Origin of the sequence: Pseudomonas viridiflava (assembly GCF_001642795.1) — a bacterium.
GTDB classification, from domain to species: domain Bacteria; phylum Pseudomonadota; class Gammaproteobacteria; order Pseudomonadales; family Pseudomonadaceae; genus Aquipseudomonas; species Aquipseudomonas viridiflava.
Genome location: NZ_LKEH01000020.1, coordinates 1 through 57,536, shown reverse-complemented (window position 1 = coordinate 57,536; position 57,536 = coordinate 1). Strand labels below are relative to the sequence as shown.

Sequence of the window (57,536 nt, the reverse complement as noted above, 5' to 3'; positions counted from 1 at the left end):
TGGCTGGCGGCGCTGATCGGCATCGACTGCTGGCCCCATTCCGTCAGGCTCATCAGCGCGCGGGCACTGTCCATTTCCAGCGCAATACTGCTGCACAGGCGCGGCCTTGGCAGCACCTTGAGCGACACCTCGGTCAGTACGCCCAGACAACCCATGCTGCCTGCCATCAGACGCGAGACGTCGTAGCCCGCCACGTTCTTCATCACTTCGCCGCCGAAGCGCAGGTGCTTGCCATGGCCGGTGATCACACGGGTGCCCAGTACGAAATCGCGTACCGAGCCGCTCCACGGCCGACGCGGGCCGGACAGCCCGGCCGCGACCATGCCGCCCAGCGTGGCATTGCCGAAGGTCGGTGGTTCGCAGGGCAGCATCTGACCGGCATCTTCAAGCGTCTGCATCAGTTCGCTCAACGGCGTACCGGCACGCGCGGTGATAACCAGTTCGGTCGGGTCATAACTGACGATGCCGCAGTGAGCGCGAGTGTCCAGCACTTCGCCTGACACTTCACGGCCGAGAAATGCCTTGCTGTTACCGCCCTGAATGCGCAGTGGTGTGGTGTCTTGCAGGGCCTGATTGACCTGGTCGAGCAGGGTGGCGCTGGCGTCTCTTTCCTGTGCAATCATCAGAAGCGCTCCAGATCAGGGAAAGGCAGTTGTCCGGCATGCACATGCATGGCGCCGAACTCTGCACAGCGATGCAACGTCGGGATGTTCTTGCCGGGGTTGAGCAGGCCGCTGGCGTCGAAGGCGGCCTTGATCGCATGAAACAGGGTCAGCTCATCGCTGTTGAACTGCGCGCACATCTGATTGATTTTTTCCCTCCCGACGCCATGCTCGCCGGTGATGCTGCCGCCGACCTTGACGCACAGTTCAAGGATTTTTCCGCCCAGTTCCTCTGCGCGTGCAAGCTCGCCGGGCTGATTGGCATCGAACAGAATCAGCGGGTGCATGTTGCCGTCTCCGGCATGAAACACGTTGGCCACGCGCAGGCCGTGGTGTTCGGACAGTTCGCTGATACCGCGCAGCACGCCGGGCAATTCACGACGCGGGATGGTGCCGTCCATGCAGTAATAGTCCGGTGACAGGCGGCCGACCGCCGGGAACGCATTCTTGCGGCCGGCCCAGAAACGCACACGCTCGGCTTCGTCCCTTGCCTGACGCACTTCTGTGGCGCCAGCCAGCGTCAGCACCTCGCGTACCCGTGCGCAGTCATCGTGGACATCGGCTTCGACACCGTCCAGTTCGCACAACAGAATGGCTTCGGCGTCGACCGGATAGCCTGCGTGAATGAAATCTTCAGCGGCGCGGATTGCCAGGTTGTCCATCATCTCCAGCCCACCGGGGATGATGCCCGCCCCGATGATGTCACCCACCGCGCGCCCGGCTTTCTCCACCGAATCGAACGCTGCCAGCAGCACCTTGGCGACCTGTGGCCTGGGCAGCAGTTTGACGGTCACTTCGGTGATAACGCCGAGCATGCCTTCCGAGCCTGTAAACAGTGCAAGCAGGTCGAAGCCGGGAGAATCCAGCGCGTCGCTGCCCAGCGTCATGTATTCGCCTTCGACGGTGAGAATCTCGACCTTGAGCAGGTTGTGCACGGTCAGCCCGTATTTGAGGCAATGAACGCCGCCTGCGTTTTCAGCCACGTTGCCGCCGATGGAGCAGGCAATTTGCGAAGAGGGGTCTGGCGCGTAGTACAGGCCATGCGGCGCTGCGGCCTGGGAAATGGCCAGATTGCGCACGCCAGGCTGGACGCGGGCCAGACGGGCGGCGGGATTGATCTCCAAAATCCGGTTGAAACGGGCCATTACCAGCAGCACGCCTTGCTCCAGCGGCAATGCACCGCCTGAAAGCCCGGTGCCAGCTCCGCGGGCGACCACCGGCACGCGTCGTTCGTGGCACATTCTGAGCAGCGTCTGCACCTCTTCGATATGGCGCGGCAGTACCACCAGTAACGGCGTGGTGCGGTAGGCGGACAGCCCGTCGCACTCGTAGGGCCGCAGCTCTTCGGCACGGTGCAGAATGTCCAGATCGGGTAACTGTTGTTGAAGGTCGTGAAGCAACTGTTGCTTGTCCACAACAGGCAGCACACCGTCGAGGCGTTCGTCGTAAAGAATGTTCATCAGGCAACCCAGGATTGTTTTTATCGGGCTATCGGTTGGCTTGCATCATTGAGGGTATGGGACGTAGTGTCTATGGCGCAAAGCGCTGGTCGAACCAGTTTTTAAGTATCTGATTTCCGATATTGTTTTTTTAGTCTCTATAAATCAAATGCTTGCCTTGTATTTGAACTGATCGGCGCTCGATCGGCTTTACTGGTCATACCAGTAGCTTGTACACGCTCCATTGGGCCGCACGTAACGTACTGACTGAACGCGCCTCTTGTGAAACACACNAATCTGCTGGATGAACACGTTTTTGTGGGAGGCGGCTTGCCGGCGATGAACGATGACGCGATTTTCCTGACGTACCGCGTCGACTGCATCGCCGGCAAGCCGCCTCCCACGGTCCGGTGTTTGCTGCGCGACAGCGCTATGTCGAAGACGTGGTGGCGCCTCCTAAAGAATAGATAGCGTTTCTTCAGCGGAGACCTTATGAACAACGAACCCACCCCAAGGCCTCCCCAGGTCGCAGACGTGGTCTGCGAGCGGATCGAGCGGCTGATTGTCGATGGCGTGCTGAAGGTCGGGCAGTTGCTGCCTTCCGAACGACGCCTCACCGAAAAGCTCGGTGTGTCGCGAACCGCTCTGCGCGAAGGTCTGAAGCTGTTGCGGGCGCGTGGCATCATTGAAACGAGGCAGGGCAAGGGGTCATTCGTCGCGCGGATGAATGCCGATCAGCACACCTCGCCGCTCATGCACCTGTTCGGCTCGCAGCCGCGCACGCTTTATGACCTGTTCGAAGTACGCAGCCTGCTGGAAGGCGAGTCGGCGCGGTTGGCGGCGTTGCGTGGCACCGATGCGGACTTCGTGCTGATAACCCGCAGCTACGACGCACTGGTTGCCGCGCAAGGTAACGAGCTACCGGCCAGCGAGCATGCGCGCCTCGACCACGCCTTTCATCTGGCCATCTGCGAAGCCTCGCACAACCCGGTGCTGGTGCAGACCCTGCGTTCGCTGACCGATCTTCTGTTGAACACGGTATTCGCCTCGGTCAACAACTTGTATCACCGTGAGCCACAGAAGCGCCAGATTGATCGCCAGCATGCCCGTCTGTACAACGCCGTCACCGGCCGTCTACCGGAACAGGCGCGCAAGGCCGCACTGGCGCACATTCAAAGCGTCAGTGACAACCTGCGCGAGATTGAAAATGAAGAGCAAAGGCTGGTCCGCGCGACGCTGCGGCTGGAGGGCTGGACCTGAGCTAACACAGACGTGTGTTGACATGTGTTCAGTGATCACGCAGCTTACGCATTACGTAAGTTGATTACGAAAAATGACGCTTAAAATAACAACAGGCAACGCCAGGTGCGTTCCAGCAGGTGGCTTCGGTGGATCTGTTCACTTATTACCGTTCGACGTCCAGCTACCGGGTGCGTATTGCGCTGGCCCTCAAGGGGCTTGAGCCTGCGGCGATTCCGGTCAACCTGATTCGCGACGGCGGCGAGCAGCACACCCTTGAATACCGCACGATCAATCCGCAGGGCAGGGTGCCTGCGCTGCGCATGGACGGTGGTGAAGTGATCACACAGTCGCCTGCCATTATCGAATACCTTGAAGAACGCTATCCGACACCTTCCCTGCTGGCCGGCGACCTGACCCTGCGTGCCCGTCAGCGTGCGGTCGCCGCGATCATCGCGTGCGACATCCACCCGTTGCATAACGTGTCGGTGCTCAACCGGTTGCGCAGTCTTGGCCAGGACGAACAGGTCGTTTCAGACTGGATAGGCCACTGGATCAGCGAAGGCCTTAATGCGGTAGAACAGCTGATCGACGGCGACGTTTTCTGTTTTGGCGACACGCCCGGTATCGCCGATGTGTACCTGCTGCCCCAGTTGTATGCGGCGCATCGCTTCAATGTCGACCTCGACGCCTTTCCCAGGATTCGTCAGGTGGAGCAGCGAGCGTTGCAGCACCCGGCCTTTTCACAGGCGCACCCTGATGCACAATCGGACAAGCCGGAGTAGGCTGGCCTCATGAAGATTCTTGGACTGCAACTGATTTTCGGTGACTTCCTCGCCCGCAGCGTGCGAGGCATTTCGTGTGCGCCACCCGCAGGACCGTGACGGCAATCATTTTTCCGCTTACCACTTCCTGCAAGGAGCCAGACATGGCTGATCTCTACGAAAACCCGATGGGCCTGATGGGTTTTGAATTCATCGAATTTGCCTCGCCGACCCGCAATACCCTCGAACCTGTGTTCGAGATCATGGGCTTCACCAAGGTGGCGACCCACCGTTCCAAGGACGTGACCCTGTATCGTCAGGGAGCGATTAACATCATCCTCAACAACGAGCCGCACAGCCTCGCGTCGTACTTCGCCGCCGAGCACGGTCCTTCGGTGTGCGGCATGGCGTTCCGGGTCAAGGACGCACAGAAGGCCTACAACCGCGCGCTGGAACTCGGCGCACAGCCACTGGAAATCGCCACCGGGCCGATGGAACTGCGTTTGCCGGCGATCAAGGGCATCGGCGGTGCGCCGCTCTACCTGATCGACCGGTTTGGTGAAGGCACCTCGATCTACGACATCGACTTCAATTTCATCGAAGGCGTGGACCGCCATCCGGTCGGCGCGGGGCTGAAGTTCATCGACCATCTGACGCACAACGTCTATCGCGGGCGCATGGCGTACTGGGCGAATTTCTACGAGAAGCTGTTCAACTTCCGCGAAATTCGCTACTTCGACATCAAGGGCGAATACACCGGGCTGACCTCCAAGGCCATGACCGCGCCCGATGGCATGATCCGCATCCCGCTGAACGAGGAATCGTCCAAGGGCGCAGGGCAGATCGAAGAGTTTCTGATGCAGTTCAACGGCGAAGGCATCCAGCACGTCGCCTTCTTCACTGACGACCTGATCAAGACCTGGGACGCCCTCAAGTCCATCGGCATGCGCTTCATGACGGCGCCGCCGGATACCTACTACGAGATGCTCCAGGGACGTCTGCCGAACCATGGCGAACCCGAGGATGAGTTGAAAGCCCGAGGCATTCTGCTCGACGGTTCTTCCGACAGTGGCGAGCGTCGTCTGCTGCTGCAGATATTCTCCGAAACCCTGATGGGGCCGGTGTTCTTCGAGTTCATCCAGCGCAAGGGTGACGACGGGTTCGGTGAAGGCAACTTCAAGGCCCTGTTCGAATCCATCGAGCGGGACCAGATCAAGCGTGGCGTACTGACCGCCGATTGATGAGATTGATGCCCGGTGCGTTCAGCGCCGGGCACTGACTTCACACGGGCATCGAGCCGCCCATGCGTTCGCTGATGGCGGTTGCCGTTTCCAGCAGGCGAGTGGCCGCGATGCTCTGCGCCTGATCAGTCAGTATCGAGCCTGGCCCGACGACTGTGATCACGCCCGCCAGCTTGTTGCCCATTGTGAACAGCGGGCAGGATGCGGCGTTGATGCCTGGCATCAGCAAACCCTGAATCTGATGCACGCCTGTTGTGCGGATCTGCTGCAGGTGCCGATCGACTTCCTTCAATTGAGCAGTCGTCAGCTGTGGCGTTTCCTGTTTGCGCAGGGGCGCGGTTTCGGCGGCTGCCAGAAAGCTTTCGAACACCATGCCGGTGGAAGAGCTGAGCAACGGCAGTACCGATCCGATCTGCGTAACCAGCGTCACCGCACCCAGCGACGGCTCTACGTACACCACGGTAGGCCCCTTGTTGCCCCACACTGCCAGAAAGCAGGTCTGATTCAACTCGTCGCGCAGGTTCGCCAGCCAGGGCGCGGCGATTTTCAGCACGTCCAGTTTGCCCAGCGATGCCAGACCGACCTGCAACGCTTCGCGGCCCAGGCCGTAATGGCTGGTGACGGCATCCTGTTCAGCGAAGCCGCTGGCGACCAGCGCCTGCAGATAGCGATGAACCTTGGCGGCAGGCATGCCCAGGTGTTCGGCCAGCTTCGACAGCGGCGTGGAAGGTGACAGCTCTGCGAGAGCCTTGAGCACGCCAAGGCCCACTTCAGCAGCCTGGACCTTCTGTTGGCGTCCGTTGGCCGGACTTTCGGTCTCTTGAGTCATTGGGGAGTGCGCCGGTCAGGGAAGGCAGCTTTATAGCTTGACCGGCCTGCAAACTCAAATTACGTTATGCGTAATGGCCTTACGCTTTCTGTTACACTTTTTCAGTCGCTCGACCCATAACAACAAGAGGTCCAGATGCCTGCACACTTCCCGCAACAGCCGCTGACCTATCAGACCGGCTTCGGCAATCAGTTCAGCAGCGAAGCGCTGCCCGACGCGTTGCCCCTCGGCCAGAACTCGCCGCAGAAGCACCCGTTGGGCCTTTACGCCGAGCAGTTGTCTGGCACCGCGTTCACGGTATCGCGTGACGAAGCGCGACGCAGCTGGCTCTATCGCATCAAGCCGTCTGCCGCGCATCCTGCCTATCAGCGCATGACACGACAGATCACCGGAGCCGGGCAGGGGCCGATCACGCCCAACCGCTTGCGCTGGAATGCCTTCGATATTCCCGATGACCCCACCGACTTTCTCGACGGCCTGATCACCCTGGCCAGCACCTCGGCAGCGGATCAGGCCGAGGGCGTCAGTGTGTATGTGTATGCGGCCAATGCCTCGATGCAGCGGGCGTTCTTCAACGCTGACGGGGAATGGCTGATCGTGCCGCAACAGGGGCGCCTGCGACTGGTCACCGAGCTGGGCCTGCTGGACATCGAGCCGCAGGAAATTGCCGTAGTGCCGCGCGGCATGAAGTTCAGCGTACACCTGCTCGACGGCGATGCACGTGGCTATGTGTGCGAGAACCACGGCTGTGCGTTACGCCTGCCCGATCTGGGGCCGATCGGCAGCAATGGGCTGGCCAATCCGCGGGACTTCATGGCGCCGGTTGCGTGGTTTGAGGAACGTGACGAGCCGATGGAGCTGGTGCAGAAATTCCTCGGAGAACTGTGGTCCACGCAACTGGATCACTCGCCGTTCGACGTGGTCGGCTGGCACGGCAACAACGTGCCCTACAAGTATGATCTGCGCCGCTTCAATACCCTCGGCACCGTCAGCTTCGACCATCCCGACCCGTCGATTTTCACCGTACTGACCTCGCCAAGTGCCATCCATGGACAGGCCAACGTTGACTTCGTGATCTTTCCGCCACGCTGGATGGTGGCGGAAAACACCTTCCGGCCGCCCTGGTTTCATCGCAACCTGATGAACGAATTCATGGGCCTGATCGAAGGTGCCTACGACGCCAAGGCCGAAGGCTTCATGCCCGGTGGCGTTTCGCTGCATAACTGCATGAGCGCGCACGGGCCCGACAACGTCACGGCAGAAAAAGCCATGGCCGCCGAGCTCAAACCGCACAAGATCGAGAACACCATGGCGTTCATGTTCGAGACCGGCAAGGTCTTGCGCCCCAGTCGTCATGCGCTGGACTGCCCGCAACGACAGACCGATTACGACGCCTGCTGGAACGGCATGGCCAAGACCTTTCACAAGGAACTGCCCTGATGACTACCGCTTCGAACCGCCGCAGCTGGGTGGCGTCCGCCAACGGCCACGCTGATTTCCCTTTGCAGAACCTGCCACTGGGCGTGTTCAGCCACGGCGACTCCGGGCCGCGTGGCGGCGTTGCCATCGGCGACAGCATTCTTGATCTAAAGGCTGCCGTGCAGGCCGGTGTGTTCGACGGCCCTGCAAGCGAGGTCGCCGGGATCGCCAGCCGCGATCAACTCAACGATTTCTTTGCCCTTGGCGCCAATGCGCGCAAAACCTTGCGCTCGGCGCTGCTGCACTGGCTGGATGAAGCCAATTCACCTCAAGCCAACGCCGAGCAGTTACTGCTGCCCATGAGCGACTGCAAGATGCATCTGCCAGCCAGGGTGGGTGATTACACCGATTTCTACGTTGGAATTCATCATGCACTGAACGTCGGCAAGCTGTTCCGGCCCGATAATCCATTGCTGCCCAATTACAAATATGTGCCCATCGGCTATCACGGTCGGGCCTCGACTCTCTGCACATCGGGCACCTCGATCAAACGCCCGAATGGCCAGACCCTTGCGGCGGGCCAGGACGTACCAACCTTCGGGCCATGCAAGCGTCTGGACTACGAGCTGGAACTGGGTGTCTGGATCGGCCCGGGCAACGAGCAGGGCGAGGCCATCGATATCGGACAGGCGAGCGAACATATCGCCGGTTTCTGTCTGCTCAACGACTGGTCGGCACGCGACATTCAGGCCTGGGAATACCAGCCGCTGGGGCCTTTCCTGTCCAAGAGTTTTGCGACCACAATTTCGCCCTGGGTGGTGACAGCGGAAGCGCTGGAACCTTTCCGCAGCGCTCAGCCGGCGCGTCCCGAAGGCGATCCTCAGCCGTTGCCGTATCTGCTCGATCAGACGGATCAACAGGGCGGCGCACTGGACATCGAACTGGAAGTCCTGCTGCTGACGGAGAAAATGAAAGCCGCTGGCGCGCAGCCCCATCGTCTGGCCGTGAGCAATTCGCTGAACATGTACTGGACCGTGGCGCAGATGGTGGCGCATCACAGTGTCAACGGGTGCAGGTTGCAGCCGGGTGACCTGTTAGGCACCGGCACCTTGTCCGGCCCGCAGCCGGGGCAGTTCGGCAGTCTGTTGGAAATGACCGAAGGCGGCAAACAGGTGGTAGCCCTGCCCAATGGCGAGGAACGACGCTTTCTGGAGCGCGGCGACGAAGTGATTCTGCGGGCGCGTTGCCATCGTGACGGGCAGGTGTCGATTGGCTTCGGTGAGTGCCGAGGCATCATCGTCGGTTGATCAGTGCGCGAGTGGTCAACCCGCCTTGAAGCCATCCATCAGCGAATCGGTACGGGGCAGAAACTGCCCCCATCGTTCGGTCTGCCCGACACCGTCGGCGTAGCTCAATCGGCCGTTGACCCAGACGCGCTCAATGCCCTCGGCGGCGCGCTGCGGGTCCTTGAAGTCGGCAACGTCCCTGATGCGCTGCGGGTCGAACAACACCAGATCCGCCCAATAACCTTCACGTATCAAACCGCGCTGATGCAGCCCGAAGCGCGCAGCGCAAAGCCCCGTCATCTTGTGCACGGCGGTGTGCAGCTCGAACAGTTTGCGGTCGCGACTGAAATGCCCGAGCACCCTGGGGAACGCGCCCCATAGGCGCGGATGCGGAAAAGGATCTTCCGGCAGGCCGTCAGAGCCGATCATGGTCAGCGGATGACTGAGGATGCGTTCCACATCAGCCTCGTCCATCCCGTAATACACCGCGCCCGCGGGCTGCAACCGGCGTGCGGTTTCTTCCAGAGAGAGATTCCAGTCGGCGGCGATGTCCGCCAGGTCACGTCCGCCCTGATCGGGGTGCGGTGTGGACCAGGTGATCGTGATTCTGAATGCATCGGTCACCTGCTTGAGGTCCAGTGTCGAGGAACTGGCCGCGTAGGGATAACAGTCGCAGCCCACCGGATGACTGGCGGCAGCGTTTTCCAGGGCTGATAACAGCTGTGGACTGCGCCCCCAGTTGCCCGCGCCTGCGCATTTGAGGTGTGAGATAACCACCGGCACCTGTGCATGACGTCCAATGCGAAACGCTTCGTCCATGGCCTCCAGCACTGGCTCGAACTCACTGCGCAGATGCGTGGTGTACACAGCGCCGACCGCCGTCAGTTCTTCGGCAAGCTGCATGACTTCGTCGGTCTCGGCGTTGAAGGCCGATGCGTAGGCCAGTCCTGTGGACAGCCCCAGCGCGCCATTTGCCAGGCTGTCACGCAGTTGCTCGCGCATGGCGCTGATCTCGCTCGCGCTGGCGGTGCGCAGCAGGTCCTTCATGTGATTGCAGCGCAGGGCGGTGTGACCGATCAGGGCCGCGACATTGACGGCTGGCCGGGCGGCCTGCACGGCGGCACGGTAATCGGCAAAGCGTGGGTAGACGAACTCGCGGGCTGACCCGAGCAGGTTCATCGGGTCAGGTGGGTCACCGGCCAGGCTGACCGGCGAAGCGCTGATGCCACAATTGCCGACAATGACGGTGGTCACGCCCTGGCTGATCTTGGGCAGCATCTGGGGCTTGCGAATCACCACGGTGTCGTCGTGGGTGTGCACGTCGATGAATCCGGGTGCCAGCACCAGGCCGTGGGCATCGATTTCTTCAATTGCAGAGGCGTCAGACAGTGCGCCAATGCGCAGGATGCGTCCGTCATGGATGGCCACATCGGCGCGGTAACCGGTCGCGCCGCTACCGTCGATCACAAATGCATCACGGATCAGCAGGTCGTACAGCATGTCAGTCTCCGGGGTGCTTTTCGCTGCACTTCAGGACGCGGTTGGCTTTTCGTACCAGCCAAGAAACAGATTCAAGGTCGACTCGACGATTTCGTCCTGCTTTTCCGGGCTGAGCAGGGCGGCGCCAAAGGTCACCTGCGGCCAGAACGCAAACGACTTGAGCAGTGCGTGCACCTGCGTGGCGGCAAAGCCCGGATCGACCGGCTTCAGTCGTCCGTCTTTCTGCGCGGCGCGAATCCAGGCGCTGAAGGTTTCCTCGCGCTCGTTGATGCGTGCCAGCCAGACCTGGGCGCGCTCGGGCGAATGGATGGTTGCTCCGACCACGACCCGTGCGAGGTCCAGAAAACTGCTGTCGTTGAGGGTGCGCATCTTGCCCGTCAACAGATCCCTCAACTGTTCGCGCAGACCGACGTCGGCGTGATACACCACGTCTGATTGCGGAGGAGAGCAGTTCCAGAGACGCTGGAGGATCTCGGCAAAAAGCTCTTCCTTGCTGGGAAAGTGGTTGTAGACCGTGCGCTTGGAAACCTCGGCCCGCGCGGCGATGCGGTCCATGCTGGTGACCTCGAAACCACGGTCACCGAACTCGGCAATGGCTGCCAGGACGATGGCTTCGCGTTTCTGATCGGTGAGGCGCATGGGAGCTGTCATAGGTTCGCTTCAAACGTGCGTTTAGAGAAAATTTACACTCGGCAGTTTACTTGTCGCGGTGGATCATGCAAGCTTAAAACTACACCGTGTAGTGTAATGCACTGTTACACATTTGAAGCGATGTTGTCGATGCCACATGCTTGACATCAGACTCCTGCAACGTAATAGCAGACACTTTTGCACGGCTGAGCCTCAACCTGTCCCAGGGAGTCAGCAAACCATGGCCACGACCCACCAGAAAACGGATGTCTCTTCACTGCCCGTCCTGTCTCGTCACGAGGGGCGTTATCGTAATCATGCGCCGATGAAACCGTTCAGCCTCGTTCGAACGCTGGGCATTTTCTGGGATCAGGCGTTCAACAAACCCAAGGACACACGTCCGGCGGGCAAGGTGCCGGTGCAGCCACTGTCACGACAGCAACTGCTGGCCGCGCCTGACAACACGGTGTACCGGCTCGGGCATTCCACCGTTCTGTTGAAACTGCGTAACCGCTTCTTTCTGACCGATCCGGTGTTTGCCGAGCGGGCGTCGCCGGTGCAATGGGCCGGGCCGCAGCGCTTTCACCAGCCGCCGATCAGTCTGGAAGATTTGCCGCCGATCACTGCCGTCATCCTCTCGCACAACCATTACGACCACCTGGATCGTATGGCGATCAAGGCGCTGATGGCAAAGACCGAGCATTTCATCGCGCCGCTGGGCGTGGGCGATACGCTGATCGAATGGGGTGTGCCCGCGCACAAGGTGCGGCAACTGGACTGGTGGCAGTCCACGGAAGTGGAGGGCATCGAGTTCGTCGCCACTCCGTCCCAGCATTTCTCGGGGCGTACCTTGCGCGACAGCAATCAGACGTTGTGGGCGTCCTGGGTGATGATCAACGATCAGCAACGGATTTTCTTCAGCGGCGACAGCGGTTACTTCGATGGTTTCAAGACCATTGGCGAGCACTACGGCCCGTTCGACCTGACCCTGATGGAAACCGGCGCCTATAACGTGGAATGGCCTCAGGTGCACATGCAGCCCGAAGAGACGTTACAGGCGCACCTCGACCTGCGCGGTCGCTGGCTGCTGCCGATCCATAACGGCACCTTCGACCTGTCGATGCACGCCTGGCACGAGCCGTTCGACCGGATTCTGGCCCTGGCCTGGGAGCAAAACGTGACCATCACCACACCCATGATGGGCCAGCCGTTCTACCTGGATTATCCCTGCCGCGGGATGACCTGGTGGATGGCTGTCGATGAGGTCGCCACGTCTGAAACTGCGCCGCAAACCGAGTCTGAAGCCGCGCATGAAGGCCATGTCGCAGCCTGCAGTCGCCGTCGCCAGAGCGCTTGATTACCAAAGGTTCGAACTGATTTATCGATAGCGCTGCCTGTTTTTTGATTTGCCCCGTGTCACTCGCCCCGGCCTAATCATCACTTCTTTAAAAGGAAGATAATGATATGCAAGGTGCTCGCGGGTCAGCTTCTCAAGGTGTCTGGTTGATGGTCGCCATCGTGTTGGTGGCGTTGAACCTGCGCCCCTCGATGGCAGCGGTCGGCCCATTGTTGTCGGCGATCAGGGTGGACATTTCGCTGGGGTTCGGCATGGCATCACTGCTGACCATGCTGCCGGTCATGGCCATGGGACTGGCGATGTTCGTCGGCATGGGCATTGCCGCTCGTGTCGGCTCCTACCTGACCATCACTATCTCGCTGGCGCTGATCGGTGTGGCGACGCTGGCGCGGCTGTTTCTCGACTCTGCGGTTGAACTGATCTTCAGCGCCGTGCTGGCGGGGCTGGGCATCGCGATGATTCAGGCGCTGATGCCTGCACTCATCAAGTCACGCTTCAAGGACAATGTCTCGTTGTGCATGGGCCTTTACGTCACGGCGATCATGGGTGGCGCGGCGATTGCCGCATCCTTCAGCCCGCTGATGCTGAGTCACAGCGGCAACTGGCGGTTCGGCCTGGCGATCTGGGCTGCGCTGGCGCTGCTGGCGTTGTGTTTCTGGGTGGTTCAACGCCACGCGTTCCAGAGCTGCGGATCGTCCGCAGCTCCCCGCAAACAGGCGTTTTCGCGGATGCCAAGGGCCTGGATGTTGGGCGTCTTTTTTGGTCTGGGTACTGCGTCCTACACCTGTGCCCTGGCCTGGCTGGCACCGTATTACCTTGAAAATGGCTGGAGCGAGCAGGACGCCGGACTGTTGTTGGGCTTCATGACCCTGATGGAAGTGGTGTCGGGTCTGGTGACGCCAGCGCTGGCCAATCGCAGTCGCGACAAGCGTCTGGTGCTGGCAGTTCTGCTAGGGCTGATCATGGCGGGCTTCGTCGGTCTTATCCTGATGCCGCAGCAACTGAGCCTGCTATGGACCGGCCTGCTGGGTCTGGGCATCGGCGGCCTGTTCCCCATGAGCCTGATCGTCTCCATGGATCACTACGATGACCCGCAGCAGGCAGGCAGTCTGACCGCGTTCGTCCAGGGTGTGGGGTATCTGATCGCCGGCCTGTCACCCTTGCTGGCTGGCGTGATCCGTGACGTGACCGGCAGTTTCTCAGGCGCGTGGTGGTCGTTGATCGGGCTGGTCGCCGTGATGCTGCTGATGGTCGTGCGTCTTGATCCGCGACACTACGCCCGACACCTGCACGAATCGTCAGCACATGCCGGTGTTGCTGAAGGGAAGACGGCCTGATTGCGTTTTGATGTTATCTTGCTGGTGCTGATCCGGTCCTTGATCGCAGTGCCAACGAGATGACTCGATGCTCAACAGTAATGCCCTCAGAAAGCTGGACATGCAGGACCTGATGATCTTCGTCTCGGTCTTCGAGCAGCGCAACCTGACGCTGGTCTCGGAGACGCTGAACGTCAGCCAGTCCACAGTCAGTTACTGCCTCAAGAAGCTGCGGGCCAACTTCGAGGATGACCTGTTCATCAGCACCCGCAACGGTATGCGTCCTACCCGCAAGGCCATGGCCATGCACGACCATGTGCAGCAGATACTGCACAAGGTCAACCTCTGTCATGACGGGTTGAACCTGTTCGACCCGAGCAGCGGGCAAACCACCTTCACGGTCTGCGCTCCTGAATACTTTGAACTGCTGGTGCTGCCGCACCTGCTGCGCGGCTTCGTCGCTGCGGGTTTCTCGGTTGCGGTCAATGTCCAGAAACTGGACAAACACTTACCGGTCGAGCGACTTGCAGACGGCCGTTTCGATCTGGCTTTGTGTTTCGGGCCTCGCTTTCACAAGGTCCCTGACAGCCTGATTGCCCAGGTGCTGCTGGAAGACGATCTGGTCTGCGTGATGGATAGCCAGTCTGCACCAGTGAGCGCGCTGATCGACCTTGAGACGTTCACCTCAAGGCATCACGTCTATCCGACGCCGTGGACCTCGGACACCAACATGGTTGACGGCTGGCTTCAGACGAAGGGCGTCGAGCGTCATATCGTGGCCAAGGCCAACAGTTACCGGGCAGCCTTGCAACTGCTGGAAGGTACACATTTCATACTGGTATTGCCACGGCGCATCCAGACGCTCTTGTGCAACGAGCCCTGGATAGCTGTTTACGAGTTGCCGCCTGACCTGCCGGGCTTCAGCCTGGACATGGTATGGAGCGCCCACGCCGATCAGGACGAAGCCAACGGCTGGTTCCGTGAACAAGTGGTCAAGGTGTGTGCCGAGCAGGGATTACTTTGATCAGCGGTCTTTCTGCGGATCAGGTTCTGTCGCCGGCCGTGGCTGCTCGCCCTTTTCGTTGAGCTGCTTGTTCTTCTCGCCCACTTTGCCCGCGTTTTCCGGCTTGTGATCGAGGTCTTCGCGTTCTGATTCCTGAGTCATGACCTGCCTCCGAATGAATGGACTCTCTCGGTATTGGTCAACGTGGCGCGCCCAAGATTCGATTTATCGTGATGACGACCCGGCAACCGCCTGCGCAGTGGAGGACCGGGTCGGCGTGATCAGCTCAAGAGGGTAATCAGATCCTTGGCCGTCTGAGCCGAGCTGGCCGGGTTCTGACCAGTCACCAGCTTGCCGTCGGTGATGACATGGACGCCCCAGTCATCGGTCTTCGAATAGTCGCCGCCCAGTTCCTTGAGCATGTCCTCGACCAGAAACGGCACGACATTGGTCAGGCCGACGCCTTCTTCTTCGCTGTTGGTAAAGCCGGTGACGCGACGGCCCTTGACCAGCGGCTCGCCATTTTCTGCACGGACCTTGCGCAGCACGCCGGGCGCATGGCACACCAGCGCATGGGGTTTGTCGGCCTTGGCGAACGCTTCGATCAGAGCGATGGATTTCGGATCTTCGGCCAGATCCCACAGCGGACCATGGCCGCCGGGGTAGAACACCGCGTCGAATTCGTCGGCCTTCACGTCAGCCAGGCGGCCCGTGTTGGCGAGCGCCTGCTGGGCAGCAGAGTCTTCACGGAAACGCTGGGTTTCGGCGGTCTGTGCGTCTTGCTCATCACTCTTGGGGTCCAGCGGCGGTTGTCCACCTGCAGGCGACACCAGGGTGACTTCGGCCCCTGCGTCCTTGAAGATGTAGTAGGGCGCTGCAAATTCCTCGAGCCAGAAACCGGTTTTCTTGCCGGTATCGCCCAGTTGGTCGTGTGAAGTCAGAACCATCAGGATTTTCATGAGTGTGCTCGTCATTGAGGGAGTGAGAGGGTGTAGACAGACGAAAGCGCCAAGTGTTGTGCGCAATGCTGAACGTGAATGAAACAAGGCCGGATTCGACAGTAACGCGTCGAGATCCGGCCTTGTCATGCAGCAGCGATGATTGCCTGTGTCAGGCGCGAGCGATCACTCCTTGGTCAGGTCCACCAGCGGCTCCTGACGCACTTCGGTGTCGCGGCCTGCCTGAATGGTCTTGATCTGGCCCAGTGCCTTGTCGACGGCGCCCTTGTCCGCCAGCAGGCTGTAGCTGATCTGGAACTGACGCTGCGCTTTCGGCTCGATGGTCGGCACCAGATTCAGTGGGCGCTGGAAACGGCGGTTATAGGAAAAGCTGGTGCCAGGCTCAAGACCGGTCACATAGCCCTGGCCTTTGGTGTCAGTGTTTTTCCACAGCGAGAACACTGGCAACTGCTGGGTATTGAAACCTACCGCTACGCCCAGGCTGCCTGCCTTGTTGTGCAACACAGTGACAGTGTCGCCCTTGTCATCGCCGTACGGCACGATGTTGTAGACGGTTTCGTCGTAATCCGGGGTCGGTCCGCGATAGGTCTGCCAGTCGCCCAGATCACCCTTGGCCTTTTCGTTGAACGGCGATACCTGCTTGACCGGCGCTTCGAAACGCGCGCCCTGTTCCAGGAACGGCGTGCTGAAGTTGCTGTGGTACAGCGCCTGATATTCCTTCGGATAGTCGCCGTTGTTGGTCAGCGTGTCGTTCAGCGAGAAACGTGTGCTGCCCGGCTCGGTGACCAGTTCGGTCTGCACCGAGAAATCGACCTTCTTGAACGCCTGTTCCTTGAGCTCGCCCTTGAGGCTGATCGCGTAAGGCGGCTTTTCGTCGATGTGCAGCGTCACCTTGCTGGCCGGGATATTGGCTGCGCGACCGTGCAGGGTCAGCAACTCGCCGTTGTCCATGCCCGGATGGCCGACCCATTCGTAGCCGCAACGGGCAACCAGTTCGTTGAACCCTTCCAGCCAGCCCAGCCCGCCGCGACCATTGAGTTCGATGAACGCCGGGTTGACCACATCCTTGACCGGCGAATCCCAGCCCATGCGCACATCACCGACCGAGGCCTGCAGCACGTTCATGCCGCGCGTCGGCACCACAGAGAGCTTCATGGTGCCGTTGTCGATATCAATGATGCTCACGCCTTCCTGGCGACCGCCATGCAGGGTTCGCAGGGTAATAGTGAACGGCTTGTCGGTCTTGACGCCCAGTTGCTTGCTGGTGATCTGCTGGTTCTGCGCAGGCTTGTCGGTGTCGAGCAGAACGTAGTCCCAGGCAAAGGCGCTGGATGCGAGGGAAAGGGCGCTGAGGCCCACCAGCAGGGGAAGGGTTTTCATGAGGGTGTGTCCTTCTGACTTATTGGAATTATGGGTGTGCTGGACTGGATTAAACGTTTCAGCAGTCAGCGGAGTCTAGCCAAAGTCGTGGGCGCTGTGGAGTAGAATTTATATCGGCATCTTCGGACGGCCCGGGTTTCATAAACATGTGCTGTTTTGCCGGGGCTGGGGTTTGAAGACAGCGCCTGCTGTCCACCATCCTGCGATTCATCTGCTGGTGCCCGCCAACGTTGCTGTCAGCCGGAACGCGCGGCTTCCCGGATCTGCTTCCACTCTATCCCGAAGCGCCCGAGGTATTTGCGCAGTCTGTCTGCGTCATTGGGGTTGGCCTTGCTCACCCGCGACACTGCGAACAATTGTCGTCCCGCGCTCGACAGGCTGTCGGCTCCTTTGCAGATTTCAATCACGGCATTGAGTTGCAGTCGGTCGAAAAGATCCAGTTCAAGGTCGTCGTCGAGCAGCGCCGTGGTTATTTCGTCCGCCTGACTCAGGCCCCAGGCGTAACGCAGTCGGTCGATCTCCTCTGCGACCTGATCTTCATCGATGCGACCGCTGTCTGCCAGTGTGGCCATGCGGGTAATGGAGGCCGACAGTTCTCTGAAGTTACCCAGCCAGACGGCTTCCGTGGAACAGGCGAAGGCTACGTAGCGTTTGCGTGCCTGCTGATTGAAACTCACCATGCTGCCCAGTTCCTGAGCGTGACGCTCAAGCTCGAAATCAATGTTGGGCTCGATATCCTCGCGACGCCCGGCCAAACCCGGCAGCTGGAACGTCCACAGATTGATTCGTGCATACAGGTCTTCGCGAAACAGGCCCTGCAGAACGCGTTCGCGCAGGTCGCGGTGAGTCCCGGCGATGATCACGAAATCGCTGTGCACTTCCTTGTCCGAGCCCATGGGGAAAAACCGTTTCTCTTCGATGGCCTTGAGCAGCATGGCCTGCTCGTCGGCCCCAAGTTCACCGATTTCATCCAGAAACAACATGCCGCCGTCCGCCGAACGCAGCAGACCATCGCGTGCATTCTGGGCACCCGTGAACGCGCCTTTGACGTGGCCAAACAGCGCCGACATGGCGCCGTCGCCTCGCAGGGTTGCGCAGTTCACTTCCACGAAACGCCCCTGAACCTGATGCCTGCTGCGCTTGAGTTCGTAAATTCGCCTGGCCAGAAAAGACTTGCCCGCTCCGGTGGGGCCGATCAGCAACATGGGGGCTTTCGAGCGCACGGCGACGCGTTCGATCTGTTCGATGGAACGGTTGAAGGCCGGATTGCGCGTGGCGATACCGGACTTCAGGAAGGCCAGGCCTTCCAGGCGCTTGCTGGCGAATCGCGATGCAATACGGTCGTAGCGTGACAGGTCGAGGTCGATCAGGGTGTGCGTGCCGATAGCGGGTTCATGGAGGTCGCGGCGTTTCGAGGGTGATGTCTGAATCAGCCGGGCAGGCAGATAACGGGCTTCGGTGAGCAGGAACCAGCAGATCTGTGCAACGTGGGTGCCGGTGGTGATGTGCACCAGATAATCTTCATGGTCGGTGTCGAACGCGTACGCGGTGGTGAAGTCGTGCAGGGCGCCATAGACCTCCTCGAAGTCCCATGGATTTTTCAGGTGCATGGGGTGAAGACGTACGTCGGTCTCCGGTGAGATCTGGCGGATATCGTCGGCCACCCGCTGCGCCAGGCTGACGTCCCGTGCGTCGATGCCGTGAATCAGTTCCAGGCGGTGGATCAGCACATCTTCCTGCTGGCACAGGCTGACGCTGGGTCGCCAGTGATTCCAGCGATTCGCACCTTTGCCTACGCGATCGAGCGTGGCGCCAATAAATCCGATCGCGACGGTACGTCTGGAAGACATCTTTATACCTTGAGATAAAAAGCGATAAAAAATAATAGAATTTTATGGTCGATCTGTCTCGTTCAGATATTGCTTTCACACGGATAAAATAAATAATCCTTAAAAAACAATGACATATAAATACATGGGCCACCCTCTCTAAGTCTGGCACGGCCGCTGCACTAGCTTACTCATGAAAAACACCGGCTTCATGAAACGAACGCCACCAGGTAATGCGCCGAACCTTCGGCATGACAAGAGGAGAGAACATGGAAAAGAACACCTACCAGTTGCTGGAAGTCGCCAACGGCAAACCGATTAAAATGTGGACACAGGGCGTGCCGGTTGAAAACGAAGCGCGTCAGCAGTTGATGAATACGGCCAGCATGCCGTTCATCTTCAAGCACCTGGCGGTCATGCCTGATGTGCATCTGGGCAAGGGTTCGACCATTGGTAGCGTTATTCCTACGGTGGGGGCAATCATTCCTGCCGCAGTCGGGGTGGATATCGGTTGCGGCATGATCGCTGCGCGCACCTCGCTTACGGCCAATGATCTGCCGGACAACCTGGCCGGTCTGCGAAGCGCCATCGAACAGGCCGTGCCTCATGGTCGGACCTCGACACGTGGCGGTCGAGACAAGGGCGCGTGGGGCGATATCCCGCAGCAGGCCGATCTGGCCTGGGGCGCATTGGCACCCGGCTTCAAGGCGCTGACCGACAAATACCCGCAACTGGTCAAAAGCAACAACCGCCAGCATCTGGGCACGCTGGGTTCGGGCAACCATTTCATTGAGGTCTGCCTGGATGAAGCCAACCGGGTCTGGTTCATGTTGCACAGCGGTTCACGCGGTGTGGGCAATGCAATCGGTACGCTGTTCATCCAGATGGCACAGGCGGACATGCGTCAGCACATCGCCAACCTGCCGGATCGAGATCTCGCGTATTTCGAAGAAGGCAGTCAGCACTTCGATGACTACGTACAGGCAGTCGGCTGGGCCCAGTATTTTGCCCGGCAGAACCGCGAACTGATGATGCAGGCTGTGGTTCAGGCCGCCCGCAAGATTATCAGCAAGCCGTTTGAGGTCGCGCTGGAGGCTGTCAACTGCCACCACAACTACGTGCAAAAGGAGCGGCATTTCGGTGAGGACGTCCTGGTCACACGTAAAGGCGCAGTGTCGGCCAAGAAAGGCGAGCTGGGGATTATCCCGGGTTCCATGGGCGCGAAGAGCTTCATCGTGCGCGGGTTGGGCAACGAGGAATCATTCTGCTCCTGCAGTCACGGTGCCGGTCGAACCATGAGCCGCACCAAGGCCAAGGGCATGTTCACGGTCGAGGACCAGATTCGGGCCACCGCCCATGTGGAGTGCCGCAAGGATGCTGCGGTGATCGATGAAATTCCGATGGCCTACAAAGACATCGACAAGGTCATGCATGCACAGCGCGAGCTGGTGGAAGTGATGCACACGCTGCGGCAAGTGGTGTGTGTGAAAGGCTAATCGCAGACGGAGCGCAGGATGCTCCGTCTGCCAAGGAATAACGGGAAATGAAAAGGGAATCTACAGAGGCGCATCCGCTGGATGACACGATGCGCGCACGGGTGCTGGATGAACTGGCACGCATAGAGCGCGAGCGCAATGTCACGGTCTTGTACGCGTGTGAATCAGGCAGTCGTGCCTGGGGCTTCGCCTCCACCGACAGCGATTACGACGTTCGCTTCGTGTATGTCGAGAAGCCGGAATGGTTCGTTCAGGTCGACGCGGGTCGTGACGTGATCGAGCGTCCGCTGGACGACGAACTGGATGTCAGTGGCTGGGAGCTGCGCAAGACCCTCGGGTTATTGCGCAAGTCCAACCCGACGCTGCTTGAATGGCTCGACTCACCGCTGGTCTATCGCAGCGAAAGCGAGGCAACCGCACGTCTGCGGGCGCTGGCTGAAGCGTTCTACAGCCCGCCTGCTGCGCGCAACCATTACCTGTCGATGGCCAGGAAGAATTTCCGTGGTTATCTGCAAGGCGAGAGCGTGCGTTTCAAGAAGTACTTTTACGTGCTGCGGCCTTTGCTGGCGGTGCGCTGGATCGACCAGGGCCGAGGCAGGCCGCCCATGACGTTCGCTGATCTGTTGAGCACGGTCGACGACCCACTGCTGCTTGATGAGGTGGCAGAATTGCTGGTGCTCAAGCGCACTGCCGATGAGACTGCCTACGGACCACGGCGTCCCGCGCTGCATGCGTTCATCGCGGCCGAGCTGGAGCGCAGCGTGCCCGTATTACCAAGGACGCATGGCGACAGCGGCTTACTTGATCAGTACTTGAGGGAAACTGTCGCGCATTACGCAGGGAGTCGGACATGAACAGGGATGTTATCGAGCTGGACGGCTCTTGCGGAGGCGGGCAAGTACTGCGCAGCGCCTTGAGCCTGTCCATGATTACGGGCCGTGCGCTGCACATTCATCACATCCGTGGCCGACGCAGCCGCCCTGGTTTGCTGCGTCAGCACCTCACGGCTGTTCTGGCTGCGGCGACGATCTGTGAGGCGCAGGTGAGCGGTGCCGAATTGGGCTCTCAGGCGTTATGGTTCGAGCCGGGCAAGGTGCGAGCGGGCGATTATGAGTTTGCAATCGGCAGCGCGGGCAGTTGCACGCTGGTATTGCAAACGCTGTTGCCGGCATTGTTGCTGTCGTGCGAACCCAGTCGGGTGTCGATCAGCGGCGGGACCCATAACCCCATGGCGCCTGCGGTGGACTTTCTGCAGCGAGCGTGGCTGCCACAGCTGAGGCGTATGGGCGCGCAAGTGGAACTGGAGCTGCTTCGCCACGGATTCGTTCCCGCAGGAGGCGGGCAGGTGCAGGCCATGATCAAGCCTTCCCGGCTGACAGCCTTGCATCTGCACGACCGGGGAACAGAAATCGGCCGTCATGCCACGGCACTGTCTGCGGGTCTGCCTGAACAGGTGGCAATGCGTGAACTGGCCCGAGTCGGTCAACGCCTGTCGATGGCACCTGCGCAGTTGCATACGGTTGTGCTGGACCCGGAGCAGGGGCCTGGCAACGCGCTGTCGCTGGTCGTTGAGTGTGAACAGGTCACCGAGGTCTTCAGTGCGTTTGGCCAGTCGAACCTGCGTGCCGAAGCCGTGGCTGATCGTGCAATCGTGAAGGCGGTCGAATGGCTGCACAGCGATTCGGCGGTGGCCGAGCATCTGGCTGACCAGTTGCTGTTACCCATGGCGCTGGCGGGCGGCGGCAGTTTCAGTACGTTGCGCATGACTGACCATCTGCTCAGCAATATCGCGGTCATCGAGCGCTTTCTGCCGGTTCGCTTTGACTGTCATGAAACGTCGTCACACCGGCTATTGATCGAATGCCGAGCTGCCTGATTCGTCCTTCACACATCCGTGAATCACCAAACGCTCGATCTGCGCCTGCTCCCATCCGCTGAGCAGACTGACCGGGTCCGTGCGCGGCCAGTCTTCGGCGGAACCTTGTTGCCCCTCCGCATTCAGGCAGTGCAGGCACCCTGTCACTTGGTTACCCGAGATTTCCAGCGTCAGGCGCCAGCCTTCGATGTCGATCCGGAGCAGGTTTGATTCGCAATCATCGAGGCGGCGCAGTGAGCGAACGCCCAGCGCTGCCTCTTTCAGGCACTGATAGACCTCGCGGGCGCTCAGGGTTGGAGTGGGTGGCATGGGCGTTCGCGATCAGGTTGAAAAGGGGCGACCAGCATAAAAGCCGGTCGTCCTGCTGTCACTCTGCGGGTGTTTCATCGGCTGGGGCTGCACCAAACAGTGTCTCGACTTCAGGCTGTGTCTGGTTGATAGCGCCCAACTGGCGAATCAGTTCGGCCTGGCGACTGCCCCGGATACCGGCCGTGGTCATGATCCCGTCACGCACGTAGGTGTAGACGCCGCTGACGGCAAACGGGGTGATGTGGCTCACGTGGGCACTGATGCCATGGGTGATGGCCTTGAAGCGTTCGCTGGCGTAACAGGTGCGTCGCGTCCAGGCCGATTCGAAAGTGACTTCCATGAACACGATGTTCAGGCGTGGTTCGCTGGCGTAATGGGCGACGTCCGGGGCCGGTGGCGCAGGCTGGTCGTTGTCGTAGGGCTGCGCAAGGTGCAGGCGCAGTTTGAGCACCTCGTCCAGACCGGCGAGATCGCGAGCCAGGGTGTCGATGGCTTCGCGCGCAGCGGCAAGGTTGTCGCGATTCAAATGGAAGTGCAGGTGCAGGCGATCCAGGGTCGAGGTTTCGTTGGGCGAAGGTTCCGGCAGACGGTCCATCAACGTGCTCGAACCATCCGGCACGTCATAGGCCAGGGTTTCCTCGAACATGTTCTGTTCATCGGAAAACAAAATCGCGCTGGCTTTCTGGAAGCGCTGCTGGTCTTCAGCCGACAGAAAGCCGATCTCCACGCCACCATCCAGCACGTAGCCTTCCAATGGCTTGACGCCTTCGATGATCGGCCACAAATGAGCGTCCTGTTCGCGGGACAGGTGATGTTGCACGTACCAGCCAAGCCCATCGAGACGTGCGCACAAAGGGCCGTGTACGTCACGCCAGTAAGTGGCGAAGAGCTCGTGGGGTACGCCGGGTCTGCGCAGTACCGTGGTGTAGGTATTGATGACGATGCGCTGGTCGCGCGCGCCGTGGTTGTCGGCGAAGTGTGAGGTGTGCATGAGTAGGCTCTGCGCTGAAGTGTCTGAATGAGGCGTTCCAGCGACCGCTTAAGTTCAAGGAATATGCCCGGCGGGGCTCTACACGCAGTCTGCCGCAGCGGGCCAGTCGCGCTATCATCAGCGCACCTTGCCAGCGGATAGCCTTATGCAGTTGCCCGACCTGAACCTGTTGATCGCCCTTGATGCCTTGCTCGATGAAGGCAGTGTGGTGGGCGCGGCGCGGCGTATGCACCTGAGTCCGGCGGCCATGAGCCGCACGTTGACGCGGATTCGTGAAGCCACGGGCGATCCGGTGCTGGTGCGTGCCGGACGCGGGCTGGTGCCGACGCCGCGTGCGCTGGCCATGCAGGCGCAGGTGCGCGAACTGGTCGAACAGGCCGCTCAGGTGTTTCAGGCCCGCGATGAAGTGGACATGAGCACCCTGGAGCGCTGTTTCAACGTGCGCTCCAACGACGTGTTTTTCGGCTCGTTCGGAGCGCGGGTGCTGGAGGCGATTCGCGTCGGTGCGCCCGGCTGCACTCTGCGGTTCGTGCCCGAAGGAGCCGACGACGATGATGCGTTGCGCGAAGGCCGGATCGACCTGTACATCTCGTCACGGCTCAATTTCGGTCCGGAGATCAAGATTCAGAACCTGTTCAACACCCGCTTTTGCGGTCTGGCCCGAGAAGGGCATCCCATCTTCGACGGGCCGATCACACCCGAGCGATTCGCCGGGTTCGATCACGTCAGCGTGTCCCGCAGAGGTCGTGCTCGCGGGCCGATCGATCCGGCGCTGGCAGAGTTGGGGCTGGAACGGCGTATCGCGCTGATCACGCCGCATTTTCACTCGGCGATTTTCGGGGTGGCCGAGTCTGATCTGATCCTGTCATTGCCCGAGCCAGCACTCTGGGGGCTGAAGCAACTGGGCCTGAAGATGCGCGCGTTTGCCATTCCTCTGGCGCTGGAAACCGTATCGGTCAATCAGGCCTGGCACCCGCGCTTCGACAAGGACCCGGCGCACCGCTGGCTGCGCCAGACCCTCAAAGAGGTCTGTTCGGTGCCCCGGCAGATGGACCTTTAACGCGGGCTGTTCTGGCACTTGGCAATGCAGGGTGAAACGAACAGATGGCCTCGCCATGCGCCTGCCACTGTCCGGGTTGCAACCAGCGTCCACATCAGCCCCAGCAGGGCGACCAGCGCCATGCCGAACTGGTCGAAAAAGCCCATTTGCAAGGTCGACCCCAGTTTCAGCGTCGCCAGCGCATACACGCCAAGCGGAAAGGTAAAGGCCCACCAACCCAGATTGAACTCGATGCCGGCCTTGAAATAACGCAGCGTGATCAACGCAGCCAGCGCCATCCACCAGAGGCCGAGGCCCCAGAACAGCGTACCGACGATGACGCCAACCCCCGCGGCCACTTCGCCCACCGACGCCAGGCCGTGTGCGGCGAACACCTGAGGCGCGTCATTGCCCATCACCAGCATGCCCAGCGCGCCTGTCCCGATAGGTCCCAGCGCCAGCCAGCTCGAGGCGGCCATGCTTTCGTGGGGCAGTTTGTGCAACGCCAGACGCAGCAACAGGATCACCAGAATGCTCAGCGCCACCGGCACCGAGTAGGCCCACAATACGTAGCTGGTGATCAGCACCGTGAATTGCGACGCAGTGTCGGTAAGGTGCGGAGTCAGCAGGCCGCCGCAGGCAGCGGCAACTTCCGCAGCCACCACGGGCAGCAGCCAGACAGCGGTCATCTTTTCGATGCTGTGCTCCTGGCGGGTGAACATCATGAACGGGATCAACACGCCGCAGGCCATGGCCATTGCCACATCCAGCCACCACAGGGCTTCGGCCACCGGAATCACGCCAGCGCCCCAGCGCTCCGGTCCGAATACCAGAAGACCACTGATGATCGTCGCCAGACCCATGGGAATGGTGCCGAAGAACATCGAGACCGTCGAATGCCCGAACACTTGCCGGGCTTCATCGAAGAACAGCAACCAGCGGCTCGCGTACATCACGCTGAACAGCACGAACAGGCCGATGTTGAAGAACCACAGGGCTTCGCCCACATTGCGCAACAATGCGATGTCGCCGGGCAGTTGCGCCAGCGCCAGAGACAGAACCCCGGTGCCCATGGTCACGGCGAACCAGTTGGGGGTGAATTGCCTGACAGCTTCGCGCGGGCTCGATAACGAGGCGAGGGGAGCGATGCCCTCGATGACGGTTGCAAGCCTGCTCATGATGTTCTCCTGCTGACGGCCTGGGTTTATGTCGTGAGTTTACGGGCGTGCGAACAATTCTCTAAACGGGTAATCTCGGTTCCAGTTACCTGTTATTCAGGTTGATCTGTGTTCGGGAGTCATCGCTTGAAACTCAACCTGCGTCAGTTGCAGATATTCTGCGCCGTCACCCAGCACGGCAGCACCGTTGGCGCAGGCCTTGCCGTATCACTTTCACAATCGGCGACCAGCGCGGCCTTGAACGAGCTGGAAAGCGCGCTGGGTACCCGGTTATTCGATCGGGTCGGCAAGCGTCTGGTCTTGAATGACAACGGACACGCATTGTTGCCTCAGGCCCGGCAGATGTTGGAAAGCGCCCAGCAGATCGAAGACAGCTTTCTGTTGCCCGACGCCGGTCTGAACACCCGGTTGCGGATCGGCTGCAGCAGCACCATCGCCAATTACGTGCTGCCACAGATCGTTGCGGCGCTGCGCACCTCGGCGCCTTCGTTACGGGTGGACATGGATATCGGCAACAGCGCGCTGATCGCCCGCAAGGTCGCGCAATTCGAGATCGACATGGGGATGATCGAGGCACCGTGTCACCTGCCCGAGCTGATCGCCGAACCCTGGTTGGTCGATGAAATGGTCATCGTTGCCGGGCGTGATCATCCGCTGGCCGCGCAGAAACAGGTGTCGCTGAGTGACCTGCAACACGCCGAGTGGCTGCTGCGCGAGCCGGGCTCGGGGACGCGCGGCGAAGTGGAACATCTGTTGCTCAGGCACCTTCATGACTTGGAAGACATGCGTCAGATGGGCAGCTCCGAAGCGATCAAACGCACTCTGGCCCAAGGGATCGGCATCAGTTGCCTGTCCCGCCGCGTGGTGGCTGATCTGTTGGCGAGCGGCGAGCTGCAGATCCTCAACAGCCCCTTGCCACCGCTGACCCGCCGGTTCTTCCTGATTCGTCACCGCGACAAGTTTGTCTCGACCAGCCTGCAGCGATTCAGTGAGCAGTGCAGCGAATCAGCGGGTGAGGCGTGATGCGGGGAAACCCGACTGCAAAAATGTAACTTGCTGAAAAAAGATTCAGCCTTTGTGGGAGGCGGCTTGCCGGCGATTCGGTTTATCAAACGAAATCGTAGAGACTGAATTGACGCAATCGCCGGCAAGCCGCCGCCCACGATCACGTTTCTGCCGGGAGCCAATGCTGTTGCAGGTGTAAACGATCACGATGCACTTACGACCCGCCACGGCTTCAGCCACAGCGCCAGACCTATCAGCAAAAACATGCCATACGCAGCGCTGAGCCCCAGTTGCAGCCAGGTATTCTGCAACGGATGCAGCACCAGCGCGGCAAGTATCATCAGCGCAGCAGCCAGCAGCCAGTGGCTGCGCCATGGAAGGACCCTCAGCAGCGACTGGCGGCGCATCAGCAGAATGCCGGTCACCAGCGCGCCGCCCAGCGCGGCGATGGCGATGCCGGTCAGGCCGAATATCAAGGGCAGCACGCCCAGCAGCACGGCGTTGGACAGGCTGCCGATCAGTTCACAGTTGAGCGGCAGGCGCGTGTCACCGGCTGCGTAGGCGTAACGCGCCAACAGCGCATTCCAGGCGCCAAACATCAGCGGCACGGCAAACCACGCGAGCAACCCCGGCAGCGGGCCGTCATGGGTCTGGTTGGGCAACAGCAGCACGACCAGAGCGCCCGCTGCGCCGATCAGACCGGCGACAGCAGGCAAGGTCAGCAGGGTGGCGCTGCCCAGTCCACGTTTCAGCAGGCTGAGGCGTTGATCGCCCGCGCTGCCACTCATCAATCCCAGCAACACCTGATTCAGACTCATCAAGGCGATCAGAGGCAGGTTGATCAGTTTGCGCGCCAGATTGACCCAGGTGACGGCGCCTTCACCCAGCAACGATGCGACCATCCGTTCCAGCAGTGCCAGGCCCTGACTGGCCAGGTTACTGCTCAACAGCGGCCCGATGCGTTGCAACAGTTCACGCACCACGCCTGCGTCGGCCTGCCACTGCCAGGGCCGCCAGCCGGAGCGATACAGGCTCGGCAACAGCACGCCCGGCATCAGCAGACTGCCCAGCACGCAGGCACTCGCCAGTCCCGTGGGAGTGGCGGCATGACCAAGAACAGCGAGATAGATGACCGGCGGCAGGTTGAACAGCAATGAACCCAGCCCGGCCAGCACAAAGCGCGAGCGCGCCTGCAACGGTACGCAGAGCAGGCCGTGCAGCATGAAGCCGGGCGCGCACCAGGCCAGCCAGCGCAGTCCGCTGCTTGCCTGGGCGTAGCCGTCTGCATCGAGCCCCGGCCCGATCAGGCGCACCAGCAGACCGGCACCCAGCGCCAGCAGAGCGCTGAGCAGGACGCCCGCCAGCGTCAGGCGCGGCACCATTGCGCCCAGCCAGCGTTGTTGTCCGTTCGCCGAGCGCTGCTGGTACAGCGGCAGGGCAGCGGCGCTGAGCAGCCCGGCGGCCAGCGACATGCGCAGGGCTTCGGGCAGAAACATCGACACCAGAAACGCGTCGCTCTGCCCGCCAGCGCCCCAGGCGGCAACCAGCAGCCACTCGCGGGCGAAGCCTGCGGCCAGCCCGGTGAGGGTGGCCAGGGTCAGCCACAGTGTCGAACCCAGCATCGTCGTCGTTTCTGTCAGTGAAACAGGGTGAACAGGCCTTTGCCGCCCACCTTGTAATTGAGATTGCGGGCGCGCTCGCCTTTGATTTCAGCATTCGGCCCGCTGACAATGGCGTAGGGCGGCACCGGTTTGGAGACCACGCTGTTGCCGCCGACCACGGCACCTTCGCCAATGTTGGCACCGAACGACAGCAATGCGCGGCTGCAGATCCACGCGTAGTCACCGATGAACACCGGACCGCCGACAGCCCAGAATTCGGGCTCGTTGAGGTCGTGCCCGCCAGCGATGATCAGCACGTGGGACGCGATGGTGACGTGATCACCGATCACCAGACCACCGCGTGCATCCAGCTGACAATGCCAGCCTACCGTGGTGTCGTTGCCGATGCGCAGGCTGTCCACGCCCAGCACTTCGGTATTGCGCCACACGGTCGAGCCCTTGCCGATCTTCGCTCCGCCCATGCGCAGCCAGAGCAGGCGCAGGGTATGACTGGGGATCTTGCAGATCAGGATGTTGTACACCTGCTCCCAGGTGCGCAGCATCCGGTCGCGCAGGGTCGGCCAGTTGATGCCGTACAGCGGGATCAGCGCGCCGAGGGTTTCGCTGGCCAGCAGGCGATAGAAGCGCCGGGCCAGCGGCGGCTCGATCCGCGGTTCGATGTTCAGGTAGCAGATGAACGACAGGGTGGTGTCCTTGATGCGCGTCTCGAAACACACTTCGTTGTCCAGCATCCATTGGTAGGTGGCCTGCAACTCTTCGAGTGGCACACCCATCTTGCGGGCGTAATCAGGCAATGCGTCGCGCAGATTGTGCGAGTGCATCATGCGATGTTTCATGTGGCGGCTCCCTGCTCGGGTAAGGCGACGGGGGATGGCTGCGGTCTGGCGGCGACGGCACGCAGGCGCCTGCTTTCGTGCAGGCTGATGCCGATGAACAGCCAGAACAGCGCGACCAGTACGCTGGTAAAACTGAAGTAGTGGTCAAACAGGCCGCTGCACAGCGCAGCCAGCACGCCGGTCATGCAGCCAAGGTTGATCGCGTTTTCCGGGGTCAGCACGATCCGGCCGGCTGGCGGACGTACTTCCTTCCACCAACTGACCGTGATGGCGATGAACAGCAGCATGCCCGGCAGGCCCATCTTGTAGATGAAATTCAGCCACAGGTTGGAGATCCCGAAGTCGGTGTAACCGAGGACCGGCGGGTCGGTCTTGAAGCCGATCCCGAACGGGAAGGTGGCCATCGCATCCGGGAAATGGCTGTATTCCAGAAAGCGGATCGCGGTACTGGTGTCGTCGTCGGAAAACAGACTCATCAACCGGTCCTGAAGCGGCGGATAGAACATCATCAGGACCACGCCTGCCGCCGCTCCGCCCATCAGTATCCTGCCCAGATGCGGAATGCGCCGACGGGTCATCCACAGCATGACGATGACCAGGCTCACCAGTGCGCCGCGCGATCCGGTCAGCAACAGCCCGAGGGCACCCAGCACCGCGACCGAAAGGCCCAGCATGCGGGCAGAGCCGGTGCGGGTCATGCCGAAACAGAAAGCCAGCGGCAACAGCATCGCCAGCGCGCCGCCAGCCACGTTGGGGTGCATCCATGGCGAGCCCATTCGGCTGGAGAGCGACAGCAATGCCTCGCCCAGCACATCGGCACCGCTGTAGCCCATGACCCTGAGGACGGGCGTGATGCTCAGGGCCGAACCGCTCAGGACGTAGATCGGAATCGACAGCAGCAACAGCATCAGGGTGCCGCCGAGCAGGGCGATGACGAGCTTTTCCAGTGTCGGCAGGTCCACCAGCAGGCGCGGCACCAGAAACAGGACCGACAGGTTGAACAGCCAGCGCACCCAATTGATCGGTCCGTTACCTTCAGCCACCACGGTCAATTCACCGATCAGAAACGGGAACGCGCTGAACATCATCAGCGCCACCAGCAGTCGCTCGGTGCGCAGCATCTTCGGGATTCGGGCCTGATGCTGGATCATTGCCTGCAGCAGATAGCTGCCCCAGGTCAGCATGATCAAGGCCTCGGACACCGTGGTGCGGATGCCGATCTGTACCGTGGAGTAGGGAATGAACGTCGCGATCACACCAAACAGCAGCAGCCCGCGTACTGGGCGTCTGATGATGGTGATGACCGAGGCGGCACCGACGGCCGCCAGCAATACGAACGGCACCGGCAGCATCCAGATCATCACGCCGAACAGCAGACTGAAGAACAGTCCTATGGGCATGGCCATCGGCATCAGCGAAGCTCCTCGAGCGTGGCATGCACCTGCTTGCAGAACGCGTCGAGGTTGTAGCGGGCTGCCCAGGCTTTCGAGACCTCGGGATCTTCTGCGGGGGCGTTGGACAACGTGCCCATCAGGTGAATCAGGTTGGCGCTGTCGGTGGGTGAGAAGTGCGGGCTGTCGGGCGGCGAGATTTCATCCAGCGACGAGCCGGTCGCGACGGCCACGCGGGTGCCAACGCTCAACGCTTCAATGACCGGCAGGCCGAAGCCTTCGCACAGCGATGGCTGCCACAAACGATCCGCGTCGCGGTACACAGCATGCAGTTCGGCGTCGCTCAGGCCGGTCAGTACGTGCAGACCCTGAAGCTGACGCTGGGCCTCGGTCAACGGTTCGTCACCACCGACCAGCACCAGATCCGGGGTGTCGACGAACTGCATGCGTGCCGTCTGCCAGGCATCGACGAACCATTTGATGTTCTTGCGCGGCTCGCGAGTGCCCACGCACAGCCAGTAGCGCTGCGGCAGTCTCAATGAACTGATATCGGCTGCCTCGCCCTTGAAGCCTTCGACCAGCAGCGGCACGATGCGGATCTTGTCCCGTGCCTTGGGAAACAGGCGCAGGACTTCGCTCGCCGTGTAGCTCGACGGCAGCCAGACCTGATCGGCGACCCGGATCGAGTGGGCAATCGAGAGGTAGTCAGTCAGGCGATAGACACGGGCCTTGAGCCGCGATCCGTGGTTGTTCTGCTGAGTGATCTGAAACACGTCGTGCAACTGCAACACATAGCGCAGCCCCGCCGGTTTGCGACCCAGTGGCAGCCCCATGTTGATGTTGGCGAAGTAAATCTGGATATCTGCATCGCGCAGGGCACGCGGCAGGAACACACCTTCGAAGCGCAGCCGGTCCGGTATCCGGTGCACCGAATTCAGTGGCGTGGCCCACTGCGGCGCATGGATGAGTCGTCGTATCGGGTGGTCGTAAGGCGCCACGCCGAACAGTTGCAACTGGACATCGGGGTGCGCGCGAAAGGCTTCTTCGAGCGCGAAGTTCTGGCGGCCGATGCCGCTGACGGGGTAACCGGCTGCTGCGCGGTAATCAAGTCCTATACGCATGAGCGCGATCCTTGCCTGTGTGCGTGAGTCGGGTGTAGATGACTTCCAGCTGTGACGCCGAGACCGACCAGTCGTGGCGGGAGCGCACATAGACGCGCGCGGCTTCGCCGATCCTGTCCAGGAGCATGGGCTTTTCGATGTTGTCGATGATCAGGGCCGCCAGCCCTGCGGCTTCTTCGCTGCCCAGATAGTGCTCACCGTTGGTGACAGCCAGACCGGAAACGCCCTGGCTGGTGGTGATGATGGGCAGTCCGGCAGCCATCGATTCCAGCGTCTTGAGTTTCGAACCCCCACCCTGACGCAGGGGTGCGAAGAAGATGGCCGTGGTGGTTTGCAACGCGCGCAGGTCCGGCACGAACCCGAGCCATTCGATGCGTGGGTCCGGCCAGCGCTCGCGCCACGACTCAGGCATCGCGAAACCGCCGATGGCAAAGCGAACGTCGGGCGATCTGGCCCAGACCTGAGGCATGATCTCGTCCAGCGCCCACTCGATGGCGTCGATATTCGGGCCGTACTCATAATTGCCGATGTACAGCAGGCGACGGCTCGTGCGGTCGGCATGCACGCTGGCGTAATAACCGCAATCCACACTGTTGACCACGAAGGACGTTGCCTTGCCGCTCAGGCGTGAGAGGACCTTGGCATCGTCTTCTGTCACCGCGACCAGTTCGCCTGCCTGACGGAACACGCGGGTTTCCCAGCGGCGATAACGCCAGCGGTCATACACCGCGAACGCATTGGCCCAGCGCGGTATGCGCTCGTAACTGGCGGCGCCCAGGTCTGATTCGACGTTGTGCTCGGTGAGCACGAATGGTTTACCCGAGCGCTTGAGCGCCTGCTCGAACGGCTGGAAGGCATAGGTGTGCTGAAGCTGGATCACGTCCCAGTCTTCATGCAGCAGTTCTTCGAATACTTTTTCCAGTTTTGGTGCATAGCCGTTGACGCTGGCAAGCATCGGCGGCTTTGCCAGCGCGACGGCCATCAGGGTCTTGAGGCTGTGCAGAGGACGTCGTTCAACCACGATCAAACGCTCCAGCCAGGGCTCGAGTGCCGATCGGCAAGCGTCATCCAGCGCCGTCTTGGATTGCACCAGCAAGGTGATGCGATGGCCGCGCGCGGCCAGATTGCGCAACAGGTGATATTCCCGGGTCTTGCCGCCGCTGGTGGTGGGCCAGGGCAGGTACGGGAGCGTCCAGAGTATCCGCATGGTCAGGGCTTCCATTCCAGAATTTGCAGGGTCGGCTTGAGCACCAGGGTGATGCCCTTGGTGGCGGACAATGGAATCCGGCTGCCGGTCAGCGGGTCATGCACGATGGCGTCGTTGATGGCGGGAAAGGTCAGGCTGACGCCCGAGGCGCTCCAGACCATCAGCAGATGTTTACCGTCCTCGCGACTCCAGGTCACCGCGTACAGGTCATCGGGCACCTGACTGACGGCGGGCGGATCAGTCGGTGTAACGCGCGGTCCGGTGATGGTCAGAAAATTCTTCAGCGCGGTGTAGACAGGCTTTGGGCTGGCCTGCAGATCCAGCAGACCATAACCCTGATCGCGAGCCGAGGCGCGCTCGTCCAGGTCGCTGAGGTTGAACAGGAAGATGCGCTGGAAATCCAGAGCGCTCATCAGAGCCAGGCGACGCAGGGTGTAGTCGGCCTGACCGGACGTGCCGATCAGTCGTTGCATTTCCACCGGGCCGTCGTAGCTCGACCAGCCCCACTCGGTGGCCCATACCTGACTGACGCCGTTGCTGTGCAGCAGGTTGTTCATGGCATTGGCACGCACCAGAAAATCCCGGTCCGGGACCGAATCGCCTTCGGGGTATTCGGAATACGGATGGTAGGCCGCCACGATGTTCTGGGTGCCCAGCCCGCCATCAAGGAGACTTTGCAACATGTAGCCGGGCGTGCTGTGCATCTGGCTGTAGTACGCCATGCCCGCGGTCACGATGGTTTTTTCCGGCACCGCGGTTCTTAGGGCCTGGGCTGTGGTGGTCAGCAATCGGCCATAGGCTGCCGGGTCTTCCTTGGGCAGCCAGACGATATTCGGCTCGTTCCACACCTGCCAGTTGTTCACCTGCGGGTAACGCTGGGCAAGGCTCACCATGCGCGCGGCGAAGGTGGAAAAATCCCTGGGCGGATACTGGTCACGACCCGTCGCGCCGGGCGGTGCGCTGCTGGCGAAGGGCGCCGAGCCCACCATATAGGCCAGCGTGTTGTAATGATGCGTCTTGATCGCCTCCATCGCCGCGTCCAGCTCCGACAGCGCGAACTTGTCCTTCTGCGGTTCGATGACGGGCCAGTGAATGGTCAGGCGTACCCAGTTCAGTCCCAGCTCGTCGAGGCGCGCCATCTGTTGCTGATAGATGTCCGGCGCAAAGTACTGAAACTGCACGTTGACGCCGAGAAAGTCCTGCCAGACCACCGGCCGCGGTGCTTTCAGCACGGTCGCCGCCTGACTGGCAGCGGCCAGCGTGGCACTGATCAGGGCGGCGGCCACGGACCGCAGGAGGGTTGAACGATGCGCCATCTCAATGCACCTCGCAGGCTTGCCGGAATACATTCTGGAATCGCTCGGCGGTGTGGCTCCAGACTCTGGCCCGACCCATCAGTGAGGCCTTTTCCGCCCACTGGGCGATCAGCTCCGGGCTGGTGCAGACTTTCACCAGCGCGTCGGCAAGCCCCTGGACATCGCCCTGCGGATAGATCATGCCGTTGCCGTGCGACACCTCTTCGGCGAACGAGCGCGCGTCGGAGGTGATCACGCCGCGACCGCAGGCCACGGCCCATGACAGGGCGCCGCTGGTCCCGCGCAATTTGCCCAGCACCTTGAGTTTGCTCGATTCGCGGTAGGGCAGGACCATCACATGATGAGCCTGGATGACCTGTGGAATCTCTTCGGCAGGCAGGTCCAATTGCCAGTCGATCAGGTCCACCAGCCCGAGTTGACGGATGCGCAGCCGCAACTGCTCCAGATAGCTGCCGGAAGGGCCGAACGCCATCTCCGGCTCGCTGCCGCCCGCGAGGGTCAGGCGTACGGTCGAGCGCAAGGCCGGTTTCTCGGTAAAAACGCCGGCCAGTGCATCGAGCAGGTCTTCGATGCCCTTGCCGCGATAGATGAAGCCGAAGTACAGCAGGCGCAGCGGTTTCATCGGCGGTAACGGCGCCGGAGCGATGTCCATGTTGCCGTGGCTGATGACTTCCATCTGCGCGGGCTTGAGGCCCATGCGCTGGCGCAGGCTCTGGCTGCCTGCCTGGGTCAGTGTCACCAGGCGAGTCATGTGCCGGGCCAGTTGCCGTTCCTCGTGCAGGCAAAGGGGATCGGCCAGCACGGTGGCCATTTCCGGCAGTGGAGAGCGCATCCCACTGGCAATCGACAACGGCCAGGGCAGCTTTTCCCGACGCCAGACCAGACGCTCCGGGTCATGCACGGTGGCGGTCAGCGGCAATTTGGGAAAGCGCCGTTGCAAGGCGCGCAATGCCTGGAACTCGGCGAGTCGACCGCCACCCAGTTCGGCATGCACCACGTCGATGGCGCTCCAGTCGGTTTCGGCCACACGCTGGGTGGCAGCGCGTGGATCGTTGCCGACCCCCTGCAACGGTGTCACCACCTGCAGGCCCAGTGCTTCGAGGGCCTGCCTGAGATGGCCCGCATAGTCGGCGATGCCGTTCTGCTCGGGCGGCAGCGGGGCGAGCAAGGCAATACGCATCAGCCACGGCTCCCGATACGCTTGAGAAATTTCAACACGTTCTCGGGTACTTCAAAGCGCCGACGGTTGATGATGACGCCGTCGACTTTCTTGAACGCGGTATTGAGGTTGTGCAAGGTGTCTTCGAGCATCGGCACCGTGGTGTCCTTGGCCCGAACCACCAGCAGAATCAGGTCGGCGTTGCGCAGCAACACGAAAGCTTCCTGGTTGGTGGACACCCCGGAGGCGTTGATCAGCACGATCTCGCCCGGCCGTGCAGGCGCACGATTTTCGGTACGCACCTGATGTCCTTGCTCGATCAGCAGTGCAGCCAGACGCTCGATCACGAACGACACCCCGGCGCCCGCTTTCACAGAGGTGAATCCCAGCGTCAGGCCTTTTTCATCCACCTGATCCAGCGGCAGGATGCCGTATATCCGGTGCAGGTTGGAGATAAACGCAGCGCTGCGTTCCTGAGCGTGTTCCAGATCGGGGAGGGTGGTCCACACCGGCACTTTGAACGTGCTCTCGATCTTGTCGCCGTCATGGATGCGTTGATCAAGCAGGTAGAAGAAGTACAGGGCCAGCGCGCCGACCACCAGACTGAGCGGGAAGGCGAGCAGCACCATCAGCAGGCTTTTCGGGAAAACACGGCTGGGGTTGTAGGTGGCTTCTTCGATGGTCGCGATGTTACTGATCTGGCTGTTGTCCAGCTCACGGTCGATGCGCGCTTTTTCAAGGCTGTCGGTGTATAGCGCGTAGCTTTTCTCGGCGGCATCCAGCTCGTTCTGCAGGCGCGAAAGCTCTGGCTCCAGATTCAGCGCCTGTTGACGGTCGGCTTCCAGTTGGGCGATCTGGGTATTCTGCTGCGTCAATTGGGTCTGCAAACGCGCGAAGCTGGTCTGCTGGTCTGCATACACGTTCTGCATGCGGTTGTAGATCGGGTTGGGCGTGATGCTTTCCGAACGCTGGACCGTGGCGTCCTGCTCGTTGAGCAGTTTCTTGAGGTTGTTGATCTCCTCGTTCACTGCGCGGATCGGCGGTGCCTGTTCCTTGAATGAACGCAACAGTTCCTGACGCTCGACTTCCTTGCCGTTGATGCGGTTCTGCAGGTCCTGGCGGTTGGGGTTGAGGGTCAGTTCCCGTCCGGCGGACACCGTCTTGGGTTGTGCGGCCAGTTGTTTCTTCAGCAGGTCGAGCCCTGCCTTGGTAGAGGCAATGGCGCGGGTCGTATTGTTACGCTCGGTGCGCAGATCATTCAAACCTTGCGAGGTGTCGGCCAGACGCTGGGAAATGCTCACGGCACTCAGCTGATTCAGGTAGTTCTGAATCTGCTTCTTGTACGAAATGATGTTGTCGCCGGTGTTCTTCACTTCCGATTCGTAGAACGTGTACAGGCTGACGCGTCCCAGGGTCTTGGTGCGCTGCAATTGATACTCTTCGATCCAGGTTTTGAGTACGGTTTGCGCGGTGGTCGGGTCGTTCCAGGTAAAGGTCAGCTCCATGACCGACGAGCCCGGCTCGTGACGGACCTTGAAGTTCTTTTCCAGGTCTTCGGCCATGCGCTCGGCCTGGGTGCGTTTTTCAACCAGCCCGATAAATTGCAGCACGCTGCGACCGGCGCCCACGACCGCGCCGACGACGCTTTTCAGACCGTTCTTGATCGACGCCAGAACACCGGTTTCGGGTTCGGCACGGGACAGTTCAGCCAGGTATTTCTCCGACACTTTGCGCATGATCGGGCGTCCCGTCAGCATGCGCTCTTCGTCCAGCAAAGGGTCGCGCAACGCGCTGGGTACTACGATGGCCTGGCGGTTAGACAGCTCGATGGGCACCGTGCTGCTGTCCCGGCCAGGCTTGACCAGCAGCAATGCGGTGGATTCATAGCGGTTGGGCAGCAGCAGGGCCCCCAGCAGCACGACAACGAAAGTCGCTACTACGGTGATCTTGACCTCGTGCCGAAAAATGAACAGCAGGCGCAGCAGGTCGCGAAATGAGCGGATATTGATCATGTCTGTTTCCCTGACAATTAATTGCTGTTGCGCAGCTCGTAATTCAGACCCAGCCCGATCGACTTCGCGAAAGGAATCAACTGGTTGAAGTACAGGGTTACGCCGTCAACCTTGTTGCCGACCGTGGATTTGGGAACGAACACGATGTCGCCGCGCTTGAGCAGAACCGGTGCGGTGGGGCCGCCTGCGCTTGCCCAGAGAAACTTGCTGTAGTCAAAGAAATAGGTCTTGTAGAGGCCGTCGTCTTCCTGGCGCAGCAGGGCTACCTGAGAGGCATCGGCATCGAGTGCGACACCGCCTGCACCAACAATCGCCTGCGCCAGACTGGTGGCCACGTTGACCGGCAGGGTCACCGAGTTACGCACCGCGCCGCCCACGAACACCGTATTGCCCGGTGACTGGGAGATGTTGATGGTCAGGGCCGTTTCGCGATAGACGTTCTGCAGCTTGCTTTCCAGCAGGTCGTTGAGTTGCTGGAGCGTCAGACCGGCTGCCTTGACGGTGCCGATATACGGATAGGAAAAGGTCCCGTCGTTGAGCACCTGAAACAGCGTCAGCTCATAGATCGAGTTGGCGGTGAACGCCGAGATGGACGGCGACTCTCCGGTATTACGCACGATACGCAAGGTGTCACCGGGGCGGATGCGCTCCGGTGGCAACGGCTTGCCCGCCAGCGCCCTGCCGGCTGCCTGGCCTGCTTCGATCTGCGCCGGATCGTCGGGCAGACCGACCCTTGAGGGGGTGTTACAAGCGCCAAGCAGCAATAGGCTGACGATCAGCATCATGCGTTTCATTTATCCTGAACTCCTTTCATGCACGAATACGGCTCCCTTTCGGGTAATAAAATCATGTGTAGGGTTACAGCCAGGTTCGTTTCGGGTGGGTCCAGTCCTCAATGTCGAGTAAAGCGGGGCCGCCATCAGCGGCCTTGCCCGTGTGAAGCGTGATCAGGTTTTCACGGTCTGCTCGGCTACGCGCCCGTAGACGTCGGTAAAGCGCACGATGTCGTCTTCACCCAGGTACTCGCCGCTCTGCACTTCGATCATCACCAGATCGATGACGCCGGGGTTGACCAGTCGATGGGTGAAACCGGGCTTGATAAAGGTCGACTCGTTGGTGTCGAGCATGAACTCGCGTTCGCCATTGGTGACCCTCGCCATGCCGCTCACCACAATCCAGTGCTCGCTGCGATGGTGGTGCATCTGCAGCGAAAGCGACGCCTGCGGACGGACCACGATGCGCTTGATCTTGAAACGTTTGCCTTCTTCCAGGACGGTGTAGGTGCCCCAGGGGCGAGTGACCGTGCGGTGCAGGCGATAGGCGTCATGGCCCTGACGTTTGAGCTCCTGAGCGATGACCTTCACGTCCTGAGTGCGTGTGCCATCGGCAATCAGCAGCGCGTCCGGGGTGTCGATGATGATCAGGTTGTCCAGACCGATACCGCCGACCAGCCGCTTGGGCGAATCGATGTAGCAATTGGTCACGTCGTGCAGCACGGTCTGGCCGTTGCACTGGTTGCCGTGGGCGTCGGCACCGCTCAGTTCGCGCACGGCTTCCCATGAGCCGATGTCGCTCCAGCCAAGTTCACAGGGCACGACCGCCACCTTGTCGGAGCGCTCCATCAGCGCGTAATCGATGGAAATATCCGGCACCAGGCCAAACGATTCGCTGTCGAGTTCGACCTGCAATTCCCGGTTGCCTTCCTTGCTTACGCTTAGCTCCAGGCAGGCCCTGACGGCGCTCAGCACATCCGGCGCGTGGGTTTCCAGCTCGCGCAAAACCGCATCGGCGCGCAGGCAGAACATTCCCGCGTTCCACAGGTGCAGGCCGCCGTCCAGATAACCCTGGGCGCTCGCCGCATCGGGTTTTTCGACGAAACGTGCAACCTGGTACGCGTCTGCATTGAGCGACTGGCCTTTCTCGATGTAACCAAAACCGGTCTCCGGCTTGGTCGGCAGAATGCCGAACGTCACCAGCCAGCCTTGCGAGGCAAGCTCTTGCGCAGCCGACACGGCGCGGGAAAAGGCTTCGATATCGGTGATCAGATGGTCGGCAGGCAGCACCAGCAACTGTGCGTCGCCTCCGTACAAACGGGTGACGTGCACTGCGGCAGCAGCAATGGCAGCGGCAGTGTTGCGCCCGAAAGGCTCGAGGATGAAATCCAGCCTGACCTTGCTTTTGTTCAACTGTCGGTAGTCATCGACCGTACGGAAATACACTTCCCGGTTGGTCACCGTCAGCAGGCGCTCGACATGGGGCAGGGCGGCCGCGCGCTTGAAGGTTTTCTGCAGCAGGCTTTCGCCGTCGGGAAGGCGCATGAACGGCTTGGGCATGGCTTCACGGGAGACAGGCCACAAACGGGTGCCGGAGCCGCCGGCGATGATGCAGGGAATGAGGGTGCTCATCAATAAGCCTCACGAGTGAAGAGCACTGCCGGAACAGTGCGCATAAGGATGTAGAGGTCGAACCAGACGGACCAGTTTTCTATGTACTCAAGATCGAACTCGACGCGTTTTTCGATTTTTTCCACGGTGTCTGTTTCCCCACGATAGCCGTTGATCTGAGCCAGTCCGGTGATGCCGGGTTTGACTCGATGTCGCGACGTGTACTCCTTCACCGCCTGCTCGAAAAGAATGCCTGCCGCTTTCGTTGCCGTCGCATGGGGGCGCGGGCCCACCATCGACATGCTGCCTGCCACCACATTGAACAGCTGTGGCAGCTCATCCAGGCTGGTCTTGCGGATGAAACGCCCGACCCGGGTGATCCTGGCATCGCCCCGGGTGGTCTGTTGCTCCGCCGTTGCATCGGCCTGGTGCTGATGCATCGAGCGAAATTTGAATACCTCAATGAGGCGGTTGTTATAGCCGTAGCGCTTTTGCCTGAAGAACACCGGACCCGGTGAGTCGAGCTTGATCGCCAGTGCGACCAGCAGCATGAACGGTGACAGTGCGAGCAGCGCCAGCGAGGACAGCACAATGTCCTCGGCGCGTTTGATGAACGGAGACCAGCCGTTGAGCGGCACGTCCGAGGCATTGAACATCGGCAGCTTGGCCACTTCCGTGATGCGGTTATGGCTGTGACGAAACGCGACCATGTCCGGTACCAGCAGCACGTTGACCGGAAACCGGCGCAGCTCGTGAATGATGTGGTCCATGCGGTTTTCGGCGGTCCAGGGCAGGGCAACCAGGACCTGGGTGACTTTCTCTTCGCGGATCAACCGCTCCAGATCACTGGTATTGCCCAGCAGCGGCAGGTTGGCGACGGTCTTGGGCATGCGGCCGATGCGGTCATCAATGAAGCCCATCACGCCCGAGCGGATGTCCTGATGCTGGAGCAGGTACTCGGCCAGGCGCATACCGTTCTCGGTGGCCCCCAGAATCACGGCGTTCTGCAGGAACACGCCTTTGCGCATCTGGTGTTTGAACAGTGCCAGCATCAGCAGACGGATGACGCAATACAGAAAGAGGCTGGCCACATACCAGAACACCAGATGTTCGTTGGAGAGGTTGCCGAACAGGCCGAGGGTGCGTTGCATGAACAGCAGCAGGCCGAACGACGCCGACCAGGCGATCACGATTGAGCGAAGGCGCAGGGCGTTGCTGAACAGCGCCTCCGAATACACGCCCATGGCCTGAAAGATCAGCACCACGACAATGCCGAAGAAGACCTGCATCGCCAGGTAATTCTGAGGTTTCTCCATCACACCGTCCGGCATGAACGCACCCAGCAGCAGGCCGGGGAGCATGCAGGCGAGAGCATGCGCGATGCGGATACCGAACAGAAAATACTCCACCAGACTGGTGCGAGTGAGCGACAGGCTGTCTACCGGTTGCAACCTCATAAAGCTCCCTTACTTCCTGTAACCCCACGGCACCCGTGCCGAATCTTTGTGTGAGCTGTGTCGTTCAAGCGCAGAGTCAAAAAAACACCTTCTTTACGGAGTTTGCTGAAGCGTAGCCAATAAGTTGTCGAACTGACGGTTTTTGAGCCTGCAATTTGTAGCTACCACTTTGTGTATATCGGCCGGTGCCCGTATTAACGTGAGAAATTTCAGCCGTTTGTGAGTGAAAACACTCAAACGGAGGGTTTCGCTGTAGTAAAGCTCATGAAACTGAAAAGGGAGAGGACCAATGTTGTGATGAACGGTGCAGGCGAGTGGCTATTAGACAGGCAAGCCGACTTACCTCCGAATCTACGGGCGTAAACCCTCTGTCAAGAGGATCAAAAAAATATTCATCTGGACGGGCTTTTTTCAATTTGGCGGGGTCACAACCCTGCGCTGTGCCAAATGCAGTCAGGCGCTGGCAAACGAAAGCGTCGCTCATATGTGGTACTCGTACCGGTCACCAGAGGGGGTTTCATGACACAACGCAGGGCTATGCTCATTCTTCACGGCAAGCAATCGCTCAATGAAGATGTAAGAAATGGCGTCGCCGAAAAACGCAGGCAAGGCTGGGACCTTGATGTGCGCCTGACCTGGGAGGGGGGCGATGCCCAGCGTCTGGTCAGCGAAGCGCTGGCCGCCGGGCACCGCCATATCGTGGCAGGCGGTGGCGACGGTACGTTGCGCGATATCGCCGAGGCCCTGGCCCAGGCGCCGGAAACCGATACCAGCCTCACCATTCTGCCGCTGGGCACCGCCAATGACTTTGCCCGTGCCGCCGGCGTGCCGCTCGAGGTCGACCAGGCGCTGGAGTTGATGGACGTCACACCGCGTCCCGTCGATCTGGGCGAAGTGGGCGGCAAGCTGTTTCTGAATATGGCCACCGGAGGCTTCGGCAGCCAGGTGACAGCCAATACCTCGGAAGACCTCAAGAAAGTGCTGGGCGGCGCCGCTTACCTGTTTACCGGGCTTACCCGTTTCAGCGAGCTGCATGCCGCTCACGGCGAACTGATCGGACCGGATTTTCACTGGCGTGGCGATCTTCTGGCGCTGGGCATTGGCAACGGTCGGCAGGCGGGTGGCGGGCATGTGCTGTGTCCAACGGCGCTGGCTGATGACGGCATGCTGGACATCAGCATCCTGCCTGCACCTCAGGAAGTGGTCGGCACGCTGAGGAGCCTGCTGGAAGGCGGACTGGGTTTCGATAACATGTTCGTTCGTGCACGTCTGCCGTGGGTAGAACTCAGGTCTGCCCAAGGACTGGAAATCAATCTGGACGGCGAGCCGCTGTCTGGCGAAGACTTGCGGTTCGAGGCACGGCCTGCGGCGCTCAGGGTGCACCTGCCGGACGACTCGCCGGTGCTGTCCACAGGATCCGGCAATGCGCTGCAGCTCAATCGTCCAGGCTGATGATCCGCTCCCGGACGCAGAACAGCACAAGACCGGCCACATCGAAAATCTGCAGCCGCTTCATGATTTGTGAGCGGTGGGTCTCGACGGTCTTGATGCTCAGATTCAGACCGCTGGCGATTTCCCGAGTGGACTTGCCCCTCACGATCAGGCGCAGGATTTCCAGCTGACGAGCCGTGAGGTTGTACTTCTCCTGTGGCAGCTCGGACTTTCCTGTGCGCTGGCTCTGCAAGGCCCGGTTGATCACGGTATGGGCGATTGCCGGACTCAGGTAGCGCTCGCCATTGCGCAAGGCTTTCAACGCCTGCTCCAGCTCGGTCGCCGTGGCGTCTTTCAGCAAATAGCCATGAGCGCCTGCCTCCAGCGCGCGCATGATGATGTCCGGTTCGGTGTGCATCGACAGGATCAGAACCTTGCAGTCCGGCTGGACCTTGACCAACTGCTCCAGTGCGTCCAGTCCGTTCATGTCCTTCATGCCGATGTCCAGCAGGATGATGTCCGGCTTGAGGCGGTGCGCGAGCCCCGACAACTGACTGCCGTCGCACGCTTCCCCGACGATGGCATAGCCGGGAATGTCCGAGACCAGAGCGCGTACGCCAGCCCTGATCAGTGAATGGTCGTCCACCAGTAACAGATTGCAGGTCATTGTGTTTTCTTGTGCAAACGGGCGCGCTCGCCCGAACGGGGCGCCCAGGGAAACATGACTTCGATTCGAGTACCCAGTCCCTGTCCGCTATGCAGCGACCAGGATCCGTCCAGCAGCGTGACGCGTTCACGCATGCCGGCCAGGCCGTTGCCTTCGGGTCGGGGTTGGGCGGCAGGCTCGAAGCCCGTGCCGTCGTCGGCGATCAGTATCGACAGCCCGGCAGGTTGACGTTCGAACCGTATCAACAGATTTTTCGCCTGGGCATGGCGCAGCATGTTGGTCACCGCTTCCTGACAGATACGGTAGGCGGCGACGGCCATCTCTTCCGGAATTCCGTTCAAACGCTGTTGGCACTCCAGGCTCCAATGGGTCTGGCTGTTGGCAAGCGCGCTGACCAGATGGGCGCGCAGCCCGCCTTCAAGTCCCAGACTCGATAACTGGCGAGGATTGAGAATGGCGGAAAGGTCGCGGACTTTGCCCAGCGTTTCTGCAAGGGTTGCCTCAAGCTGCCCGGCATGAGTATTCAATTCGGCAGGCAGTCGACGTTGCAACCAGGCCAGTTGCAACTGAGCACCGGTCAGCATCTGGCCGATGTCATCATGGAGTTCGCGACTCAGACGTTGCCGCTCGGTTTCCTGAACATCCAGCATTCGCTGCGCCAGTTCCTGCGGTTGCAACTGGATCAGACGGCTGGTGCGCCAAAGATAGAAACAGAGGCTGGCAAACGCCATCAGATTGAGCGTCAGCAGGCTGGCCGGGAAATACGAAGAACGGATGAACAGCACCGTATTACCCAGCGCTGCACTGGCACAGAGCGCGGCTATGACCCACTTGACCCGGTTGGTCGTATCAGAGCCCAAACTGAAAGACCGAACGATGGCATGCATATCGATTCGCGCCATTAATAGCCATAGCCAATAATCGGACAGCTTGATGTCAATTTAATATTGATCGCAGGATCAACTGACTGTTTGAGTATATTCAAGGAAATTGAACTCGACACTTTTGATTCCATTCCAGTCAAACCCGCAGTCATGTCCGCCGTCACGTCTGTGAACAGCACGTCATGGGTGTCGGACAATCTTACCTTACATGCGTGTCAACCAAACGTTTAACTGCGCAGTGTGCCGACGGAATGGATGGCATGCAGGTCAGTGAAAGCGGGGAGTATTCGCGCGCATATCTCAAAGCCGACCGGGGAGGTGTGAACGCATCATCAAAGTGCCGTGCCTTCTGCAAAAGGGGGTTATCTTTTCATTGAAAGAAGGTCGGCGTTTTCGTCCTGCTTATTCGCGTGCAGCGTCCACGGCTTTATCTGAACAGGCCGAGAGGGCAGCCAGTCTGCCCAACAGTTCCTGCTGTTCCTCGTTGTCCATGACCAGCTCTCCGGTATTGGGGTCGAGGAGTTCCAACTGCCATGAAACAAGGGCCAGGCAACTTTTGACCGTCGCCAGTGTTTCCTGTGACAGTCCGTTGGCCGGGTCGGCGTTGTCGAGCAGGCAGCGCAGTCGCCGAGTGAAGTCCGCTATACATTGAACGGATGCGTCGTCGGCCTTGTTGGTCAGTGTCAGCAGCGAGGCCAGCAGGCAATTGACTGCATCTTCATCGTCGCCGATCAACTCGAGGTGCGACAGGCACTCTTCCGATTTATATAAAAGCGCCTGGGATTCGGCCAGAAACTGTTCATGTTTCTGCTGCCATTCGTTACTGCTCAGCATCCTGTATCTCCACACATCATGGACAGCGAACTCTCGCCCGCCGCGAATGGCTGACAGTTAATGTCGATTTCATCTGAAAGTCTGTAGGGCGTTTCGGAATGTATCTCAGCGATGGCGTATTGATGTGCGCCAGGGACGATCCATGTGGATCCAATCCCGCGGTCAGGACGCAAAAAACGCGCTGCTTCGTCTGCAATGGTAACCCGTACCAGCGAAACGTCGGTCCCGACGGGGCTGGTCGATTGCAAGGACTGGAACGCGAACACAGGCCTGACTCCATTCGTGCAATGAGAATGGCGTCACAATAGTGGCAATGAGATAGCGATCATATCAGGTATTCCCCGATAGACATTCAGGGTAAAACCTAGGGGCGAGCGTAATGACCCTGTTTATAGGGGCTGAGTGGCGGGCGCAAGTACGGAGTCGCACGGACACTTTTTGCGATGGGACATCAGTAAAGCATGATGGTAATGTGACATCAATGCCTGAAATCGGCTTTTCATTGCCATTAAGGTCCGGCTCGTTTCAGCCGATATACGTTAAGCAGACTCATCGTGACCAACGCTTCAGGAGCTAAAATGGCTGGCATTCTCGACACAGTAGATCAACGCACACAGCTGGTGGGCGAGAATCGCCTGGAAATTCTCATGTTCCGCCTGGCCGGTCGGCAGTTATTCGCGATCAACGTGTTCAAGGTTCAGGAAGTATTGCAGCTCCCCAAGCTCACCCTGATGCCGCAACGACACTCCTTCGTCTGCGGAGTCGTGAACCTGCGGGGTCAGACGCTGCCGGTGATCGACCTGTCCCAGGCGATCGGCATGCGGCCTCTGGTGCCGGGTCCGGGCAGCACCATTATCGTGACCGAATACAACCGCTCGGTTCAGGCGTTTCTGGTGGGCGGTGTGGATCGCATCGTCAACATGAACTGGGATGCGATCATGCCGCCGCCTGCCAGTGCGGGCCGTCAGCATTACCTGACCGCGATCAGCAAGGTCGATGATCAATTGGTAGAAATCATCGATGTTGAGAAAGTGCTCGCCGAGATCGTCCCTTACAACGCCAAGGTCTCTCGCGAGAAGCTCGAAGATCCGGTGCTCGAGGGCGCGCGCGGTCGTGAAGTGCTGCTGGTGGATGACTCCAAGGTTGCCTTGGCTCAGTTGCGTGACACCCTGTCGCAGTTGGGGCTGAAGCTTCACGTTGCCAGTGACGGTCTCAAGGCGCTGAACATGCTCAAGGGCTGGGCTGACGCCGGTGAGGACGTGCACAAGAAACTGCTGATGGTGTTCACCGACGCCGAAATGCCGGAAATGGATGGTTACCGTCTGACCACCGAGATTCGCAACGATCCGCGTCTGCGTGCGTTGTATATCGTGCTGCACACCTCGCTGTCCGGCAGTTTCAACGAATCGATGGTCAAGAAAGTCGGCTGCGACAACTTCCTGTCCAAGTTCCAGCCCGACAAGCTGGTTGAAGTAGTGCGTGAGCGCCTGATGATGCTGACTCACTGATTCACCGCCTTACCCGAACTGCCTGTGAGGTTCCTGTTCGTATAAGCTTTGCCGTTCACGTCAAAGCTTTTCGAGCCACCCAAGGAACCGTTCATGCTACGTCTGCGCGCGCTCTATCGTTTTCCTCTCAAATCCTGCAAGGCGGAAATCCTGCAACGGGCGTCGTTCGACAGCCTGGGGCTGGCGGGTGACCGACGCTGGATGCTGGTTGACGAGAGCACAGGGCGTTTTCTGACCCAACGCGCGGTGTCGCACATGTCACAGCTGTCGGTGCTGTGGAATGCCGGTGGAGGGGTGACACTCAATGCGCCTGGCTTTGCACCGCTTGATGTCGCCGTTCCGATCGATGTGCAGGACAACCTGCGCGGCGTGACCGTCTGGCGCGACTCGCTGCAGGTGCCTGACGCGGGCCAAGAGGCGGCCGACTGGGTCAGTCGCTTCATCGGCAAGCCGACGCGCATGGTTTACATGCCCGTCGAGCGCGCCCGCTGGCTGCCCGGCGGATACGGATCGGTCGACAATCGTGTCAACTTCGCCGATGGCTTTCCGCTTCTGTTGATCGGTCAGGGCTCGCTCGACGATCTCTCTGCCAGGCTGGGCAGGGAGGTGGAAATGCTGCGCTTCAGGCCCAACCTGGTGATCGAAGGTGCCGAAGCCTTCGCTGAAGACAACTGGAAGCGTATCCGCATCGGCGACATGCACTTCGAACTGCTCAAACCCTGCGCCCGCTGCATCCTAACGACTATCGACCCGGCTACCGGCGAGCGCAGTCCTGATCGCGAACCTTTTGCGACCCTGAAGAGCTATCGTGAAGTCGAAGGCAATGTAATGTTCGGACAGAACATGGTCAACGTCGGGCCGGGCGAGCTTGAGGTGGGTATGGAGGTAGAGGTGCTGGAGTGAAAGGGTGACTTGGGCCATGCGCTCGGCTCACCGAATCCGCAATCTGTGCCGCCCGTGACGCAGAGCGATGGGCACGATCAGTGTCGAGGCAGACTTTGTATACGATGAGCGCAGAGGAGTAACGATCACTGATCTGCCAGCACCCGCGCTGGAGCCCAGCGCCCCGGGCCTGTTAACATTCCGCGCTTGATCGACCTTATTTCGGGATTTTCCATGACCACCGTTCGTACCCGCATCGCGCCATCGCCCACGGGCGACCCCCACGTTGGCACGGCTTACATCGCACTTTTCAACTATTGCTTTGCCAAGCAGCATGGTGGCGAGTTCATTCTGCGCATCGAAGACACCGATCAGCTGCGTTCGACCCGTGAGTCCGAACAGCAGATTTTCGACGCCTTGCGCTGGCTGGGCATCGAGTGGAGCGAAGGTCCCGACGTTGGCGGACCGCACGGTCCTTACCGGCAGAGCGAGCGGGGCGAGATTTACCAGAAGTACGCCCGGCAGCTGGTCGAAATGGGCCATGCCTTCCCATGCTTCTGCACCGCGCAAGAGCTGGACGAAATGCGTGCCGAGCAGATGGCCCGTGGCGAGACCCCGCGTTACGACGGCCGTGCGCTGTTGCTTTCCAAAGAGGAAGTGCAGCGTCGTCTGGACGCTGGCGAGCCGCACGTCATTCGCATGAAGGTGCCGACCGAAGGCGTCTGCGTGGTGCCGGACCTGCTGCGTGGCGAAGTGGAAATCCCGTGGGACCGCATGGACATGCAGGTCCTGATGAAGACCGACGGTCTGCCGACCTACTTCCTGGCCAACGTGGTCGATGACCACCTGATGGGCATCACCCACGTGTTGCGTGGCGAAGAGTGGCTGCCCTCGGCCCCGAAACTGATTCTGCTGTACGAATACTTCGGCTGGGACAAGCCGCAGCTGTGCTACATGCCGCTGCTGCGTAACCCGGACAAGAGCAAGCTGTCCAAGCGCAAGAACCCGACCTCGGTGACCTTCTACGAGCGCATGGGCTTCATGCCTGAAGCCATGCTCAATTACCTGGGCCGCATGGGCTGGTCGATGCCGGACGAGCGCGAGAAGTTCTCGCTGCAGGAAATGGTCGAGCACTTCGACCTGTCCCGCGTGTCGCTGGGCGGTCCGATTTTCGATATCGAGAAGCTGTCCTGGCTCAACGGTCAGTGGCTGCGTGAGCTGCCGGTCGAGGAGTTTGCCGCTCGTGTGCAGAACTGGGCGCTGAACCCCGATTACATGATGAAGATCGCACCGCACGTGCAGGGCCGCGTCGAGACGTTCAGTCAGATCGCGCCATTGGCCAGTTTCTTCTTCGCCGGTGGTGTCACCCCGGACGTGAAACTGTTCGAGCACAAGAAGCTGTCCGGCGATCAGGTGCGCCAGCTGATGCAGCTGATCCTGTGGAAGCTGGAATCGCTGCGTCAGTGGGAGAAGGACCCGATCACCGCCTGCATCCAGTCGGTGGTCGAGTACCTTGGCCTCAAGCTGCGTGATGCCATGCCGCTGATGTTCGCCTCGATCACCGGGCAGGCCAGCTCCGTTTCGGTGCTGGACGCGATGGAGATTCTCGGCCCGGACCTGACGCGTTTCCGTCTGCGTCAGGCCATTGATCTGCTGGGCGGCGTCTCGAAGAAAGAAAACAAAGAGTGGGAAAAACTGCTGGGCGCCATTGCCTGACCCATCAGTGATGTGAAGAAGCCACTGTGTGCCCGTGTGAGCAGGGCAGGCAGTGGCCGACTCGGTCTCGGATTTGCGGGCCGAAACGGTAAGTGATTGTTATGCCGACGAAAAACTTTCAAATTTCTCGAAAATAAATTTGACAGGTTAGCGACTCACGCTTAACATGCGCCCCGTCCACTGATGTNATAGCTCAGCTGGGAGAGCGCCTGCATGGCATGCAGGAGGTCAGCGGTTCGATCCCGCTTAGCTCCACCAAATTCAAGGTTCAAGGCCTGGTAAAACAGGGTGTTGAATCGATCGGAGTCCCAACTCTGATCAGGTAGAAGGTTTNCTTCGTCTAGTGGCCTAGGACACCGCCCTTTCACGGCGGTAACAGGGGTTCGAGTCCCCTAGGGGACGCCAGTTTCACCGAGTGATGCCGGAAGGTTGAACTCCGCCGCGAGGCGATAAATCCNATAGCTCAGCTGGGAGAGCGCCTGCATGGCATGCAGGAGGTCAGCGGTTCGATCCCGCTTAGCTCCACCAATTTTGCCAGGGTTCATCACTGATGAACCTGACTGAAGGTTTTGCNCTTCGTCTAGTGGCCTAGGACACCGCCCTTTCACGGCGGTAACAGGGGTTCGAGTCCCCTAGGGGACGCCACGATTTCCCGCTCTGCGGGACCAAGGGTCATTCGATTATTGAATGGCCCTTTTGTTTTTTCAGGGTTTTGTTTTTTCTTCGAACCCGTCTCCTGCCTTCGAATATCTCCAGACATGCCTTGTCGGGCATGCATTCCAGCTACACTGCCGCCAACGAAATTACCCAAGCAGGAGCGAGCATGGTCTGGGATCGGGCAACGCCTTTCGTCATCGATCTGAATGTGGGTGGCGATGATATCGACGGTCTGGGGCACGCCAACAACGCGGTCTACGTCACTTGGCTGGAGCGTTGCGCCTGGCGCCATTCGCAGTATCTGGGTCTGGACCTCAGCGAGTATCGCCGACTGGACCGCGCCATGGCTGTGGTCCGGCACGAGATCGATTACCTGGCCAGTGCCTACGAGGGCGATGAGCTGCAACTCGCGACCTGGATCGTCGATTGGGATCGCCGCCTGAAAATGACGCGCTGCTTTCAGCTCAAACGTCCCGCAGACAACCTGACACTGTTGCGGGCGCAAACCACCTTCGTCTGCATCGAACTGTCCACCGGTCGCCCGAAGCGCATGCCGTCAGAGTTCATCGAAGGCTATGGCGCTGCAATGTTGGACGGCGGCGTTCCCAATCCGGGTGACGAGCAGTAAACTGCCGGACTTTTTTTCGAGTGTGACCCATGCAAATTGCTCTGGCGCCCATGGAGGGGTTGGTCGACGACATCCTGCGTAATGTGCTGACTCGCGTCGGCGGCATCGACTGGTGTGTGACCGAATTCATCCGGGTGACCGAGCGGGTCATGCCTGCCACCTATTACTACAAGATGGCCTCCGAACTGCACACCGATGCCAAAACAGCAGCAGGCGTGCCGCTGCACTTGCAGTTGCTCGGGTCCGATCCGGTCTGTCTGGCAGAGAACGCCGCGTTTGCCTGTGAGCTGGGCGCGCCGGTCATGGACCTCAACTTCGGGTGTCCGGCCAAGACCGTCAACCGTTCCCGGGGCGGTGCGATTCTGCTCAAGGAGCCTGACCTGCTGCATTCCATTGTCAGTCAGGTGCGCCGCGCCGTGCCCCCCGACATTCCTGTCACCGCCAAAATGCGTCTGGGCTATGAAAACACCGACGGTGCCCTGGACTGTGCCCGGGCGCTGGCCGATGGTGGTGCGGAACGCATCGTGGTCCATGCGCGCACCAAGGTCGATGGTTACAAGCCGCCTGCGCACTGGGAGTGGATCGCGCGCATTCAGGAAGTGGTCAAGGTGCCGGTTGTTGCCAACGGTGAAATCTGGACGGTCGAGGACTGGCGGCGCTGCCAGGAAATCTGTGGCGCCCGTGACATCATGATCGGTCGCGGTCTGGTAGCGCGTCCCGATCTGGCCCGCCAGATTGCTGCGGCCCATGCGGGCGAGGAGGTGGTCGAGATGACTTGGGCCGAACTGCAACCGATGCTGCGCACGTTCTGGGGTGATTGCCTGGCCAAGATGACCCTGGTGCAGGCGCCGGGCCGCCTCAAGCAATGGCTGGTGCTGCTGACCAAGAGTTACCCTGAAGCGACGCTGATGTTCAACGCCTTGCGCCGCGAAACCGATTGCGAACGGATCAGTGTTCTGCTGGGTTATTCAGCCGAAAGTCAGCCCGACGAACGGTTGTGTTTTTCGTAAAAAACCGCTCTTGAAAAGTCAGTGGCCGACCCTAGTTTGGGGATTACGCGATGCCGAATCCGGGTCGCGCAAACTACTCGCTGATTAACAGGAGAATTATCATGACGACTGCATTTTCTCTGGCTCCACTGTTTCGTCACTCAGTGGGCTTCGACCGCTTCAACGACCTTTTCGAGTCGGCGGCACGCAATGATTCGTCCAGTGGCTACCCTCCCTACAACGTGGAGCGGCATAGCGACGATCAGTACCGGATCGTGATCGCAGCGGCAGGCATGCAGGAAGAAGACCTTGATTTGCAGGTCGAGAAAGGAGTGCTGACAGTCACTGGCGGCAAGCGCGAACGCGAAGCCGAAAACGTGACCTATCTGCATCAGGGCATCGCCCGGCGTGAATTCAAGCTGTCGTTCCGTCTGGCGGACAACATCGAGGTTCGGGGAGCCGATCTTTCCCATGGCCTGCTGAACATCGATCTGGTGCGTAATGTGCCCGAAGAGGCCAAGCCAAAGCGCATTCCGTTGAATACTCAGAAAGCCATCGAGCAGTGATCGCTGCTGTAACGGAAAGGCGCCTTCGGGCGCCTTTCTGCGTTTAGTGATCTGGAAGCAGGCTCGGCTGCCGAACGGGCTGCTTGAGTCGCAGCAGGGCTTCAAATTGCGAGTCGCCCAGCGGTTCGCTGAACAGATACCCCTGATACACGTGGCACCCCAGTTTTTCGAGGAACGCCAGTTGCTCGACGGTCTCGACGCCCTCTGCGATGACATTGAGGTTAAGACTCTGCGCCATCGCCACAATCGCGCGAATGATCTCGGCGTCATTGGGGTCGCTGGTGGCATCCTGCACGAACGACTGGTCGATCTTGAGCGTATCCACCGGAAGACGCTTGAGATACGTCAGGGACGAATAGCCGGTGCCGAAATCGTCCATGGCAAAGCTGATCCCGAGCTTTTTCAGGCTGCGCATCTTGGCAATGGTGTCTTCAAGGTTCTGGATAACGATGCCTTCGGTGATTTCCAGTTTCAGCATGGTTGCAGGCAGCTGATGCAGCTTCAGGCTGCGCTCCACCCGTGCGACAAAGTCGGTCTGCCTGAACTGGCGCGGGCTGATATTGACGCCCATCAGGAACCCGTTGTGCGCGATCAGCCCCTGTTTGAGCAGGCGACCGGCAGTCTTGCAAGCCTCGTCCAGCACCCAGCTACCCACCTCAAGAATCATGCCGCTCTCTTCAAGTATCTGCACGAACTGAGTGGGCGGCAGCACGCCATAGTCGGGATGCTGCCAGCGCAGCAGTGCCTCGGCACCTGTGAGAGCCTGGTTCCGGCAATCCACCTGGGCCTGAAAATGCAGGTGGAATTCGTTGCGGGTCAGTGCCAGGCGCAGATCGTTTTCCATGCGCAGGCGCTGGCTCACCGCTTTTTGCATGGAGCTGTGGAAGAATTGCGCGGTGTTGCGGCCTGAATCCTTGGCGCGATACAGCGCGATATCGGCGCGCTTGAGCAGGTCGGCAGGAGTTGAACCGTCGTCCGGGATCAACACCATGCCGATGCTCGGCGTTACCTGGAGTCGATGGCCGTCGAGGAACATGGGTTCCGCCAGCAGCTCGCGCAGGTTGTCGGACAGCTCCTGAACCTGTTGGGTCACCTCGTGACGTGAGCCTTCAAGGCCGCAGATCAGCACCACGAATTCGTCCCCGCCGAGTCGCGCCACGGTGTCTTCGAGGCGCACGCTGGCCTCGAGCCGAGCGGAGACGATATTCAGCACGCTGTCGCCGACCGGGTGGCCGAGGGAGTCATTGATGTGCTTGAAATGGTCGAGGTCCATGAACAGCAGCGCGCCACGCAGGCGGTGATGCTTGAGCAGCGACAGCTGCTGGCTCAGGCGGTCCATGAGCAGCGCGCGGTTGGGCAGGCCGGTCAACGGGTCGTGATAGGCCAGATGCTGGATCTGTGCCTGAGCGCTTTTCAACTGGCCGATGTCCCGGGCGTTCATCAGCAGGCAGGCGGTATGGTTCAGGGTGATGAATTCCACCGACACATCGAGGGTCAGCGGATCGCCATTCTTGTTGCGGCCCGCCATCTCTCGATGATGCACGCGGCCGGTGTCGCGTAGTTGGTCGATCATGCTCTGGCGCTGATCAGGGTCGGTCCAGATGCCGATCTCCTGGACCGTCCTGCCCAGCACTTCAGGCGCGCTGTAGCCGGTGAGGCGGCAGAAACCGTCGTTGACCTCCACGTACCGGCCGGTGCCCAGTTCGGTGATGGTGATCGAGTCGGGGCTTGAGTGGAACGCCTTGGCGAACTTCTCTTCGCTGGCCTCCAGTGCGGCCTGGGCCTGCTGCTGGGTGATGTCCAGCAGCGTGCCGGCCAGTCTCGAAGGCGTGCCGTCAGCGTTGCGGTAAAGGATGGCGCGGCTTTCGAGCAGTCGTGACAGGCCGCTTTGCAATTGAAAGCGGTAAGTCAGCTGGAAGGTGTCCTGTTCACCGGCGACCACCGCTTTGTAGGCGCTGCGCATGCGATGACGTTCCACCGTTGGTACGCCCGCCAGAAAACGGGTGAAGTCGTAATCGAGTGGCCGGGCTTCGCGGCCATGCAATTGGGCGGCTCGTGCGCAGGCATGCAGTTGATCCGTAGCAATGTCCCATTCCCAAGTCCCCATCTGCGCGGAACTCAACGCCAGATTCAGGCGATCCTGCGTTTCCCTGAGGGTCTGTTCCACAGTGCCCTGTGCCGCTGGCGCGGCTGCAGGCTGTGCGGACGCCAGCAGAATGGTCGGGTCCAGAAGGTTGGGCATTGATCACGAGCCTTTAATGAATAAAGCCAGTAAAACGATCGATCTGCATCCTGTATCGCATAAAAAAACACTATCAACCGCTGTATCGCGCATTACAACAATTTCATGAATGCCCGGGCCGCATTTGATAGAGTCCGCTCCGTGTGCAGGATGTAGCCTAGCTGGCGATTCAGTTGCACGCCTGTCAACGGAATGCGCGCAACCTGTTCATCGAGCATGGTGCGTGGCAGAACACTCCAGGCCAGCCCGATAGACACCATCATTTTTATGGTTTCAAGGTAGTTGGTGCTCATCGCGATATCAGGCTTGAGGCCATGTGCCTCGCACAGGGTGCTGACAATCTTGTGGGTGAACGTGTTGTCGCTGGGCAGTACGGCCGGGTAGCGTGCAATATCCTCCAGTTCCATCGGGCCGCTGTTGGCCAGCGGATGTTCCGGTGCCGCCACGAAGTCCAGCGGGTCGTCCCATACGGCAGTGGCGCGTACCAGTGCATGAGGTTCCGGCGCGAGGGTGATGACGGCCAGCTCGGCGCGGCCGTGCAGAATTTCGTCATAGGCCGCTTCGGAATCCATGAACCGGATATCCAGCGCCACGGCCGGATACGTGCGAGTGAACTCGCGCAATAAAGGTGGCAGACGATGCAGTCCGATATGGTGGCTGGTGATCAGCTTCAAGCGCCCGGACACTTCGCCGTTCAGGTTGGTCAGCGCCCGACGCGTGTCATCCAGCACGTTGGTGATCTGATAGGCCCGTGGCAGCAGGGCACGTCCCGCCTCGGTGAGGCTTACTTCACGGCCCAGGCGGTCGAAAAGACGCACACCGAGTTGCTGCTCAAGGCCTACGATCCTTTTGCTGATAGCCGGTTGTGTCAGGTGCAGGCGTTCCCCCGCGCCGGAAAAGCTTCCGGTTTCGGCGATGGCCAGAAAAGCATTCAGGTTGGCGAGATCCATCGTCACATTCCAGTTGGTTATCCAAAGCATAAAAAATATGAATTGGAGTTATTTAAGCACATTCCATAGGATGGTCACACAAGCCAAGGGCCCATGGACGTCCGTAGCCCAAGGCATAAAAAAGCTGATGAGGAAGTACGTCCAATGGCCGGTAAAACGCTCTACGACAAGCTCTGGGATTCGCACTTGGTCAAACAGCGCGACGATGGTTCTGCGCTGATCTACATTGACCGTCACATCATCCACGAAGTGACCTCGCCACAAGCCTTCGAGGGCCTGCGCCTTGCCAAGCGCAAGCCGTGGCGCATCGACTCGATCATCGCCACCCCCGACCACAACGTACCGACCACCTCGGAACGCAAGGGCGGCATCGGTGCCATCGAGGATCAGGTGTCGCGTCTGCAGGTCCAGACCCTGGACGACAACTGCGACGAATACGGCATCACCGAATTCAAGATGAACGACCCGCGTCAGGGCATCGTCCACGTGATCGGTCCTGAGCAGGGCGCAACCCTGCCGGGGATGAGCGTGGTCTGCGGTGACTCGCACACCTCGACGCACGGTGCTTTCGGCGCGCTGGCTCACGGCATCGGTACGTCCGAGGTCGAGCACGTGCTGGCCACTCAGTGCCTGGTCGCCAAAAAGATGAAGAACATGCTGGTGTCAGTCGAAGGGCAACTGCCATTCGGCGTGACCGCCAAGGACATCGTGCTCGCAGTGATCGGCAAGATCGGCACCGCAGGCGGCAACGGTTACGCCATCGAGTTCGCTGGCAGTGCGATTCGTGACCTGTCCATCGAAGGCCGCATGACCATCTGCAACATGTCCATCGAAGCAGGCGCACGCGTCGGCATGGTGGCCACCGATGAAAAAACCGTCGAGTACGTCAAGGGCCGTCCGTTTGCGCCAAAAGGTGCCGAGTGGGATCTGGCGGTGGAGGCGTGGAAGGATCTGGTTTCCGACCCGGACGCGGTGTTCGACACCGTGGTCAGGCTCGACGCTGCGGAGATCAAACCACAGGTCAGCTGGGGCACTTCGCCGGAAATGGTACTGGCTGTCGATCAGAACGTGCCCGATCCTGCGCAGGAAATGGACCTGGTCAAGCGTGGCTCCATCGAGCGTGCCTTGAAGTACATGGGCCTCAAGGCCAACCAACCGATCACCGACATTCAGCTGGATCGCGTGTTCATCGGTTCGTGCACCAACTCGCGTATCGAAGACCTGCGTGCTGCCGCCGATATCGCCAAGGGCCGCAAGGTTGCAGCGACCATCAAGCAGGCCATCGTGGTGCCGGGCTCTGGCCTGATCAAGGCGCAGGCCGAGCAGGAAGGGCTGGACAAGATCTTCATCGAGGCAGGTTTCGAATGGCGTGAACCGGGCTGCTCCATGTGTCTGGCGATGAACCCGGATCGACTGGGTTCCGGCGAGCACTGTGCCTCGACGTCCAACCGTAACTTCGAAGGGCGTCAGGGCGCTGGCGGCCGTACTCACCTGGTGAGCCCGGCGATGGCAGCAGCAGCGGCCGTCAATGGCCGTTTCATCGACGTTCGCGACCTGATCCAGCACTGAGGACACCCGCATGAAAGCCTTTACCCAGCACAATGGTCTGGTCGCTCCTCTGGATCGCGCCAACGTCGACACCGACCAGATCATTCCCAAGCAGTTTCTCAAGTCGATCAAGCGCACCGGCTTTGGCCCGAACCTGTTCGACGAGTGGCGTTATCTGGATGTGGGTCAACCGTATCAGGACAACTCCAAGCGCCCGCTGAACCATGAGTTCGTGCTCAACCACGAGCGTTATCAGGGAGCCAGCGTGTTGCTGGCCCGTGAGAACTTCGGTTGCGGCTCCAGCCGCGAGCACGCGCCATGGGCACTGGAAGAGTACGGTTTCTGCGCAATCATCGCGCCGAGCTATGCCGACATCTTCTTCAACAACAGCTTCAAGAACGGCCTGTTGCCGATCATCCTGACCGAAGCTGAAGTTGACGAACTGTTCAAGCAGGTTGAAGCGAGCCCTGGCTATCAACTGACTATCGATCTGCAGGCCCAGACCGTGACCCGTCCAGACGGCAAGGTGCTGAGCTTCGAGATCGACGCGTTTCGCAAGCATTGCCTGCTCAATGGCCTGGACGACATCGGCCTGACACTGATGGACGCCGATGCCATTGCGACGTTCGAGAGCAAGCACCGTGCAAGCCAACCGTGGTTGTTTCGCGACTGACAGGCGGGTAGCGGCTGTCTCCTGAGTAACGCAGCACGTGTGGGAGGCGGCTTGCCGGCGATGCAGTCGACGCGGTGTGTCAGGAAAATCGCGTCATCGTTCATCGCCG

Annotated in this window: 49 protein-coding genes, 2 tRNA genes and 1 pseudogene (1 of these 52 running past the window's edge); 24 read left to right on the top strand and 28 right to left on the bottom strand. The window is 60.3% G+C overall.

What is annotated here, in order from left to right; genetic code table 11:
- Positions 1-623 carry the 5' portion of a glycolate oxidase subunit GlcE gene (glcE, locus tag AO065_RS07840; protein WP_004882659.1) on the bottom strand. 436 nt of this gene lie to the left of the window's left edge, so only the first 623 of its 1,059 coding nucleotides appear in the window; the start codon lies at positions 621-623; its stop codon lies off the left edge, out of view.
- Complete coding sequence (gene glcD, locus AO065_RS07835; RefSeq protein WP_004882658.1) at positions 623-2,122, bottom strand: glycolate oxidase subunit GlcD; 1,500 nt, start codon at positions 2,120-2,122, stop codon at positions 623-625. Before glcD ends, glcE begins: the two co-directional genes overlap by 1 nt.
- A gap of 471 nt (positions 2,123-2,593) precedes the next feature.
- Between glcD and glcC the strand changes: the two genes are divergently transcribed.
- From glcC to hppD, 3 genes are all read left to right on the top strand, one after another.
- Positions 2,594-3,361, top strand: coding sequence for a transcriptional regulator GlcC (glcC, locus tag AO065_RS07830; RefSeq protein ID WP_004882657.1), 768 nt, complete (start codon positions 2,594-2,596; stop codon positions 3,359-3,361).
- Positions 3,362-3,489: 128 nt separating this feature from the next.
- Positions 3,490-4,125, top strand: coding sequence for a maleylacetoacetate isomerase (gene maiA / locus AO065_RS07825; protein WP_004882656.1), 636 nt, complete (start codon positions 3,490-3,492; stop codon positions 4,123-4,125).
- A 143-nt stretch (positions 4,126-4,268) separates the two neighbouring features.
- A complete protein-coding gene (hppD, locus tag AO065_RS07820) occupies positions 4,269-5,345 on the top strand; it encodes a 4-hydroxyphenylpyruvate dioxygenase (RefSeq protein ID WP_004882655.1) in 1,077 nt (358 codons plus the stop codon).
- A gap of 40 nt (positions 5,346-5,385) precedes the next feature.
- Here hppD and AO065_RS07815 read toward each other — a convergent pair whose 3' ends face one another.
- Positions 5,386-6,174 carry an IclR family transcriptional regulator gene (locus tag AO065_RS07815; protein ID WP_004882654.1) on the bottom strand — a complete coding sequence of 263 codons (789 nt, stop codon included), beginning with the start codon at positions 6,172-6,174 and terminating at the stop codon, positions 5,386-5,388.
- 135 nt (positions 6,175-6,309) lie between these two features.
- On the opposite strand from AO065_RS07815, the gene hmgA reads away from it, so the two are divergent.
- Positions 6,310-7,614 carry a homogentisate 1,2-dioxygenase gene (gene hmgA, locus AO065_RS07810; protein WP_004882653.1) on the top strand — a complete coding sequence of 435 codons (1,305 nt, stop codon included), beginning with the start codon at positions 6,310-6,312 and terminating at the stop codon, positions 7,612-7,614.
- Complete coding sequence (gene fahA, locus AO065_RS07805; RefSeq protein ID WP_004882652.1) at positions 7,614-8,900, top strand: fumarylacetoacetase; 1,287 nt, start codon at positions 7,614-7,616, stop codon at positions 8,898-8,900. The genes hmgA and fahA overlap by 1 nt, the downstream gene beginning before the upstream one ends.
- Positions 8,901-8,915: 15 nt before the next feature.
- Here fahA and AO065_RS07800 read toward each other — a convergent pair whose 3' ends face one another.
- Together AO065_RS07800 and AO065_RS07795 are read right to left on the bottom strand one after the other, a co-directional pair.
- A complete protein-coding gene (locus AO065_RS07800) occupies positions 8,916-10,379 on the bottom strand; it encodes an N-acyl-D-amino-acid deacylase family protein (protein WP_004882651.1) in 1,464 nt (487 codons plus the stop codon).
- 30 nt (positions 10,380-10,409) lie between these two features.
- Positions 10,410-11,030, bottom strand: a complete 621-nt coding sequence (locus AO065_RS07795) for a TetR/AcrR family transcriptional regulator (protein WP_032651122.1) — start codon at positions 11,028-11,030, stop codon at positions 10,410-10,412.
- A 220-nt stretch (positions 11,031-11,250) separates the two neighbouring features.
- On the opposite strand from AO065_RS07795, the gene AO065_RS07790 reads away from it, so the two are divergent.
- The 3 genes from AO065_RS07790 to AO065_RS07780 all read left to right on the top strand — a co-directional run bounded on the left by AO065_RS07790 (position 11,251) and on the right by AO065_RS07780 (position 14,706).
- Positions 11,251-12,366, top strand: a complete 1,116-nt coding sequence (locus tag AO065_RS07790; RefSeq protein WP_004882649.1) for an MBL fold metallo-hydrolase — start codon at positions 11,251-11,253, stop codon at positions 12,364-12,366.
- A 107-nt stretch (positions 12,367-12,473) separates the two neighbouring features.
- Positions 12,474-13,703 carry a cyanate transporter gene (locus AO065_RS07785; protein WP_050562170.1) on the top strand — a complete coding sequence of 410 codons (1,230 nt, stop codon included), beginning with the start codon at positions 12,474-12,476 and terminating at the stop codon, positions 13,701-13,703.
- Positions 13,704-13,770: 67 nt separating this feature from the next.
- On the top strand, positions 13,771-14,706 hold the full coding sequence (locus AO065_RS07780) for a LysR family transcriptional regulator (RefSeq protein ID WP_004882647.1): 936 nt from the start codon (positions 13,771-13,773) through the stop codon (positions 14,704-14,706).
- Here the strand turns inward: AO065_RS07780 and AO065_RS27260 are convergent, their stop codons facing one another.
- The 4 genes from AO065_RS27260 to rtcR form a co-directional block, all read right to left on the bottom strand.
- Positions 14,707-14,847, bottom strand: a complete 141-nt coding sequence (locus AO065_RS27260; protein ID WP_004882646.1) for a hypothetical protein — start codon at positions 14,845-14,847, stop codon at positions 14,707-14,709.
- A gap of 119 nt (positions 14,848-14,966) precedes the next feature.
- The gene (locus tag AO065_RS07770) at positions 14,967-15,644 is read right to left on the bottom strand and encodes a type 1 glutamine amidotransferase domain-containing protein (RefSeq protein WP_004882645.1); all 678 of its coding nucleotides are present in this window, start codon (positions 15,642-15,644) and stop codon (positions 14,967-14,969) included.
- Positions 15,645-15,809: 165 nt separating this feature from the next.
- Positions 15,810-17,024 (bottom strand): aldose 1-epimerase family protein, encoded by a 1,215-nt coding sequence (locus AO065_RS07765; protein WP_004882644.1) that lies wholly within the window; start codon positions 17,022-17,024, stop codon positions 15,810-15,812.
- A gap of 236 nt (positions 17,025-17,260) precedes the next feature.
- Complete coding sequence (rtcR, locus tag AO065_RS07760) at positions 17,261-18,874, bottom strand: RNA repair transcriptional activator RtcR (protein WP_004882643.1); 1,614 nt, start codon at positions 18,872-18,874, stop codon at positions 17,261-17,263.
- Between the two features lie 248 nt (positions 18,875-19,122).
- On the opposite strand from rtcR, the gene AO065_RS07755 reads away from it, so the two are divergent.
- From AO065_RS07755 to rtcA, 3 genes are read left to right on the top strand one after another with little or no spacing between them, the layout of a single operon-like run.
- Complete coding sequence (locus tag AO065_RS07755) at positions 19,123-20,349, top strand: RtcB family protein (protein WP_004882642.1); 1,227 nt, start codon at positions 19,123-19,125, stop codon at positions 20,347-20,349.
- 47 nt (positions 20,350-20,396) lie between these two features.
- Positions 20,397-21,203 carry a nucleotidyltransferase domain-containing protein gene (locus AO065_RS07750; protein ID WP_004882641.1) on the top strand — a complete coding sequence of 269 codons (807 nt, stop codon included), beginning with the start codon at positions 20,397-20,399 and terminating at the stop codon, positions 21,201-21,203.
- Entirely contained in the window at positions 21,200-22,225 is a 1,026-nt protein-coding gene (gene rtcA / locus AO065_RS07745; protein WP_004882640.1) for an RNA 3'-terminal phosphate cyclase, read from the top strand. Before AO065_RS07750 ends, rtcA begins: the two co-directional genes overlap by 4 nt.
- Here rtcA and AO065_RS07740 read toward each other — a convergent pair.
- Both AO065_RS07740 and AO065_RS07735 read right to left on the bottom strand, forming a co-directional pair.
- The gene (locus AO065_RS07740; protein WP_004882639.1) at positions 22,199-22,534 is read right to left on the bottom strand and encodes a DUF7693 family protein; all 336 of its coding nucleotides are present in this window, start codon (positions 22,532-22,534) and stop codon (positions 22,199-22,201) included. The two genes, rtcA and AO065_RS07740, sit on opposite strands and share 27 nt — an antisense overlap.
- A gap of 58 nt (positions 22,535-22,592) precedes the next feature.
- Positions 22,593-23,525 (bottom strand): hypothetical protein, encoded by a 933-nt coding sequence (locus AO065_RS07735; RefSeq protein ID WP_004882638.1) that lies wholly within the window; start codon positions 23,523-23,525, stop codon positions 22,593-22,595.
- A gap of 145 nt (positions 23,526-23,670) precedes the next feature.
- On the opposite strand from AO065_RS07735, the gene AO065_RS07730 reads away from it, so the two are divergent.
- A complete protein-coding gene (locus AO065_RS07730; RefSeq protein ID WP_004882637.1) occupies positions 23,671-24,585 on the top strand; it encodes a LysR family transcriptional regulator in 915 nt (304 codons plus the stop codon).
- On the opposite strand, the gene AO065_RS07725 is transcribed toward AO065_RS07730, so the two are convergent.
- The gene (locus AO065_RS07725; RefSeq protein ID WP_004882636.1) at positions 24,582-25,742 is read right to left on the bottom strand and encodes a TDT family transporter; all 1,161 of its coding nucleotides are present in this window, start codon (positions 25,740-25,742) and stop codon (positions 24,582-24,584) included. The two genes, AO065_RS07730 and AO065_RS07725, sit on opposite strands and share 4 nt — an antisense overlap.
- A 126-nt stretch (positions 25,743-25,868) precedes the next feature.
- Between AO065_RS07725 and AO065_RS07720 the strand changes: the two genes are divergently transcribed.
- Complete coding sequence (locus tag AO065_RS07720) at positions 25,869-26,765, top strand: LysR family transcriptional regulator (protein WP_004882635.1); 897 nt, start codon at positions 25,869-25,871, stop codon at positions 26,763-26,765.
- A gap of 185 nt (positions 26,766-26,950) precedes the next feature.
- On the opposite strand, the gene AO065_RS07715 is transcribed toward AO065_RS07720, so the two are convergent.
- The 11 genes and pseudogenes from AO065_RS07715 to AO065_RS07665 form a co-directional block, all read right to left on the bottom strand.
- Complete coding sequence (locus tag AO065_RS07715; RefSeq protein ID WP_004882634.1) at positions 26,951-28,369, bottom strand: lipid II flippase MurJ; 1,419 nt, start codon at positions 28,367-28,369, stop codon at positions 26,951-26,953.
- A gap of 14 nt (positions 28,370-28,383) precedes the next feature.
- Positions 28,384-29,205, bottom strand: a complete 822-nt coding sequence (locus AO065_RS07710) for an acyltransferase (protein WP_004882633.1) — start codon at positions 29,203-29,205, stop codon at positions 28,384-28,386.
- Entirely contained in the window at positions 29,202-30,617 is a 1,416-nt protein-coding gene (locus tag AO065_RS07705; RefSeq protein WP_004882632.1) for an O-antigen ligase family protein, read from the bottom strand. Before AO065_RS07705 ends, AO065_RS07710 begins: the two co-directional genes overlap by 4 nt.
- Entirely contained in the window at positions 30,617-31,717 is a 1,101-nt protein-coding gene (locus tag AO065_RS07700) for a glycosyltransferase family 4 protein (protein ID WP_004882631.1), read from the bottom strand. The genes AO065_RS07705 and AO065_RS07700 overlap by 1 nt, the downstream gene beginning before the upstream one ends.
- Positions 31,708-32,924 (bottom strand): annotated as a pseudogene (locus tag AO065_RS07695) (glycosyltransferase family 4 protein). The gene AO065_RS07700 and the pseudogene AO065_RS07695 overlap by 10 nt, the downstream one beginning before the upstream one ends.
- Before the next feature lie 2 nt (positions 32,925-32,926).
- On the bottom strand, positions 32,927-34,240 hold the full coding sequence (locus AO065_RS07690; RefSeq protein WP_004882629.1) for a cellulase family glycosylhydrolase: 1,314 nt from the start codon (positions 34,238-34,240) through the stop codon (positions 32,927-32,929).
- Between the two features lies 1 nt (position 34,241).
- Positions 34,242-35,420, bottom strand: coding sequence for a glycosyltransferase (locus AO065_RS07685; RefSeq protein ID WP_004882628.1), 1,179 nt, complete (start codon positions 35,418-35,420; stop codon positions 34,242-34,244).
- On the bottom strand, positions 35,420-37,411 hold the full coding sequence (locus AO065_RS07680; protein WP_004882627.1) for a GumC family protein: 1,992 nt from the start codon (positions 37,409-37,411) through the stop codon (positions 35,420-35,422). The genes AO065_RS07685 and AO065_RS07680 overlap by 1 nt, the downstream gene beginning before the upstream one ends.
- 17 nt (positions 37,412-37,428) lie before the next feature.
- Positions 37,429-38,205, bottom strand: a complete 777-nt coding sequence (locus AO065_RS07675; protein ID WP_004882626.1) for a polysaccharide biosynthesis/export family protein — start codon at positions 38,203-38,205, stop codon at positions 37,429-37,431.
- A 153-nt stretch (positions 38,206-38,358) separates the two neighbouring features.
- Entirely contained in the window at positions 38,359-39,816 is a 1,458-nt protein-coding gene (locus tag AO065_RS07670; protein WP_004882625.1) for a mannose-1-phosphate guanylyltransferase/mannose-6-phosphate isomerase, read from the bottom strand.
- A complete protein-coding gene (locus AO065_RS07665; protein WP_004882624.1) occupies positions 39,816-41,252 on the bottom strand; it encodes an undecaprenyl-phosphate glucose phosphotransferase in 1,437 nt (478 codons plus the stop codon). The genes AO065_RS07670 and AO065_RS07665 overlap by 1 nt, the downstream gene beginning before the upstream one ends.
- Before the next feature lie 519 nt (positions 41,253-41,771).
- On the opposite strand from AO065_RS07665, the gene yegS reads away from it, so the two are divergent.
- Entirely contained in the window at positions 41,772-42,704 is a 933-nt protein-coding gene (gene yegS / locus AO065_RS07660; protein WP_032651117.1) for a lipid kinase YegS, read from the top strand.
- Here the strand turns inward: yegS and AO065_RS07655 are convergent.
- The 3 genes from AO065_RS07655 to AO065_RS07645 form a co-directional block, all read right to left on the bottom strand.
- Positions 42,688-43,350, bottom strand: a complete 663-nt coding sequence (locus AO065_RS07655; RefSeq protein ID WP_004882622.1) for a response regulator — start codon at positions 43,348-43,350, stop codon at positions 42,688-42,690. The two genes, yegS and AO065_RS07655, sit on opposite strands and share 17 nt — an antisense overlap.
- Positions 43,347-44,237, bottom strand: a complete 891-nt coding sequence (locus AO065_RS07650; RefSeq protein WP_004882621.1) for a sensor histidine kinase — start codon at positions 44,235-44,237, stop codon at positions 43,347-43,349. The genes AO065_RS07655 and AO065_RS07650 overlap by 4 nt, the downstream gene beginning before the upstream one ends.
- A gap of 399 nt (positions 44,238-44,636) precedes the next feature.
- Positions 44,637-45,068 (bottom strand): hypothetical protein, encoded by a 432-nt coding sequence (locus AO065_RS07645; RefSeq protein WP_004882620.1) that lies wholly within the window; start codon positions 45,066-45,068, stop codon positions 44,637-44,639.
- A 578-nt stretch (positions 45,069-45,646) separates the two neighbouring features.
- Between AO065_RS07645 and AO065_RS07635 the strand changes: the two genes are divergently transcribed.
- The 8 genes from AO065_RS07635 to AO065_RS07590 all read left to right on the top strand — a co-directional run bounded on the left by AO065_RS07635 (position 45,647) and on the right by AO065_RS07590 (position 52,014).
- On the top strand, positions 45,647-46,576 hold the full coding sequence (locus AO065_RS07635) for a chemotaxis protein CheV (protein WP_004882618.1): 930 nt from the start codon (positions 45,647-45,649) through the stop codon (positions 46,574-46,576).
- Between the two features lie 93 nt (positions 46,577-46,669).
- On the top strand, positions 46,670-47,479 hold the full coding sequence (locus tag AO065_RS07630) for an MOSC domain-containing protein (RefSeq protein WP_004882617.1): 810 nt from the start codon (positions 46,670-46,672) through the stop codon (positions 47,477-47,479).
- Positions 47,480-47,692: 213 nt separating this feature from the next.
- Positions 47,693-49,174 (top strand): glutamate--tRNA ligase, encoded by a 1,482-nt coding sequence (gene gltX, locus AO065_RS07625; protein ID WP_004882616.1) that lies wholly within the window; start codon positions 47,693-47,695, stop codon positions 49,172-49,174.
- 335 nt (positions 49,175-49,509) lie between these two features.
- Positions 49,510-49,579 (top strand) — tRNA-Glu (locus AO065_RS07615).
- Positions 49,580-49,749: 170 nt separating this feature from the next.
- Positions 49,750-49,819: transfer RNA gene (locus tag AO065_RS07605), tRNA-Glu, on the top strand.
- A 178-nt stretch (positions 49,820-49,997) separates the two neighbouring features.
- Positions 49,998-50,459, top strand: a complete 462-nt coding sequence (locus AO065_RS07600) for an acyl-CoA thioesterase (RefSeq protein ID WP_004882615.1) — start codon at positions 49,998-50,000, stop codon at positions 50,457-50,459.
- Positions 50,460-50,488: 29 nt separating this feature from the next.
- Positions 50,489-51,469 (top strand): tRNA dihydrouridine synthase, encoded by a 981-nt coding sequence (locus AO065_RS07595; protein ID WP_004882614.1) that lies wholly within the window; start codon positions 50,489-50,491, stop codon positions 51,467-51,469.
- Between the two features lie 101 nt (positions 51,470-51,570).
- Positions 51,571-52,014 carry an Hsp20 family protein gene (locus AO065_RS07590; protein ID WP_004882612.1) on the top strand — a complete coding sequence of 148 codons (444 nt, stop codon included), beginning with the start codon at positions 51,571-51,573 and terminating at the stop codon, positions 52,012-52,014.
- Between the two features lie 43 nt (positions 52,015-52,057).
- Here AO065_RS07590 and AO065_RS07585 read toward each other — a convergent pair whose 3' ends face one another.
- Complete coding sequence (locus AO065_RS07585) at positions 52,058-54,256, bottom strand: putative bifunctional diguanylate cyclase/phosphodiesterase (RefSeq protein WP_004882611.1); 2,199 nt, start codon at positions 54,254-54,256, stop codon at positions 52,058-52,060.
- Between the two features lie 92 nt (positions 54,257-54,348).
- Entirely contained in the window at positions 54,349-55,206 is an 858-nt protein-coding gene (locus AO065_RS07580) for a LysR family transcriptional regulator (RefSeq protein WP_004882609.1), read from the bottom strand.
- 144 nt (positions 55,207-55,350) lie between these two features.
- Here AO065_RS07580 and leuC point away from each other — a divergent pair, with 144 nt between their 5' ends.
- Together leuC and leuD are read left to right on the top strand one after the other, a co-directional pair.
- Positions 55,351-56,775, top strand: a complete 1,425-nt coding sequence (gene leuC, locus AO065_RS07575) for a 3-isopropylmalate dehydratase large subunit (RefSeq protein WP_004882607.1) — start codon at positions 55,351-55,353, stop codon at positions 56,773-56,775.
- A 10-nt stretch (positions 56,776-56,785) separates the two neighbouring features.
- Positions 56,786-57,427 (top strand): 3-isopropylmalate dehydratase small subunit, encoded by a 642-nt coding sequence (leuD, locus tag AO065_RS07570; protein ID WP_004882606.1) that lies wholly within the window; start codon positions 56,786-56,788, stop codon positions 57,425-57,427.
- Positions 57,428-57,536 lie beyond the last annotated feature (109 nt).

Bases quoted from the DNA above. Each gene is read 5' to 3' on its own strand.
- glcD (WP_004882658.1), bottom strand. From the start codon at position 2,122: ATGAACATTCTTTACGACGAACGCCTCGACGGTGTGCTGCCTGTTGTG.
- glcC (WP_004882657.1), top strand. From the start codon at position 2,594: ATGAACAACGAACCCACCCCAAGGCCTCCCCAGGTCGCAGACGTGGTC.
- hppD (WP_004882655.1), top strand. From the start codon at position 4,269: ATGGCTGATCTCTACGAAAACCCGATGGGCCTGATGGGTTTTGAATTC.
- AO065_RS07815 (WP_004882654.1), bottom strand. From the start codon at position 6,174: ATGACTCAAGAGACCGAAAGTCCGGCCAACGGACGCCAACAGAAGGTC.
- hmgA (WP_004882653.1), top strand. From the start codon at position 6,310: ATGCCTGCACACTTCCCGCAACAGCCGCTGACCTATCAGACCGGCTTC.
- fahA (WP_004882652.1), top strand. From the start codon at position 7,614: ATGACTACCGCTTCGAACCGCCGCAGCTGGGTGGCGTCCGCCAACGGC.
- AO065_RS07800 (WP_004882651.1), bottom strand. From the start codon at position 10,379: ATGCTGTACGACCTGCTGATCCGTGATGCATTTGTGATCGACGGTAGC.
- AO065_RS07795 (WP_032651122.1), bottom strand. From the start codon at position 11,030: ATGACAGCTCCCATGCGCCTCACCGATCAGAAACGCGAAGCCATCGTC.
- AO065_RS07790 (WP_004882649.1), top strand. From the start codon at position 11,251: ATGGCCACGACCCACCAGAAAACGGATGTCTCTTCACTGCCCGTCCTG.
- AO065_RS07785 (WP_050562170.1), top strand. From the start codon at position 12,474: ATGCAAGGTGCTCGCGGGTCAGCTTCTCAAGGTGTCTGGTTGATGGTC.
- AO065_RS07780 (WP_004882647.1), top strand. From the start codon at position 13,771: ATGCTCAACAGTAATGCCCTCAGAAAGCTGGACATGCAGGACCTGATG.
- AO065_RS27260 (WP_004882646.1), bottom strand. From the start codon at position 14,847: ATGACTCAGGAATCAGAACGCGAAGACCTCGATCACAAGCCGGAAAAC.
- AO065_RS07770 (WP_004882645.1), bottom strand. From the start codon at position 15,644: ATGAAAATCCTGATGGTTCTGACTTCACACGACCAACTGGGCGATACC.
- AO065_RS07765 (WP_004882644.1), bottom strand. From the start codon at position 17,024: ATGAAAACCCTTCCCCTGCTGGTGGGCCTCAGCGCCCTTTCCCTCGCA.
- rtcR (WP_004882643.1), bottom strand. From the start codon at position 18,874: ATGTCTTCCAGACGTACCGTCGCGATCGGATTTATTGGCGCCACGCTC.
- AO065_RS07755 (WP_004882642.1), top strand. From the start codon at position 19,123: ATGGAAAAGAACACCTACCAGTTGCTGGAAGTCGCCAACGGCAAACCG.
- AO065_RS07750 (WP_004882641.1), top strand. From the start codon at position 20,397: ATGAAAAGGGAATCTACAGAGGCGCATCCGCTGGATGACACGATGCGC.
- rtcA (WP_004882640.1), top strand. From the start codon at position 21,200: ATGAACAGGGATGTTATCGAGCTGGACGGCTCTTGCGGAGGCGGGCAA.
- AO065_RS07740 (WP_004882639.1), bottom strand. From the start codon at position 22,534: ATGCCACCCACTCCAACCCTGAGCGCCCGCGAGGTCTATCAGTGCCTG.
- AO065_RS07735 (WP_004882638.1), bottom strand. From the start codon at position 23,525: ATGCACACCTCACACTTCGCCGACAACCACGGCGCGCGCGACCAGCGC.
- AO065_RS07730 (WP_004882637.1), top strand. From the start codon at position 23,671: ATGCAGTTGCCCGACCTGAACCTGTTGATCGCCCTTGATGCCTTGCTC.
- AO065_RS07725 (WP_004882636.1), bottom strand. From the start codon at position 25,742: ATGAGCAGGCTTGCAACCGTCATCGAGGGCATCGCTCCCCTCGCCTCG.
- AO065_RS07715 (WP_004882634.1), bottom strand. From the start codon at position 28,369: ATGCTGGGTTCGACACTGTGGCTGACCCTGGCCACCCTCACCGGGCTG.
- AO065_RS07710 (WP_004882633.1), bottom strand. From the start codon at position 29,205: ATGAAACATCGCATGATGCACTCGCACAATCTGCGCGACGCATTGCCT.
- AO065_RS07705 (WP_004882632.1), bottom strand. From the start codon at position 30,617: ATGCCGATGGCCATGCCCATAGGACTGTTCTTCAGTCTGCTGTTCGGC.
- AO065_RS07700 (WP_004882631.1), bottom strand. From the start codon at position 31,717: ATGCGTATAGGACTTGATTACCGCGCAGCAGCCGGTTACCCCGTCAGC.
- AO065_RS07690 (WP_004882629.1), bottom strand. From the start codon at position 34,240: ATGGCGCATCGTTCAACCCTCCTGCGGTCCGTGGCCGCCGCCCTGATC.
- AO065_RS07685 (WP_004882628.1), bottom strand. From the start codon at position 35,420: ATGCGTATTGCCTTGCTCGCCCCGCTGCCGCCCGAGCAGAACGGCATC.
- AO065_RS07680 (WP_004882627.1), bottom strand. From the start codon at position 37,411: ATGATCAATATCCGCTCATTTCGCGACCTGCTGCGCCTGCTGTTCATT.
- AO065_RS07675 (WP_004882626.1), bottom strand. From the start codon at position 38,205: ATGAAACGCATGATGCTGATCGTCAGCCTATTGCTGCTTGGCGCTTGT.
- AO065_RS07670 (WP_004882625.1), bottom strand. From the start codon at position 39,816: ATGAGCACCCTCATTCCCTGCATCATCGCCGGCGGCTCCGGCACCCGT.
- AO065_RS07665 (WP_004882624.1), bottom strand. From the start codon at position 41,252: ATGAGGTTGCAACCGGTAGACAGCCTGTCGCTCACTCGCACCAGTCTG.
- yegS (WP_032651117.1), top strand. From the start codon at position 41,772: ATGACACAACGCAGGGCTATGCTCATTCTTCACGGCAAGCAATCGCTC.
- AO065_RS07655 (WP_004882622.1), bottom strand. From the start codon at position 43,350: ATGACCTGCAATCTGTTACTGGTGGACGACCATTCACTGATCAGGGCT.
- AO065_RS07650 (WP_004882621.1), bottom strand. From the start codon at position 44,237: ATGCATGCCATCGTTCGGTCTTTCAGTTTGGGCTCTGATACGACCAAC.
- AO065_RS07645 (WP_004882620.1), bottom strand. From the start codon at position 45,068: ATGCTGAGCAGTAACGAATGGCAGCAGAAACATGAACAGTTTCTGGCC.
- AO065_RS07635 (WP_004882618.1), top strand. From the start codon at position 45,647: ATGGCTGGCATTCTCGACACAGTAGATCAACGCACACAGCTGGTGGGC.
- AO065_RS07630 (WP_004882617.1), top strand. From the start codon at position 46,670: ATGCTACGTCTGCGCGCGCTCTATCGTTTTCCTCTCAAATCCTGCAAG.
- gltX (WP_004882616.1), top strand. From the start codon at position 47,693: ATGACCACCGTTCGTACCCGCATCGCGCCATCGCCCACGGGCGACCCC.
- AO065_RS07600 (WP_004882615.1), top strand. From the start codon at position 49,998: ATGGTCTGGGATCGGGCAACGCCTTTCGTCATCGATCTGAATGTGGGT.
- AO065_RS07595 (WP_004882614.1), top strand. From the start codon at position 50,489: ATGCAAATTGCTCTGGCGCCCATGGAGGGGTTGGTCGACGACATCCTG.
- AO065_RS07590 (WP_004882612.1), top strand. From the start codon at position 51,571: ATGACGACTGCATTTTCTCTGGCTCCACTGTTTCGTCACTCAGTGGGC.
- AO065_RS07585 (WP_004882611.1), bottom strand. From the start codon at position 54,256: ATGCCCAACCTTCTGGACCCGACCATTCTGCTGGCGTCCGCACAGCCT.
- AO065_RS07580 (WP_004882609.1), bottom strand. From the start codon at position 55,206: ATGGATCTCGCCAACCTGAATGCTTTTCTGGCCATCGCCGAAACCGGA.
- leuC (WP_004882607.1), top strand. From the start codon at position 55,351: ATGGCCGGTAAAACGCTCTACGACAAGCTCTGGGATTCGCACTTGGTC.
- leuD (WP_004882606.1), top strand. From the start codon at position 56,786: ATGAAAGCCTTTACCCAGCACAATGGTCTGGTCGCTCCTCTGGATCGC.